The sequence below is a fragment of the Agrobacterium sp. 16-172Ci genome, from assembly GCF_053522725.1.
In genome coordinates, this window is the sequence record NZ_JBNWBW010000030.1 from 1 (window position 1) to 53,655 (window position 53,655).

Below are 53,655 nucleotides of genomic sequence, written 5' to 3' on the forward strand. Positions count from 1 at the left end.
ATGCTATAATAAAACAAGTCAACGCGGGGTGGAGCAGCCCGGTAGCTCGTCAGGCTCATAACCTGAAGGCCGCAGGTTCAAATCCTGCCCCCGCAACCAATATCAAAACAAAACCCCGTTGCACCCGCGACGGGGTTTTTTGTGTTTCTGGACTTATGAAATAACGACAAGCGTTAAGCGAACTTAGTCCCGCTTTGTCCTAATGGATAAGCGAAGTTGGAGGCTGCTCATTTCCGTCTGGTCTCTAACCTCGGAACCATCTGCTTTTTCCTTTGTTAGTGCCAACCTAAATGCAGCGCACGTTGTCGAGCCGACGCTCTTAGACAATATGACAGGTGCGTTTTTTGCGTCGGAATCGGCGTCAGCGGTAAGGTGCAGCACGCTATGAACAAGTTCTTCACCCTTTTTGCCAGCCGTACCGCGTCCTTTTCAGGCTCGCCCACTGCGTTTGTCGTGGCGCTTGGCACGATCATCGTCTGGGGAGTAAGCGGGCCGCTGTTTGGCTTTTCGGAGGTCTGGCAACTTGTCATCAACACGGGCACCACCATTGTCACCTTCCTCATGATTTTCCTCGTGCAGAATTCGCAGAACCGGGATTCTGCAGCGATGGAAGCAAAGCTGGACGAACTTCTGAGAGCCGTGGAGCAGGCACGCGCAGATTTTATCGGGATCGAGCATCTCACGGAAGAAGAAATCGAGGAGATTCGCGCCCGGCTGGAAAAGGAAAACGGACCTGAAGGCGAAAAGCCACCTCCGCATCACGCCATAGCGCGACTGCTTTCCCGGCGTTAGGTCAGAAGGTTTGCCAGCTGGCGGTGGCGGTGGCGGTGGCCGTGGCCGTCTCCTGTCGCCGGGACATAGTCACTTACACCAACATGCGGCAAAGCCCGCTGACAGAAGGAGCTATTATGTCTCTCAAGGTCTTAGCATTGAATGCGACACTCAAGTCCTCCACGTCGGCAGAGCCGTCGTCGACCGAAAAACTGCTGACATTGATCTTTCGGGAGCTCGGCAATCATGATGTGCAAACCGAGACGATCAGGCTTGCCGATCATGACATCAAGCCTGGCGTTATGTCCGATGAAGGCGAGGGGGACGCCTGGCCGGCCATCCGTGAAAAGATCGTTGCAGCGGACATTCTTCTGATTGGAACGCCGATATGGCTCGGACAGCCCTCGAGCGTGTGCAAAAGAGCGCTGGAGCGCATGGATGCCTTTCTGGACGAGACCGACGCGCAGGGGCGTATGGTTTCCTATGGGAAAGTCGCCGCGGTGGCGGTCGTCGGAAATGAAGACGGTGCTCACCATGTTTCGGCGGAACTTTTCCAGGCCCTGAATGATGTCGGCTTCACTATTCCCGCAAATGCGGTTGCCTACTGGGTGGGAGAAGCAATGGGTTCGAAGAATTTCGTCGATCTCGATGAAACGCCGGACGCCGTTAAAACCATGGTCAGCATGCTTGTGCGCAACACGGTGCACCTGGCTCTGCTCCTTAAGAACAGTCAATATCCGGGCGACAAGGACTGACGTTATCAGGCCGGCACTGCCGGCTTTTCCGCCAAGGACGTCGTATAAAACGGCTGCTACTCCTCACCATACCCCGTCCGGCGTGGCGGGTAAGGCGATCATCGTGGGAGGCGGCATTCTCCCCTGCCGATAATTATTTTCGGAACTCTCTGCATGTCGGTTTGTTCGAGAGGCGTTCATGCCGGCCCGAGATGGGTTTCCCGTCTCTCGGAGGAAGCTCCCGAAAGGGAGGCTCGCAATCCATGATCCTAGCGGAGGAAAAATCCACATGAAGAAAACTGTTTTCGTTGTGTTGCTCTTAGGCGGCGGTGCGCTGTCGGCTTTCGCCCAGCAGACGCCAACCGCCAATCCGGGTGGCGATACGCCGGCTGTCGCGACACCGGGCGCCAATAATCCGACTGCTCCGGTGGAGGGCGCCAATAGCTTCACTGAAGCGCAGGCCAAACAGAGGATGGAAGAGGCCGGGTACACGCAGGTCAAGAACCTGACGAAGGACGACAAGGGTGTGTGGATGGCATCGGGCATGAAAGGCGGTAAGACCGTGGCCATAGCGCTCGATTATCAGGGCAACGTCGTCGCCAAGTGAGGCGCGCAGGATTTTGGGAGAAGTGACATGAGAACCGTAACCGGACTTTTCGACGACTATGACGATGCAAGTGCCGCCGTTTCCGAACTGGAAAGAGCGGGCGTGCCGTCAAGCGATATCAGCATCGTCGGCAGCAACGCCGACAGGCGGCATGGAGAGGATTCCGATTCCAACGCAGCGGAGGGCGCAGGCACAGGTGCCGGCATCGGTGCGCTTGTCGGTGGCGCGGGCGGTCTGCTGACGGGGCTTGGATTGATGGCGATCCCGGGCGTGGGGCCGGTGGTTGCAGCGGGCTGGCTTGCCGCAACAGCGGTCGGTGCAGCGGGCGGCGCCGTTGCCGGTGGCGCGGCCGGCGGGCTTATCGGAGCCATGACTCGCTCGGGCGTTTCCGAAGAGGATGCCAATCTTTACGCCGAAGGGGTTCGCAGGGGCGGTACGCTGGTCACCGCCCGCGTGGAAGATAATCTGGTGCCGGAGGCCGAGGCCGTGCTCAAGCGGCAGGGCTGGGTCGACCCTGCGGAACGCCGCGCGGCCTATCGCGAACAGGGCTGGACGGGCTTCGACGAGGCGTCGAGACCTTATGCGCCGGAAGATGTTGAGCAGGAGCGTAACCGGTACCGCCGCTCCGCAATTTGACGAACTCACCCGTCAGCCGGGGGCATGGTTTTGCCATCGCCTCCGGTCAACGCCTTGCAGGAGCTGACATGGCCAGAAAACCAGATTCCACCTCATCATCCGCCACCGCCACCATTCACGACCAGAAGCTTCTTCGGGGGGATGGCGGAGAACTGCACCAGACCGCGACCGGCGACGAGCCCGTGCTAACGACCGCGCAGGGCGGGCCGGTTGCAGACGACCAGAATTCCCTTCGGGTCGGTTCTCGCGGGCCGCTTGTCGTGGATGATTTCCATTTTCGCGAGAAGATCTTCCATTTCGATCATGAGAGAATTCCCGAGCGCGTGGTTCACGCGCGCGGTTACGGCGCACACGGCTATTTCGAGACTTACGACTCCCTTGCCGCCCATACCAAGGCCGATCTGTTTCAGCGGGCGGGTGAAAAGACCCCGGCCTTCGTGCGGTTCTCGACCGTCGCCGGCAACAAGGGGTCGGCCGACCTTGCGCGGGATGTGCGCGGTTTTGCCGTGAAGCTCTACACCAGGGAGGGAAACTGGGACCTTGTCGGCAACAACATTCCCGTCTTCTTCATTCAGGATGCGATCAAGTTTCCGGATCTCATCCATGCCGCCAAGCAGGAGCCTGATCGCGCCTTTCCGCAAGCACAAACCGCGCATGACACCTTCTGGGATTTCATCAGTCTCACGCCTGAAAGCATGAACATGGTCATGTGGATCATGTCGGATCGGACCATTCCGCGTTCCTTCCGGTTCATGGAAGGTTTCGGGGTCCACACCTTCCGATTCATCAACGCGAAGGAGCAATCGACCTTCGTGAAGTTTCACTGGAAGCCGAAGCTCGGATTGCAGTCGGTGGCGTGGAACGAGGCGGTCAAGATCAACGGCGCCGATCCCGATTTTCACCGGCGCGATCTTTGGACGGCGATCCAGTCCGGCAATTTTCCGGAATGGGAGTTGCAGGTTCAGCTTTTTGATCAGGATTTCGCCGACAGCTTCGATTTCGACGTTCTCGACCCCACCAAGATCATTCCCGAGGAGATATTGGCGCCCAAACCGGTCGGCCGGCTTGTCCTAGACCGGATGCCGGACAATTTCTTTGCCGAGACCGAACAGGTGGCGTTCATGACGCAGAACGTGCCGCCGGGCATCGATTTCAGCAATGATCCGCTGCTGCAGGGCAGGAATTTTTCCTATCTCGATACGCAGCTCAAGCGTCTCGGCGGGCCGAACTTCACGCATTTGCCCATCAATGCGCCCAAGTGTCCTTTCGCGCATTTCCAGCAGGATGGCCATATGGCGATGCACAATCCGACCGGACGGGCGAATTATCAGCCCAATTCCTTCGGGGAAGGGCCAAGGGAATCGCCGTCGCGTGGATTCCGGCATTTCCCTGCCGAGGAGCAGGGCGCCAAGGCAAGGTTGCGGCCGGAAAGTTTCGCCGACCACTATAGTCAGGCGCGCCAGTTCTACATCAGCCAGACGCCACCTGAACAACGTCATATCGCATCGGCGCTCACCTTCGAACTCAGCAAGGTGGAAACTCCCGTCATTCGTGAGAGGATGGTCGCGCATCTTCTCAATATCGACGAAACGCTTGCCGCGACGGTGGCGCAGAAGCTCGGCCTGCAAGCCATGCCGAAACCGGCGGATGCCGCCATGCCAACCCGTCAGGATCTGGAGCCGTCGCCGGCGCTCAGTATCGTTCAGCGGGGTCCCAAACGGTTCGAGGGTCGCAAGCTCGGCATTCTCATTACCGACGGCGTAGACGCCAAGCTGCTGAAGGGACTGACCAAAGCGGTCGAGGCGGAAAAAGCTGTCTTCGAGCTTATCGCGCCCAAGGTCGGCGGGGTAACGGCGTCGGACGGCACCTTCGTCGAGGCACATCACATGATTGATGGCGGGCCTTCGGTGCTTTTCGATGCGGTGGCGCTGCTGACATCGGCGGCGGCCATCGATGAGCTGATCAAGGAGGCAACTGCGCGGGATTTCGTCGCCGATGCGTTCCAGCACTGCAAATTCATTGGCTACGACCAGTCGGCGCTGCCGTTACTGGAAAAAGCGGGAATTGCCGATGTCATGGATGAAGGCATGCTGCCATTGCCGGGTGAAGGAGGACTGGCTGCCTTCGTATCAGAGCTCGGCAAACTTCGAGTCTGGGCGCGCGAACCGTCGCTCAAACTCGGCAAGGCCTCCGTGCCGGTCGATAAGCAATGAAACACCCACTCTCACTCACCACCAAGCAACAGGAGACTAAAAATGGCTGAGAAGACATTGGAAGACCTTTTCCTCGATACGGTGAAGGATATTTATTTCGCGGAACGCCAGATTCTCAAGGCGCTTCCGAAAATGGCGCGGGCTGCGCAGTCAGCGGAGTTGAAGGCGGCATTTGAAAAGCACAGGGACGAGACCGAGGTCCACGTGGAGCGATTGCAGAATGTCTTCGAGTTGCTCGGCAAGCCGGCACGCGGCAAGACCTGCGAAGCGATCCAGGGCATTATTTCGGAAGGCGAGGAAATCATGGAGGAGTTCAAAGGCTCCGCCGCGCTCGATGCCGGGCTGATTTCTTCGGCGCAGGCCGTGGAGCACTACGAGATCACCCGTTATGGCACCTTGAAGACATGGGCGGTCGAACTCGGCATGAAGGAAGCGGCCAAACTGTTCGAGCAGACGCTGGGTGAGGAAAGCGCAACGGATACGGCTCTCTCTTCGCTTGCCCAGGCACGCGCCAACGTGAAGGCTAAATCCAAGGCGGCATGAGCCGTCACGCGGACGTGCCGCCGATACCGGCGGCGCGTCCAATTTTACAGTTGTCTCTTTCATGCGAGGCTGAACCATGAGGCTGTTTCGCGACAATGGATTGACGATTGTCCTTGTCCTGACTTCCCTTTTGACGATCGGTGGCATGCTTGCGACCGGCTGGGTCGTTTACAACGAGGAGCTCGCGCAGCATCAGGCGATGCCCCTGACGCTTCTTTCCTACGCAAAGAGCGGCCATTTTCTTTCTGCCCTGTTCGAAAACTGGGAGAGCGAATTTCTCCAGATGTCGGCGTATGTCATGCTGACCGCGTTTCTTTTTCAGAGAGGCTCGTCGGAATCCAAAGACCCCGATAAAGCTGCATCGCAGGACGAAGATCCCGCACAAAAAGCAGATGATCCCGAGGCGCCCTGGCCGGTGAAAGCAGGGGGATTTATCCGCACCCTCTATTCCTATTCTCTGGGATTGGCGCTGTTCTTCCTTTTCATCGTCAGTTTTGTTCTCCATCTGAAATACAGCGCTGACGCAGGGGCAGTCGAAGCCGCCATGCACAGTGAGCCCGAGACAACGCTATTTGCGCATCTGGGAAGTGTGGAATTCTGGTTTGAATCCTTTCAGAACTGGCAATCGGAGTTTCTTTCGACCGCGGTTCTCGTCATTCTCTCCATCTTCCTGCGCTTCCGCGGGTCGCCGGAATCGAAACCCGTTGCCGCTCCTCACAGCGAGACCGGCGGATAGGGAGGAGGAATTGATCGAGTTCTCTGCCGAGGGAGACTGGCGGCACCTGTGCGTCGACATGCAACGCGTTTTCGCCGAGGATACGCCATGGCATGTCGAATGGATGGACCGCATCAGCGAGGAGGTGGAGGCTGTGGTTCAAGGCGATCCCGCCCGATGCATCTTCACCTGTTTTGTGCCGCCGAAATCTGTAGAGCAGGCCGCCGGTGCATGGCGGGCCTATTATGAAAAATGGCCGATGATGACGCAGCAGTCGCTGGCCCCGGAACTGATCGGTGTTATACCAGCGCTGTCGCGCTACATACCGCCCGCCCGTATCTTTCGTAAAAGCGTGTACTCACCCTGGCTGCATGGAGGCCTTGGCGACATCCTGCGGGAGGAACGGGTTTCAACACTGGTGATTACCGGCGGTGAAACAGATGTCTGCGTTCTCGCCACCGTTCTGGGAGCGATAGACCAGGGTTTTTACGTCATTCTGGTCGAAGACGCGCTTTGTAGCGGAAGGGATGCGACACACAATGCGGCGTTGAAGCTGCTGTCTGGCCGTTTTTCGACGCAGTTGCAGGTGTGCGATACAGCGACCCTCCTTGCGGCGCTTCCCAGGCAATCCGCTCCGCGGTTCATGAGACCCTAATATCAGAATTGCTTCGGGCGATTAGCGGAAGCAGCCAGCGGTCTTCACCGAAGACAAGGAACAAGGCTCCCCTAGCGAAGTTAGGCCGCCTATCTTTACAAGAACCGGAGGCTCCGCCGTGGCCCAAACCGTTGATCACGAAACCAGCAACAGCCTCAATATCGAGGCGGCGACCCCCAAGGTGATTAAGATCATCGTGGGGGAGCGGACGGTGCTTGAGGGCGTGCTGAACACCGGCAGCGTCTTGAGAGTGCAGACAAAGGAGGGCGCCGAGCCACAATCCATCGAACTTGCGATCGAGGACCTGGCTCGGTGAAGGTTGTGGTGTGCGACCGGATTAACCCTGGAAATTGCCCTCGCTGGTATCTCGTTCGTCATAGTTCAAATCCCAGTCCTTCTCGGGTTTCTTGACGCCGGGCGGCAGTTTGTTGGCGGTTGCGTCGTCCGAACCGGTGATAACCCTTGGCTTCGCGCTCGCCACGCCGTTGTTTTTCGAGGTTTTCTTACCGCGCGCAAATTGCGGTTCGCTGTCCTTGTGAATTTGCTTCAGCTTGTCGTTCTTGTTCATGACATCCTCCTTGATCCCTCCCTAACAGTTTTACAGCACCGCTGTTCCCTCAATGCCTCAGCAAGATCGGAACCTCTCCATGACGCTGCGGTTAGAAGACCTGCCGGATAGCGGATCCGCCATTCCTGCAACCATAAGCGGAGATGAAGCGATGAGCCTACCCGACAAGGACACCCAGCCGGAGCCCGGTACGGACGATGCCCGGTCCGTCGATACTGAAGAAAGCCGCCGGGACAGGGAAAAGGCGAGAAAGAACGCGGAACGCATGATCGAAGAGAGGTGGCGGAGGCAACCGCCCAAGGGTGTAGATGAGGCCTGAAACCAACTGTCCTATCTAAAGCTTCGCGCGCGCCTGCGCTTTTCCAATCGACGTCGTCGAAATCCTCATTGATGTCGCCATTGTACGTTGGCGTACAGCAACCAAGCGTCCGCCGAGACATTTCCCCATAGTGAAAGGATGGGAAAATGGCCAAGCACGCTGTGAGTGGAGTTTCCGGAAACACATTGAGTGAAGCGCAGCTGGAGGAGTTGCGCATCGGTATTGCGGAGCTGGCGCCGGCCCTGACGGCTTTTGCGCGCCGCTTCGTCAGAAACGAGGAGGATGTTGACGATCTCGTTCAGGAGACGATGTTGCGGGGGCTTCGGGCCCTGCATGGTTTTACCCCCGGCACGGCGCTGAAATCATGGCTCTTCACCATTTTGCGCAACACGTTCTGCACTCGCTACAAGGTGTCGAGGCGTGAATGCGTCGGCTTGCCGGTCGGTATCGAGCAATCCATGTCTACCCCTGCCAGCCAAGAATGGCGTGTGCAGCATCAGGAGGTCATGAGGGCTATCCGCCATCTCGACAAGGACCAGAAAAAAGCTCTGCTGCTCGTGGCGGCAGGGACGAGTTATTCCGATGCCGCCGCCATCTGCGGCTGCCGGGTGGGCACCATCAAAAGCCGCGTCAACAGGGCGAGGGAGTCGCTACGTCGAAATCTGGACTGAGTGCTGGTGACAGCCGGCCGCACGCCGCAGACAGGTGGGCGCTACCTGTCCTGCTGGTGACCTTGATGTGTCGTGTTTATCTTTATGTTTGCCTGCCTCCCGGTCTGGGTTGAAACCTTCTGTTCCTTGACGGCGGAGGTTTCTTCCGTGTTCAGACGGTCGTTGTCGCCGGGCCCTTGCTGGCTTCTGTTCTCTTCGGGAATGGGGAGTGTTTTCCTGGTCATGTTACACCTCGTCCGGCATGAGTTCGTGGAGCGACCCGAACCATGCTTGCGCAGGTTTGTTCCCCCGTCCGTCGACGCCTTTCATATTGCAGGCGAGTGACGCCACGGATGGATGAATGGGAAACCGGAACGCATCATTCCGTTCCTGGGCATGACGAGGTACGCGATTATCCGAAACCGTAGAGGAACGTCTTTTAAGACGTCATCGAACCTGAGACCAAGCCGAACCGACAACGCGTAAGGCTGGAAAATCAGCCGACAAGCAATTTGGTTCGAAAATAGAGAGTTGCGAGCCGCTGAAGTTTCAGGGGATCGACAACGCCGCGATCATACATTTTCAGGACATAGCGGGCGACGTCTGCCCGGCACAAAGCCGGATCGCGTTCTGCGGACAGAACATTCTCGTAGGCTGCCTTAACGATGTTGATGTCTTCGTTCAGAAAAATTCCGGAACTCTGGTACTCGTGATTGGCGTGCATTTCACCTCCTTGAAACGCATCCTGCATTTCACAGCGTGAGGGAAGATGAACCCATACTATAGGGAAATGGCCAAACGTAAATGTTCGGAAGCGTACCGAACGACGATTGAGAAGGTCGTGCGGACTACCGAACCCCGCTGCTTTCGACAATGACGAGGTCGTCAAGCGGGATTTCAGACTGGTATTCGCGCAGAAAGCGGGCGAACACACGATTGCTTTCCTCTTCAGGCATGCCGTAGAGATCGCGCGCATAGTTCTCGAGCATCTCGCGGTTCCTGATCGTAATTCTTCCCCTTTCGGAACGAATGAACCCATGGCTTTCGAGAACGTGGAGGGCGTCCGTTACACTTGCGCGCCTGACGGCCAGCATGGTGGACAAAAAGTCGTGGGTCAGTGGCAGATGATTGCCTTCTATGCGGTCGTGGCACATCAGGAGCCAGCGGGCGAGCCGCTCCGTTACGGACTGGGTGGCATTGGAAGACGCCGTGTATTCCACCTGCGTTCTTGAGATGTGCAGTGCACAGACAAGAATCTCGAAAAAGACCCGATATTTTTCAAGAAGCGCTTCAAACGACCGCATGTCCATGACAAGGGCTTCGCCGGGAGCCTGTATCACGATTTCGGTCAGGGTTGTTTCCGCGCCAGCGACCGCCCCTGTCGGCACAAATCCCTCTCTCCCGACAAGCCCCGCTTCTGTTTTGCGCTCTGATTTGGTGACGACCACGACGGAGGCAATGCCGGATGACAGGAAGAAAACACGCTCGACGGGCGCGCCGGCGGAAATCAATACATCGCCCAATGCGAGCTTGATGGGCTTACAGACGCCCGTTACGTCACGCCTGATGTCATCTGGCAGAAGAGAAAGCAGAAAATTCTTTTCGCCATCGCCCTCAGCTTGTTTCAACATAACACGTGCCTCGCTTTAATGTCTGATGCCCCCTCCTTGAGCCATCAAAGCGGAAACAATGTTTTCGATGTCTTCCGAACGTCCGGAGAGGACAAAAGGTCCCGGCTCGCTGTCAATAACCGTCTCTGGCACGAAAAAAAGATAAGGAATTGCCTCTTCGTCCAGTTGTTCGGTGAGACGCAGCATGACGTCCGCCTCGTAACGAACGTCAATAATCGCCGCGGCAAATTTGAGAGCGTCTTCACTTTCAATGAAGCTGGCGGAGTAGGGTCCTTCCAGGCCGATTTGGGCATGAAACCACGCCATTCGGATTTCCGATGTGACAGTATCTGTCATGCCGATGATTGCGATGGTGAGGCGTTTAACGGTCTGCATGCTTTACTCCTCGCGCACCATCGGCATGCGTGTGCCTGTTCCCCCACCATAACGCCTGAGCAAGACGATTTCAGCCGCCCGGTCACTGAATTTATCAAATAAGCGCGAGGGAACTGCTGCAGTGTCAGAAATTGATCCCGAAAAAAAGCGGCCAATACTCGAATTCGAGAGGTAATGATCTGATGTTCTAGCGTCTTGCGGCGGAACAATTGCGCATGAGCGGGGTTGGGGCGTCTTCCGGATTGAAAGGATCTCCTTCTTCGAGATGCGAGCCGGTGTTAGCGAGGGAAGATAAGACAATGACCACCATTCCGCTGATCGGTGCCGGTGCGCTTGAGATTTCGCTGGTCAGCCGGCAGTTTCTGATCGCCGACATGAAAGAGGCAATCTCTCTGCTGGAAGAACACTGGCCGGTAAAAACCGGTGTCCACTATCGTCTTGCCCTCAGGAGTTGCCGACTCGCTCTGTTGCGAAATGGCTCCTCAACCGTTGCGCGGGAACACCTGATTGCCGCCTGCCTGGAGGCGGGCGTGAGCCATAAAGCCGTTTCCACCGATCAAATCCGTCTTTAGGTCAGGTCCATGCGAACTTGTATTCATCCATAGGGGAGGTATCCGATGGCGGGGAAAAATAATGACATGGCTGATGCGCCGCGGGAAAGCATCAGGCCCGAACAGGATATGAACCGACCGTTAAGTGAAAGGCTCGACTCGAAATTCTCGCCCATCGGCATAGATGATGGCGATTTTCGAGGGCGCAAACGGACGTGGAAAACCATGATGGTCTATACGCTGGTCGTATTCGCCCTCGCTGTTGCGATTGCACTCTATTTTCTCACAGGAACACATCCCGGCCGCGCGGTGTGAGGCGAGGCCGGGATGTGTTCCGGTCTATACTTTGCCAGCTGCCAGATCGAGGCTGCCGATCGATGGAAAGCAGACTTCTTCGCTTCTTCGCCGCAAGGGAATATCCACCTGATAGGGCACAGCCACCATCAGTTGCAGGGGGGTGCGCAACCGGTTCGTTGCCGTGGTGTCGGTCAGGGTCAGATGGGCGGTCGCAGCAAGGCGTTCCGCCTCCTGCGTTGGGACCACATTGCTCTCCAGCAGCTTCGCAGCCGCCAAAGCCAGGTGGCGGCTGGGATAAACTGCCCTCATGACCTCAGAGACGACAACGGCCCACCCGTTCTCATGCGCGATGATTTGATATTCGATGCTCTTTTCCATGGTGTTCAAGCCTCCCTGTTCGGTCGCACCTAACCACGATGGGAGAAGCTTGTTCCTCACGTTGGGGCGATTGCGGCAGGCCGGTTTGGCTAAGTCGTCGCGCCAAGGATTTCGCCTATTTTGTGCAGGTCGGAGACGAAGGCGCGGCGCTGTCGATCCGCCTCCTGCCGGTCGCGAAGGCGCAGCAGATAAGATGGATGGATGGTGACGAGAAGGCGTGTGCCGGCCGGCGTCAAAAGAACATGCCCGCGTTCCTTCGTCACGCCGCTTGCGCGTCCCGTCAGCGCGTAAAAGGCTGTGGCGCCCATCGCCACGACAAGGTCTGGCTCGACAAGCCGCAGTTCTGCACCCAGCCACCACGCGCAGCGCTGCACCTCCCCGCCGTTCGGGCGGGCATGCAGACGTCGTTTCCCACGCTGCTCGAATTTGAAATGTTTTACGGCGTTGGTCACATAACATTGCGAACGATCCACACCCGCTTCTTTGAGGCATTCGTCGAGCAGGCGACCGGCCGGACCAACGAAAGGCCGTCCTTTCAGGTCTTCTTCATTGCCGGGCTGTTCGCCGACGAGGACTACGCGCGCCCGGGTGTCGCCGTCGCCGAAAACAAGCTGGGTGGCGTTCCTGTAGAGATCGCATCTTTCACAGCTTTCCGCTTCCTTGCGCAAAGCGCCAAGTGAGGGCGCGCTGGCGCTTTCGGGCTGGAAGGCGGGTGGCAGACGGTTTTTGCGCGTACTTCTTGCCAAGGTGGTGGCTCCCCGCAGATACGGCCATTTCTCCCCTGCCGTGACGGTGGGGGTCCACATACCCAATGACCGGGTTTCGATATATGATGCTGCCTCAAAAATGGGCCAAAATTTGAACTTGCGTCCATCTGCGCGGTAGGAACGATCCGTTCTACCAATTCGTACGGAAACGTACTCACTGTTTTCATGGGATTTTCCGCTGCTAATATGACCGCCGCAGGTTGATGTTTTTTCGAGCAAAGGGGCGACCGGGCGAACCGCTATGCTTGGATCAGATTTTCTTGTTTATAACCGATTGTTGAAGACCCTCGGCACAGAACGCCTGTCGCAGCTTGCGTCGCGGCTGGAGCCCGTGGATCTGCCGGCGGGACATCGGCTCGTTGCCGCTGGCAAGCCCATTTCTCATCTCTGTTTTATCGAAACCGGTCTTGCATCGACGGTCGTTCATGATGACGGCGGCAAAAGCATTGAAGCCGTGCTTGTTGGGCGAGAGGGCATCACCGGCTGGCCCGTTCTGCTGGGCGCGGAAACCACGCCGGACGAAACCGTCATGGGCGTGGGCGGTCGTGGCTTCCTGATTCCGGCCGCTGAAATACGGCGGGAAATGGAGGAAGACGCGCGACTGCGTGAGCTTTTGCTGGGCTATATCAACATCTGCCTGCTTCAGGCCAGCCAGCTTGTGCTGGCAAATGGGCAATATGGTCTGCGGGAAAGGCTCGCACGCTGGCTGCTGATGTGTCATGACCGCCTCGATATGGATGATTTGCCGATTACCCATGAGTTTCTCTCCACCGTTCTTGGGGTGCGGCGGCCTGGCATTACCAACGAGCTGCATGTTCTCGAAGGCATTCATGCCATTCGCGCCAGCCGCGGAAATGTCCGCATTGTCAATCGCGGTATACTGGAAGACGTCGCCGACATGACCTATGGCGTCCCCGAAAGAGAATATGAAACACTGATGGCCCGTATGCGGACGGATGATGCCCTTTCAGTCCTTTCGGTCCAGCGCATCGCTGAAACGGACGACTTTCAGTAAGTCATGCTGCTTGTTACGGATGATGATGCATCCTTCGGAGATGTCACGCCCTTGCAGGATCGCCTCGCTCATCAAGGCGCGGGCGTCCTTGCGCGCCTCTTCGATCGCTTGGTCGAGGGAAGGGAGCTCGCTTCCTTCCGGGTCATCAAGGACGTTTTTACCGCTGATTACATTGAAGAAAAATCTTGGCATTGCGGGTCTTCCCAAGAAACGATGGTCGCCGCTGACGCATGGAGTGGCCTATCCCTAGCCAAACTGCCGCAAATATTGCGCCTGTTTTTCAAGCCGTGCGGCAAGTTCGGAAATGCTCATATTCGTCGCGCATAGATGGATGGCGCATTCCAGGAAGTGCAGGGATGAGCGTCGGAGAAAGTCCTGCTGCTGCTCATGCGCCATTCTGGAGATGCGATCGGTTTTTCCGGATTTATCCGTCATCTTCTGTTCCCTCGGTTTGAATTCTGGGTCGCCTAACCAGTGGAGCGTGCAATTGTTTCGAAAAAAATTCCGCTGTTGCCTCCCCGTCTTCGCGGAACATTGCCCCAGCAAAGTGGTTGGGGAGCGTTGAACCCAACCGGAGGCAATGATGACCAATAATTCTCCACGAGACGGTGCTCCCGGCACCACCGACCAATCGCCGCGATGGGAAGGGCCGAAGGAAAGCCGACCCAGAGGCTACATGAAACCCACGGACGACCCCGAGCACGATCGGGATGCTGTCGGTGAAAATCTCAAGGACCCACGGAAGAAGCGTGTTTCCGATGCAATGAAAACCCGCGACGACCAATAGGCCAGCGGCTTGTCCGCTGCCACCCGACGACAGGAGGAATAAATGTCCACCTCGACGAAAACACCGGCAAGTATCCGGCAGGGCGGGCCGGGCTCTTCCCATGAAAACGCAAAGGCCCCACTGGAGATCAAGAAACCTGCGGCAGACAATGACAAACGTTCAAAGAGCAGGGTTTCCGGGGGAGGGGGTGAGCGTGACAGTCACCACACCCATGACCCCGAACGAAAATAATTATCCGCCGGGAGAGAACGATGAAAAAGGCAAAAAAGAAAAAGAAGTGGTCACAGAAGGTGACCAGGGAAAGCGATGCGCTCGATCTTGAGAAGGAGGTGTTCACCAAAGACGATCCTTCACAGATCGCACGTTCGCTGAAAGCTTCGGCGGAACAATCCTCCAGGCGCAAGACCAGCCCTTTCCGGTCTGCAATGTCGATGCTGGTGTTTTACATCAACCGTGCTGGCCGGACGTTGCCCGGAAATCGCAAGGAAGTGCTGGAAGACGCGAAGGATGAGCTTCGCAAGGAATTCGGGAAATCGCGATAGACGCACGGCACTCGCTTTTGGCCCCTATCACGCGAAGCGCGAAGGAGGGCTGGGGGCCGTGCAGCAGAAAATTGCTCCTCATGTAATATTAAGTCCCGGAACTCCTGTGAGCCGCCATGCCCCCGGGAAACGCAGGATGACGACGCGGCGACGTCAACGGGCGCGGCCAGAGACGCTGGCGATCATCTCGAAGGACCGCCGATCTCTGTGTGGAGGCGCTCGTCGATTGCGTTCATTTGCTCGATTTCGGCGCGCTGGCCGCGGGAAATCTCCGCACAGAGTGCCATAAGTTCCGGATCGGTGATCCTAGCATTTCTGCACATGAGAATGGCGCCGGAATGATGGGGGACCATCGAAGCAATGAATTGTCGGTCGCCGATCAGGGTCTGGTTGCGCGTACCGGTGAAAGCCGCCACGAAGAGAAGGGCAAGACCGGCATGAAGAAATAGGTTCAGCCGCTTGTTCGGATACATCCCACCCATCGTCGCGAGCATGAGGATGCCCATTGGCGCAACCATGGTTAGGGCCATGTAGACCATGTTGAGATTGTTCCGGAAGTCGCCCCAGCCGTCGATCATGGAGAACATTACGAGGTACATAACCACCAGGCTGAGGACCATGTTAACGGCGAAAGCCGCATAGGGATGGCCGGCGGCGCGGGCTTTCCCCTCATGATTGGCGCCGTGATTGTCGTACATCTGGTCCTCCCGTTGCCGCACAGCGGCTTGCCCCGTGCGGCCCTCCCCGGTGATGATCTAGTCGGTAGAGCCAGTCCAAACAGGCTCGGGGCCACAGAGTTAATGCGGCTGCACGCCCGACTGGCTATGGGTCCCGCCAGGACGGGAGATCGCTGCCAATGCCTCGCCCACGCCGTTGCCGTCGGTTTCCACGGCGACATCGCCGAGGGACAGGATCCCCACCAGCTGCTTGTTGCGGTCGAGGACGGGAATACGGCGGATCTGCTGGTCGCCGAGATTGCCGCAGACATCTTCCACATCCTCGTCATCGAAGCAGTATTTCACTTCCCTGGACATGATGTCGCTCGCTTTGGTGTCCGGACCTTTGCCTTCGGCAACTGCGCGAATTGCGATATCCCGGTCGGTGAGCATTCCCACCAACTTTCCTTCCTTGCCGACCGGCAGGACACCGGCATCGATTTCCGCCATGATGCGGGCTGCTTCCTGAATGGTTTCTTCCGCATTCACGACACGCACATCATGCGTCATGACCTCCTGGACTTTCATCGCGGTAACTCCTTCTGACGGTAAATCCTTGCTGCGCACCCGCTTAGTGCTGGGCGTGCTGCTCATTGCGCTTGCGGGTGGCGGCGGCCTTTTTGGCGGAACTGGATCGCTCTGCCTTCGGTCTTGCAGCAGCTGCCTCGCCACCTTTGCGGCCACCCTTTTCGGAAGAGGCGTGGTTCTCGGCATGACCGCGGCCGGAGCCGGATTTCTTGCCGCCGCCGCTTTCCTTGTTCACGGTGGCCCAGGCACGCCGCTCGGCCTCTTTCTCGCCGACGCCGCGATCCTCATATCCTTCTTCGATATGCTCGGCCTTGCGCTTCTGTTTGTCCGTATAGGAAGACTTGTCGCCACGGGGCATCGTGCTTCTCCTCTTGGTTGAAGCGCCCCTAACTCCAGTGATCAAACGATGTTCCCGAGATAACCCAGTCTCCGGCCCTCTCGCTTCTTACCGTTGACAGGCCGACGGAGATCACGTGTTTCTGAAACAGGCCTCGGGCACCATTGACCGGCAACCGGCCTACTGGACCCAAACGCGTCTAATTGCGTCGAATGCCGCGATGATAGAAGGATCGCCCATACGCGCTTCCAGGCAGAGGAAACTCAAGGTCGTCGAGAGCTTCACATTGTCCGCGATGACCAGTCCATGAGACTGCTGTTCATGCAGGGCAATCGATTCCCGGCAAAGGCTTAGTCCGACCCCCGTGCGCGTCATGGCGATCATGGACGCTTCCTGGTCCACTTGGGCCACGATGTGTTGGCGAACGCCAAGTTTGGTGAACAGCCGGGCCAGCATCCGATTATGGACCGATGCGGGTGGCGTGCCGATCCATGGGAGGGAGGCAAGCTGTAACCAATCGGCCCCTCGCACAAAGCTTGCGAGCGATGGCGGAGCGACGACGCAATAGGTCAATTGGGCAAGTGAGCGAGCGTAGAAAAGCGATGCGGTATTCTCTCCAGTGACGTCGGGCGACGGGTCATAGTCCCGTGGGTCACCGAGATAGAAACCGGCGTCGAGCTCGTTGCGCTTGAGCCTCTCCGGCACATCACCGCTCATTCCGTGACGCAACGTTGTTTCTATACCCGGTCCGCTTTCAAGAAGCGCTTTCAGAAAGGCGCCCAGCCGTGTGAATTCAGGATCGATGATCGTGCCGATCCGCAATTTGCCCCGGACCCTCGTCGATAAATTACCGGCCGTCTGACCGAAGTCCGTCAGCGCCGCCAGCACTTGCTCGGCTTTTGCAGCCAACAGCGCACCTTCCTGTGTCAACTCCAAACCCGTCGAGGTTCGCCGGAACAGGGTCAGCCCGGTGTCAGTGGCCAAGCGTTTCAACTGAAGCGTCACCGCCGGCTGCGTGACGTGCAGTTGCTCGGCGGCTCGGGTGACGTTTCCTTCCCGCCCCACGGTAACAAACGCCCGTAATGTTCTCAGATCGATACCTTCCAGCATATTAATTTCACTTATAATGCTCGGTTGAATTTGTCATTGGATTTTACGAGCCAATGTTGGCTATGCATCTAATTAAAGCAGGGAGGGAGCATGGCATGCCACGGCAAAGTGTCCAATCTTATAATTATGTGGCGTTCCATCGCGATGGGGGTGCAACCCGATGAGGACTGGTGGTTCCGGAACTTTCCGCGACGTTTTTGACTACGTTATTGTTGGCGGTGGCTCCGCAGGCTGCCTCCTCGCCAATCGCCTCAGCCGTGACCCGTCAAAACGTGTTCTTTTGCTGGAAGCCGGCCGAAAGGACGATTATCCATGGATACATATCCCGGTCGGCTACCTCTATTGCATCGGCAATCCGCGCACAGACTGGCTTTATAAAACCGAGCCAGATGCCGGCCTGAACGGCCGTTCGCTGCGCTATCCCCGCGGCAAGACGCTTGGCGGCTGCTCATCGATCAACGGCATGATCTATATGCGTGGTCAGGCGCGCGATTTTGACGGGTGGGCAGCGGCAACCGGCGATGATGCCTGGTCCTGGCAAAATTGCCTGCCCGATTTCAAGGCGCATGAGGATCATTACCGGCTGGACGATGGCGCGGATCCGAAGACCGGCGACAACAGCCGGTTCTCCGACATGCATGGCCATGGCGGCGAATGGCGGATCGAGAAGCAGCGTCTGAAATGGGACATTCTCGAATCCTTCGCGGAGGCCGCCGTGGAAGCTGGCATTCCGCGTTCGGACGATTTCAACAGCGGCGACAATGAAGGTGTGGGCTATTTCGAGGTCAATCAGCGCTCCGGCTGGCGCTGGAACACGTCCAAGGCTTTCCTGCGCCCCGTGAAAAACCGCTCAAACCTGACGATCTGGACGCAATCTCATGTCGAGCGTTTGATCCTTGTAAAAGAGGCGTCCGGTCGCAAACGGTGCATCGGTGTCATGGTTGAGCGCCACGGGCAGCGCACGGAGGTTGGGGCGCGCGGAGAGGTTATTCTCTCTGCGGGTGCAATCGGATCACCGCAAATCCTGCAATTATCGGGCATCGGGCCCGCCGCACTGCTGAAGCGTCACGGCGTTGAGGTCGAACACGACCTGCCAGGTGTCGGTGAAAATCTTCAGGACCATCTGCAAATTCGTGCGGTCTTCAAGGTCGGTAATGCGAAAACGCTTAATACGCTCGCCAACAGCGTTTTTGGCAAAGCAATGATCGGGCTCGAATATGCGATGAAACGCAGTGGTCCGATGAGCATGTCGCCCTCGCAACTCGGCGCCTTCACGCGTTCCGATGAAAGCCAGGCCCATGCCAATCTGGAGTATCACGTCCAGCCCCTCAGTCTCGACGCGTTCGGTGAGCCGCTGCACACTATTCCCGCCTTCACTGCCAGTGTTTGCAATCTGAACCCGACCAGCGTTGGAAGCGTGCGGATTCGCTCCGGCAAAGTGTCGGACGCGCCGGCAATTGCGCCGAACTATCTCAGCACCGAAGAAGACCGCGGGATAGCTGCCCAAAGCCTCCGCCAGGTGCGCAAAATCGTGTCGCAGCCAGCGCTGGCAAAATACCGGCCTGAGGAATGGAAGCCAGGTCCGCAGTTCCAGAGTGATGAGGAACTGGCGCGGCTTGCGGGCGATATCGCCAATACCATCTTCCATCCGGTGGGTACGACGAAAATGGGCCGCGATGACGATCCGACGGCAGTCGTCGACAGTCGCCTCAGGGTACGCGGAGTTGCAGGGCTGCGCGTCGTGGACGCGGGCATCATGCCGAAGATCACAAGCGGCAACACCAACGCACCGACGCTTATGATTGCCGAAAAGGCGGCCGGCTGGATCATTGCCGACGCACACGCATAGAAAATTCTTGGGGAGGTTTAAAGAGATGACATCGACCGCACGGTCCACGCTTCCGCTTTCCGGCGTTCGGGTGGTTGATTTCGGGCAATATATTGCCGGCCCGGCGGTGGCCATGATCCTTGGCGATCTGGGTGCGACTGTCGTGCATATCGATCCCCCTGGCGGCCCGCTGTGGCAGAGCCCAGCCAATGCAACGCTCAATCGCAACAAAGCCATCGTCAACATCGATCTGAAGGTGCCTGAGGGCCGCAATCAGGCGTTGGCGCTCATCGCGGAAGCAGACATTGTCATCGAAAATTTTCGCCCGGGCAAACTGGCGGCGCTCGGAATAGATTTTTCAACGCTCAGGCAGGAACGGCCGGAGTTGATCACGCTTTCCATCCCCGGCTTTGCTTCGAACGACGAGGAAAGGCGTGAGCTGCGCGCCTATGAAAGCGTCATCGCGGCAAGCTCCGGCGTTTTTACGGATATGGGCCTCAATCGGGTGCTCATGGGCGTCAACCCGTCCTTCTCCCCGCTGCCGCTGGCCTCGGCCTATGGCGCCATGCTGGCGTCGTCTGCAACAGTCCTCGCCTTGCAGGCGCGTGAGCGCACTGGGCTTGGCGATCACATCGAGGTGCCGCTTGCCAGCGCCGTCATGGAAGGACTGTGCTACAACTCGATCAAGATCGAAGGGCTCCCGGATCGGTATATCACGCAGCGCGAGCAGGAAATCGCTCGCCGCCGGGCCGAAGGCCTGCCGATGAACCTGAGTTACGAGGATCTGCAGGAACTTCTGGATCCGTTTTACAGAAGCTACCTCTGCAAGGACGGACGGATGTTTTACGTCGTCTGCCCCAGCCACAAGAACCACGCGAAGCGCTGCCTGCAAGCGCTCGGCATCTACGATGAGCTCGTGGCCGACGGGCTGACGGAGGAGGAAGATACATATCTTCCGACCTCTGAATGGAAATCCGATGTATCGCTCGGCGTCTACCCTTTGCCCAAGTTCTGGGCCGACAAGATCGCGGCAAGAATGAAGGAGGTGTTCATCACGCGGACCGCAAAGGAGTGGGAGCGCATATTCGGGCGTGGCGGCTTTCCCGGCGCTCCGCAGCGCTGGCTGCAGGAATGGATCAACGACGACCACGCTGAGACGGCGGGTCTTATGATCGATGTCAAGGACCCGGAATATGGGACCATGATCCAGCCTGGGCCGGTCGTCTGGCTCGAGGAAAGCGGCGCTGAAGCGCTCTCTCCAATGCCCCGGCGGTGGGTCGAGTTTTCGACCGCGTTATCCCTGCTGAAGAATGAGAAGACCGAACTTCCACGCATAACCAATCCCGATGATCGCAGCGGTTGGCTACAGGGCGTTCGTGTGCTCGACCTTTGCAATGTGATCGCCGGTCCGCATTGTGTTTATTATCTGGCACGTTTCGGTGCCGAAGTGATCAAGCTTGATCCTGCCTCGCCTCTCTACGATTGCTGGAATACCGTGATTTTCGGTATGTCGCACATGCGCGGAAAACAATCGGCGCTCATCGACATAAAAGCGCCCGAGGGTAAAAAGGCGCTCGAGGCCCTGATAAAGTCGGTCGATGTCATCGTCTGGAATGCGCCCGACAATCAGATCCTCAACATGGGGCTTGATGCCGAGACGCTGAAAACAATCAACCCGGATGCCATTTTCTGTAAACTCGACTGCTTTAGCGGCGTGAGCCGTGGCCCGAGGACCGATTATGTCGGTTATGACGACCTGGTCCAGGCAGCGACCGGCATCATGCTCCGTTTCGGTGGCTCGATGCACGAACCGGAAGAACATGCGCATGTCGGTACGATCGACGTTATGTGCGGATTCGGCGGTGCACTGGGGGTCGCGGCGGCCCTTTACCAAAAACTGAAAACCGGTCGGGTTGGTCGCGGACGGACGTCTCTGTCTGCAAACAGCGGGCTCCTCCAGATTCCATTCTCCTATGACTATCGCGGTAGAAGTCTCTTCAACGAACCTGCCGGTCGGTACGTGGCGGGATATGATGCCCTGACCCGCTTTTATTATACCGCTTCCGGCGACTATCTGCTGTTCAGCTCAAATGAGCAGGATGTGCCAAAGCTTGACTGCCTGGACGACTTCAAAGGAATAGCCAGTCTGCCGAAAGACGAACGCGACGCATTTCTTTCCAGTATTTTTGCCGGCGATACCTCTCAATCGTGGTTGGAGAAGCTCCAACGGGAAGGTTTCGGAGCGGTGATTTGCGACAATATCGACGCGTTGCGATCCCGCTATTCACGGCAAGCCGACGGGACGAACGGTGTAGACAGAGGAAGTTATTCTTTCTCCATTTATGCAGACCATCCAAGCGGCCACGTTGTGACGCAGCTCGATCCCTGTGCCATTCGCCCCAGCCGCAGCTCGATCGTCTCTCCGCCGCCGGCGGAAAAATACGGTGCCTCAACCGTCAAGGTCCTCGAAGAGGTCGGCTATACGGAAAAAGAGATCGAGAAGCTGCTTGAGGACGGTGTTGCGAGCCAGAGCTGGAGCACGGAGTATCTGCCGAGCTGAAACCTCGAAGCTCGGTCGGAAACCGATAACGTTGTGGAAAATGGCAGGATTGCCCAGCGAGCTGATCAGGCCATGCGCAAGCATCCTGTCCCACGGTCGTCGAAGGTGACCTATGACAGGATTTGAAGAACCGAAGCGAAAAGCATGTTGCATCCCGCTATGCTATGTTCAGGTTCAACATGCTCTGCCTCGTTATGACTGAGACCGTCGCGGCACGGCACAAAAATCATGGCCGATGGTGCGACCCTGTTCATGAAAAGTGCATCGTGGAATGCGCCTGACAACATGCGTTCGGTCGAAAAACCGCGCTCCCGTGCGGCGCGGCCCAATGCCGACACGATGCCATCCTGGAAATTCGCCGGCGGCATGTCGAATATCTGTCCAATCGTCGCTTCGCATTTTTGGTCCATCGCAGCGTCGTGCACGATCGCGCGGATTTTGCTCTCCATTTCGTCGAGTGTTTCTGATGAGGGATGTCTGATATCGACGGTGAAAGTCACGGATTGTGGAATGGCGTTCACGGCACCGGGCTGCAACGCCATTCGGCCAACGGTGAACCGGGCCGCAGGATCCAGCGGCATCATGGCGGGGAAAAGCGATCCCAGCGCATTGACCGCGGCATGAAAAGGATCGCGTCTATATGCTAGGGCTGTTGTGCCGGCATGAGCAGTCTGGCCGGTGATTGACACCTCCAGCCAGCGTGTACCCTGTATGCCCGTCACAATCCCGATGGGCACGCCCTGTTTTTCAAGGGATGGACCCTGCTCTATATGTACCTCGACAAAAGCAAAGACCGGAAAACCAAGATCGCGCATGGTCGCTTCCGGCAGGCTTTTCAGGGTGGCGTCAAGCTCACCTGCAAAACCGGCGCCGTCATCCGTTGCCGCAAGATGAAGCCAGTTTTCGGGGATATTACCGGAAGCAAAAGCCATGGAGCCCATGCAGCCGGGAGCGAAGCGGCAGCCTTCCTCATTGGTGAAGGCGACCACCTCAATGGGGCGCTCCGTATCTATTCCGAAATCTTCGAGCGTTTCGAGAATCTCGAATGCCGAAAGCGTTCCCAGCGCTCCATCAAACCGGCCGCCTGACGGCTGGCTATCCAGATGGCTGCCGATCAGAAGCGGTGCAAGGCTCTCGTCGCGGCCACTCCTCCGAATGAAAAGATTGGCAAGGGGATCCTGAAACACGGAAAACCCCCGATCAATGGCGAGTTTCGCCAGCAGTCGTCTCGCCTCACGATCCAGTGCGGTCAGCGCCTGCCGGTTGACGCCGCCCTTTTCAGTCGCGCCGATCGCCGCAAATCGATCGAGATTTGCGAGCAGTCTTTCGCCGTTGATCGAAAGTTTTGCCATTGCTGTCTCCTTTTCAGCCATCGAGGCCGGGCTGAGCCGCTGCAACGAAAGAACGTACCCGGGACAGTTCGACCGGGTTCCACCAGACGCCGCCTTCCTTCAGCGATGACGCCACGATTACGCCATTGGTGCGTTTGAGGATTTCGATAATATTGCCTTCGTTGACCCCTGAGCCGACCAGAAGCGGCAGATGCGTGGCCGCGCCGATCTCCTCGATCTCTTCAAGAGACGCGCTGTTTCCGGTCCGCTGTCCTGTCGCTATCACGGCATCGGCGTCGAAGAAGGCGAGATCGCGCGTCAGCTCATCAATGCTGCGATCCGCCGTGATGGCGTGGGCGCCGTGCTTCACATGGCTGTCGGCAAAAACCTTGATGTGCTCCGCCCTCAGCAATGAACGGTAGCGCATCGCCTCGGCTGCACGTCCCTCCATGAAGCCCTCATTGGCCACATAGGCGTTTGCCCATTGATTGACGCGGATAAATTTTGCGCCGCCCGCCATGGCGATTGCAAGGGCAGGGATGGGAGCATTGGCCAGCACATTGATACCAACGGGCACGCCGGCGGCGCGAACGATGCGGTCCGTCACCACGCTCATGAAGGCTGAGGTTTCCGGTCCGATATCGTCTGGTTTGGAGAAGGGAACGTCACCGTGGTTTTCGACGATAAGACCGTGCATGCCGCCTTCAACGAGGCGTTCGGCGTCGCGCATGCACGCATCGTAGATCGCATCCATGCTTGCGTTCCGGTAACGCGGCGCTCCGGGAAAGGCCGGGCAATGTATCATGCCGATCAGCGCCTTGTTGCGACCGAAAATTTCCTTGATAGCATTGGCCGCGTTGTCGGATATGGTCTGCATTTCAGTCCCTTTCGAAAGTTTTCCATGCGTGCCTTTGTTATCGGCAATATCGCACTTGATGAAACCTATTCCATTGCGGCACTGCCGGAGGCAGGCGCTTCAATCTTTGGCGAGCGGGCCTCGCGCAGTCTGGGTGGCAAAGGCTGCAACCAGGCCATTGTTCTTTCGAGATGCGGTGTCGAAACCACGCTCGTCGCCGCCGTCGGCAGCGATGAGCGTGCGATTGCGATCGAAAAGGCACTCACCCGCGAGCGCCTGACACCAAAGCTCATTTCCGTCGATAGCCCCACCAGCGATATCTCCATCATCCTGACCACCCCCGACGGTGAAAACTCGATCATCACTACCCGTTCGGCAGCGGCAGCGCTCGATCAGAAAGCTGCCTTGGACGCCCTTGCCGTCGCCTTCTCCGGTGACCTCCTCGTTTTGCAGGGCAATCTTTCGGAAGAAACGACCCTTGCCATTCTCAATGCGGCGAGATCGAAGGGACTAAAGACGGCTTTCAATCCGTCGCCGCTTCAGCCCTGGTTTGCAAGCGTCCTGCCGTTCATCGATATCGCCGTCCTCAACCGCCTCGAGGCCGAGGCGCTGACAGGTGAGAGCGGGTCCGATGCCGGAGCGTCCCTGCTGCGCGCCGGTGTCGGCCTCGTCATCGTCACGCTCGGCGGACAAGGCTGCGCACTCGTGTCCGCCGAAGGCGCTATCGAGGTGCCGGCTGCGCCCGCCACAATCGTCGACACCACGGGCGCCGGCGATTGCTTCACGGGTGTTGCGCTCGCCTCCGCCATGCTTCGCGGCGTCGCCGTGGATGCGCGCGCCCTAGAGGATGCCGCGAGGGCCGCAGCCATCACGGTTGGCCGTCGGGGCACACAGGATGCCTTTCCCAGCCGTCAAGAACTGATGACCATTTTGCAGGCGTAGCCGCTCTGGTCACGGCTTTTCCGTCAGCCAGCCGAGAATGTTCTTCCACAGCCGCCCATAGCCATCCCATTCGCAGAAGGCTGGAGAAAGCCAGTGCGGACCAATGTCGGATGTCCATGCGGCCGTGCGGCCCTTGCCGAACCGACCGGTGACGAGCAGCGGATGGGAACCTTGATCTTCCGGCAGACGGGCAACCACCTCGACATCGGCGCGGTCACGCACCTCCACCTCGTTCACCCCCAGCAGAAGTGGCCATTCGCCGGAAAGGCCCGCCACGGTCGGATGGTCGGGTTTCAGAATATCGGCCGTCGAGCCCTCAGGAATTTCCACGCGGTCGTCCCATGGAAGGCAGGTGACGGGCAACGTATCTTCCACCGGCGTGCGGCGCCAGCGGGCCTTGCCGTCGATACCCTGGAAGGAGAAATAGCCGCCCACCATCAGCAGGCCGCCGCCCTTTTCCACCCATGCCTTGATGAGCTTCAACCGGTTCGGCACGGTTTTGGACTGCAGCCAGACGGCCGGCGGCAGGAGAAGGGAGTTTGCGCCGATATCCGAGAGAATGATGGCGTCATAGGCGTCAAGCCCTGCCATCTCGAAGGGAAACTTCTCCACCGCATCGTGGGCAGTCATGTAAGTCAGCTCATATTCGCTGCCCTCTAGCGCTTTCACCAGCGGTTCGGCACCGAGGTGAAACGTCACGCTGCCAAATTGATCGAAGCCCTTGTAGTGGGTGGCGGAGCTGACCCAGCTTTCACCGACGAGGAGCACTTTTTTTGTCATGATCTTTCCATTTCCATAGGTTCGTCAGGTCTTTGCCTGGAAGACCGAGCGCGGATTATCCCGCATGAGGGTTTGAAGAGTGGCGTCGTCGAGGCCATGCCGCTTCAGCCGCGGCAGGAAATGCCTGAGGATATAGGCGTAGCCATTGCCGCCATACCGCGTCAGCATCATTTTCAGGAAGACGTCGTGAGACAGCAGAATGCGGTCGAGGTAACCGCCCTCCGCCAGCGTGACAATCGAACGGGCGGCATCCTCGTCGCTGGGGCATTGCACCTGCTGGTCGGCGTAGAAAAAATCCATACCGATCATGTCGTATTCAATGAAGGCGCGGCGATCTGCGAGTTCGCTCTGGTAGGTGATATCCGCGTGGGACGGGTTCATGTGACAAAGAACCGTATGGTTTAGATCGGCGCCTTCATCCGCGACGATGTCGAGAACCCTGTGTCCCAGCCGAAGCCATCCCGGCAAATGAACCATCAGGGGAAGGCCGGTGCGGACCTGCGCCTGCGCCGCTCCCCGCAGGGACTTTTCCTCCGCTGCCGTGAAATCCGCGGAGACACCGATTTCGCCGATCAGACCGATGCGGACATCGGTGCCATCGACACCGTGGAGCGCTTCGTGCACGATCTCGTCGGCTATGGCTTCGACCGTGAGCCCGGCCACTTTTTCGGGGTGAGAGGACGCAAGGTAATAACCCGCTCCCATCACGACGTTGAGCCCGGTTGCCTCCGAAATCCTCCGCAGCGCCAGGGGATTTCTGCCGATGCCTTGGCAGGTCGGTTCCACGACCGTCTGTCCACCGGCGGTCGCGAAATCTTTCAGTTCCGCAATCGCCAGGGGTTCGTCGTCGAGCGTGATATTGTGCTTGTTGACGAATGGGTCCTGACGCAACTCGCCGAGGATTTCCATGCAGACAAAGCCTTCGGCAAGATATTGTCTCTCCGGTGTCCTGGGGGCGTGCCACCAGCAACGGCAATCGTTGAGGATGTGCTCGTGCATCAGGGTCACGCCAAGCTGGTCCGCAGCGATTGCGCCACGCACGGTCATGATCTTTCCCGACCGGATATGTCCCTCAGAGAGTTCCGTGGTCATCGCATCACCCCTTTCTCTTCGCGCCGAGGCGGAAGTTGGCGGTGAAGATGCGCGTGTTGAGCCAGATCGCGGCAAGGATGATGGCGCCCGTCACGATCTGGGTAAAGAAGGGAGAGATATGCATGAGGATAAGGCCATTGCCGATGACGGCGATGGTCATGGTGCCCAGAACCGTGCCGAGAATTGTGCCGCGACCGCCCATCAACGATGTGCCGCCCAGAACCACCGCCGCAACCACCTGAAGCTCGAAACCGACCGCCGCATTCGAGGATCCCGACCCCAGCCGTGCAGCAATCATCAGGCCGGCAATGGCCGAGGCCACGCCCGCAGCCAGATAGACCGACGCTAGAATCCATTTTGCGGGCATTCCCACACGGCGCGCCGCTTCCGGATTGGAGCCGACAGCCACCACGCGACGACCATATCGGGTGCTGGAAAGCACGATATAGGCGATGATGGTAACGACGACGCCGATCAGGGCAGGAACGGGCATGCCGAGGAAATCACCCCTGCCGAGGTAAAAGAAACCGGGCGCTTCCGGTATCGGCACGGAATAGCCCTGCGTGATATAGAGGGCAACGCCGCGCAGGATGGAGAGGCCTGCAAGCGTCACGATGAAGGCCGGAATGCCCTGATAGGCAATGAACCAGCCCTGCACGAGGCCAAGCCCGCCGCCGAGCACGAGCATGGCGACGACAACCAGCGGCCAGGGGTAACCGGCCGCAAGCAGGATCGCCCCGACGGCATTGATCAGGGCGACCATGGAGCCGACGGACAGATCGATACCGCCGGTGATGATGACGAATGTCATTGCGACTGAGACGATCAGGATGGGCGCGGCCTGACGGACCACGTTCAGAAGATTGCCGGCCGTCAGAAACGTATCCGTGGTTGCGGAGAAGAACAGCATGCAGAGGGCAAAAAAGGCGGCGATGGAAAGCACCTGCGCATTTTCGGCGAAAAAGTCCGAAAGCGGCGAGCCTTTGGCGCGTTCAGTATAGACGGTCAATGACGTTGCCCTCCCACGATCAGACGCACGAGGTCTTCGAGGCTGGTGTCGTTGATCTGACGCTCTGCCACCTTGGTGCCTTCATACATGACGGCGATGCGGTCGCAGACCCGGAAGAGATCCTGAAGCCGGTGGGTGATGAGAATAACCGACACGCCCTTGGCCTTGACGCGATTGATGAGCGAAAGCACGGCTTCCACTTCCGCAACGGCAAGCGCCGATGTCGGCTCGTCCATGATCAGGACTTTCGGATTGAAGGAGGCCGCCCGCGCAATGGCGATTGCCTGTCGCTGGCCGCCGGACAGTTTCTCCACCTTGGAGGTGAGGCGTGGAATGCGGATTTCCAGTGCATCCAGCATCTTGCGAGCTTCTGAAAGCATGGTCGGCCGGTCGAGAAACGGACCTTTGGTAATTTCGCGCCCGAGGAAGAGATTGCCCACGACATCGATATGGTCACACAGGCTCAGATCCTGAAAGACCATTTCGATGTTACGGTTGCGGGCATCGGCAGGGCCGGAGAAGCGAATGGCTTCCCCTTCCATTGTGATCGTGCCTTCATCAGGGATATAGGTGCCGGAAATCACCTTGGTGAGGGTGGATTTACCGGCCGCATTGTCGCCGACGAGGCCGAGGCATTCGCCGGGAAAGATATCCAGATCGACGCCGCGAAGCGCCTGATGCGAGCCGAATGTCTTGCGGATATTGCGCAGGGAGATACGCGCGTCACGATCGGATTGCCGGGAGAGAATATCTCCCCCGGCGCCGTCGACAGCGCCTGTGTGCTGTCCGGCCGCAATCATTTGAAGACCGCACGGTAGGGTTCGACATTGGCCTTGGTGACGATGGTGACCGGCACGGCGATGGTCTTTTCCACGGTGCCGCCATCGGAGACGGTCTTGAGGGCCTTGACCGCCGCTGCACCCATGGCGGAAGGATCCTGCTGGATGACGCCTGCGACATAACCCGCATCGATGCCTGCAATCGCCTGTTTGGTCAAATCCCAGCCAAACACCTTGATGTCTTTCTGTTTGCTCTGGCTTTCAACCGCAGCGACTGCGCCAAGAAGAGCCGGCTCACCGGTGGCGTAGATGGCGGTCATGTCCGGATTGCCGGTGATGAGGTTTTCCGCGGCCGACAGTGCGGTGTCCTGAACGTTCTGGCCATCGACGACACCTGCCGCCGTGATGCCGGTCTTGTCCTTGATGGTGTCTTCAAAGCCCTTCTGGCGGATGTTCTGGATGAAAGAGTTCAGCGCACCGACGACACCGATCTTGGCTTTGCCGCCCATGTCGGACTTCACGTAGTCAAGGAAGAATTTTCCCATGTCGGCGCCCGCTTTGCCGTTATCCACGCCGATCTGCGCCTTCTGCGGACCTTCCGGCAGGATGGCGTCAATGGCGACAACGGGAATATTGGCGGCGGCCGCCTGCTTTACGGCCGGCATGATGCCATTGACATCGATGGCGACCACGGCAATGCCGTCCACCTTCTGCTGGATATAGGTTTCAATCGCGCTGTTCTGAGCGGCGGGGTCATTGTTGGCGTTGAAGATCACCAGCTTGACGCCGGCTTCCTTGGCGGCTTTTTCCGCGCCTTCATTCATCTGGTTAAAAAACAGCGCCTGCTGGTTGATCTGAACCAGGGCGATCGTCTTTTCGGCGGCGTTGGCAAGACCAGCAGACAAAGTCGCGCCGGCAAGGACGGTCGCAGCCAGAGCTGCGGAAAAATATCGACGTTTGAAATTCAGCATTATCGTTCTTCCTCTGTTGGTTTCGTTGCTTTTTATTAGATCGCGGGCGGCGCAACGGATTCACGCACGACGATTTCGACGGGCAAGAGCTCCTCTGACAGCAAAGGAGGCTCCTGGTCCCAATTGGTTTCGAGCAAAAGCGACAGGGCGCGTTGGCCAATGGCGCTGACAGGCTGGCGAATGGCGGTGAGCGGCGGCGCAAAAAGATGCAGCGGCCCGACGTCGTCGAAACCTATCATCGACACGTCCTGCGGGATGCGCACGCCTTCGGAACGCAGAACCTCGACAAATCCGATGGCGATTTCGTCCGAACTGGCGAAAACCGCCGTTGCCGGTCGCCCCTCATCCAGAAAGCGGCGCGCGGCAGCCCGGCCAAATTCCACGGTATAGGCGCCGCAATATCTGGAAATCGAAAGCTCTGCCTCCGCCACACGCTCGGTGAGAGCAGATTTGAGGCCGCGAAAACGACGCTCCGTACTGATCATGTCCTCTGGTCCCCCGACATAAAGGACACGTTTATGCCCATGCATAGCCAGATGCGCGCCCGCCAGGCGACCACCCTGCTCATTGTCGCAGAAGAGTTTCGGCACGGTGGCGCCGGGCACGTCTTCATCGACCACCACCACCTTGCCGGTGGTATTGATCAGCTCCGCCAGTTCGTCGGTATTGGGGTGGTTCGTGATGAAAACGAGCCCATCGACATGATTGCGGGCAAGCAGACGAAGATAGGACAATTCCCGACCCGTACGGTTCAGCGTGGCGAAAAGCGAGAGGGCAAGTCCTCGCCTGTCGGCTTCTTCTTCGACGGCCGCAACGAGCATGCCGAAAAACGGGTTTCCAATATCAGGAACGACAAGGCCGATCGTGTCCGAGCGCCCTCGGCTCAAGCGTCTGGCATGCGGATTGGGCACGTAATTGAGTTCACGGATAGCGGCCTCGATGCGCGCTTTCGTTTCTGGCGGCAGCTCCAGCGTGCCGTTCAGAAGCCGCGATACGGTCGCAACTGAAACGCCTGCCGCCAAGGCGACATCTTTGAGGCTGGTCGCATGGTTTCGCGCCATCACACTCCCGCTTTCTGTTCCACTCTATCGGGTCTTTTCGACCTCTGTCCGGTTTGTAAAGCGATTTACTAAACCGGTTTACAAAGAAGTCTAAAAGATGGGCCGAGTCAACACGGTTTTATAACCTCTTTAAAATTTGTCTGTTTCACCGGAGCCGGATCGCAGTGGAGATAAGGCAGCGCTTACCTTTGCCTACCAAGCATCTTCGTAGATTCTGGCGGCATCGGACAGCAGCACCTTGCGTGGATTGTTAACCAGCAGGCGGGTCTGTTCCATCGCACTTTCCGCCAGCAAGGCAAGCCCGTCTTTTGGTATCCCAACATCTCTCAGTCGCACCGGCAGGTTCAGGCGCCCGGGGAGCAAGGCCAGCCCTTCCAGGAAGCCGGCAAGTCGGCCGGACCTGTCGGCAGACTCCAGCTGAGGAAAAAGACATGGCGCCAATTCCGCATAGGCATCCCCGCACACCGTTGCGTTGAAACGCAACACATGTGGCAGGACCAGGCTGTTGGAGAGCCCGTGCGGAACATGATAGAGGCCGCCAATCGGGTAGGCGAGAGCATGAACGGCCGCAACCGGCGAATTGGCAAAGGCCTGACCGGCCAGCATCGCACCCAGCAGCATGGCCTGTCTGGCAACCATCTCGGCCCCGTTCTTCACGGCGATCTCGATATTCGCTCCAAGAAGCCGGAGCGCCTCTTTGGCAAGGGTGCGGGAAACAGGATTGTTGTTCGCACTTGCGGAGGTGAAGGCCTCGATGGCGTGGACCATGGCATCAATTCCCGTCGCCGCAGTCACCGCTGGAGGAAGGCCGACGGTCAGGCTTGCGTCGAGGATCGCCGCATCCGGTAGCAGGGTTGGCGACACCACGCCCTTTTTCTGATGTGCATCCGTGGTAACGATGGAAATCGGCGTGACTTCCGATCCGGTACCTGCCGTCGTCGGCACCAGCACGAGGGGCAGGCGTTCCCCGGTCACCTTGCCGACGCCGTAAATATCACCGAGTGCTTCACCGCTCCTGGCCAGCAGGGCCACGAGTTTCGCGACATCGAGCGATGAGCCGCCACCGATGCCCAGTATGCCGGTGGCACCGAAATCGATTGCACGCGCTACAGCGTCGTGGATGACGGTTTCTGGAGGATCAGCGACAACGCCGGTGAAGATCGATGTTTCGGCTCCGCCCTCCGAAAGGCTCGTAAGGGCGGGTTGAACAAGCCCAGCCCTGACGACGCCATCGTCTGAAATTACCAGAACACGCGACCCGAGCCCGGTCTTCAGCTCCGAAATTCTTGCGATACTGCCGGGGCCTGCGATTATCTGCGGGACAGTCGCGAATGTGAACGTGGACATCTTATCGGTCTCTCACTGATGCCATTTGACGAGAGGCTGATAGTGATGTGGTTGACGCATGACGGCAAGATCCTTTCGCCGGACAATGTTCGTCGGATAGGGTGTATCGAGGTTGGTGGTAGAAAGCGGTTCCGCCCGGGTGTGGGGAGCCTCAAGCCCGGTCAGCGACAGTTCCGGGAAAACCAGAATGTCCGGCGCTGTCGTCGCCCTCGCTTCTGTGGCCAGTGCGGTGATGCGGGCGATGTTGTCTGCGATCACGGAGGAGGGGGCGAACTGGGCAACGGCCGCGCGCGATTTGCGCCCGCGCGGGATCGGTCTGCACGAGTTCACCGAAATCAAGGGCATCGTCGGCTTCGGAGATTGACCGTTACGACCCATCTCGTATCGTGACGCGTTCATCGGGGACTCGCCTCGAAATCGGGAAGCGTTAAACCTTCATCCCCATCGCGCCGTGCCGACGGCGATAACAGGGCCGGTTGCCTGACCAGTCGGCGAGCCGCCGAAAGGTTCGACGCTGATCGCGAAGGTGGTGCCTTCGGTGATGCTGTTGCGCATGTCTGCGGGGATTATAAGATCGCCATTCGTGCCGGGCTGGAAGACGCCGAGCGAGCGGGTCTTGCCGCCATCCATCACCAGCCACAGTTCCAGCGATTTTTCGTCGGTCTTGCCGGTTGCGACAGGCACAATGTGCATCCGTCCGGATTCCGCATCGTAGGAGGCGAGGAGATTGACCTGGCTGTCGGTCGTTGCAAGTTCGGCCACCAGCGGGGTGGCGCCCTGCCATTTTTCGGGGAAGGCGGCGTAAACGATGGCGGCCACGGCGGTTGCGCTGGTGGCAACCGAGATCCAGCGCCAGAAGGACGCGGAATTCCAGAGGCTGCCATTGGTATTGACGGTCCTGCCGCCGAACAGGCGTTCTTCGATACGCGCAAGAACAGCGGCGCTCGGTGCCTGCTCCTGGTAATCGGCATTGAAGTCGGAAAATTCCGCCTCCCAGCGCTGCACCAGCTGTGCGAAGGCCGCGTCGTCCTGCATGCGTCGTTCCAGTTCACGGCGCTTTTCGAGCGGCAGCACGCCCAGGACATATTCACCGGCGAGGATGTCGTCGTGCGAATGCTTGCCGCCGCTCTGTTCGCCCGTTGTCATCGCTGCATGCACTCTCTGAGTTTGAGAAGACTGCGTCGCAGCCAGGTTCTGACCGTGTTGAGCGGCACGCGCAATTCTTCTGCGAGTTCGAGATAGCTCAAGCCCTCGACATAGGCCCGACGCACCGCCTGCGCGTGTACGGTCTCAAGCTCGCGCATGCAGGCTTCGATCCTGCGGCCTTCATCGGCGAGAACGATCTGCTGCTCAGGATCGCGGGCGCTCTCGTCGGCAAGATCGTAGGCTTCTTCGATGTCGTCGGTTATGGGCTTGCGGGCGCGGATCGTGTCTATTGCATGATTGCGGGCAATGGCGGCAAGCCATGTGGCGGGTTTGCCGGCGCTGGCGGCAAATGTCCGGGCCCGCTGCCAGACCTTGATATAGATTTCCTGCAGCGCCTCCTCGGCTTCCGTTCTGTCACGCAGGATTTTCAGGCAGATCGCGAAAAGCTTCGGACTGGTTGCCTGATAAAGCGAGACGAATGCTGAACGATCACCCATGCCGACGCGGTTAATAAGGCTTGCGATCTCTGTGCCCTGCATTCGAACCTTCCTTGCTGCGCCTCCTTTATAGGATCGTATTTCGCAGGAAGACAAGAGATGCATGCTCATGCTGCGAACCTGGCAACGACTGGGCCGCAGGGTTATCGCACTTAAGCGGCCGGTAAGAGGGGATGTCGTCATCACAGGCCCGTCGGATTTTCCAGCGGGCCGACCAGCCGCACCGTGAGGAAATAGCCGATTGTAGCCGCTGCCGCGGAGACGAAGGTTCCCCACAGAAGATCGGCGACGGTCAGGGTCGTGGACCAGCTTTTGAGCGTCGCCTGATTGGTCAGGTCGTAAGTGGCATAGGCCATGAAGCCGACCACTGCGCCATAGAGCAGCGCGGTCGTCCATTCTCCTGTCTGAAAGGCCGGGCGAACCGCAAGAAAGGTCAGGCCGGCGGCATAGATGAGGTAAAAGACGACCGCCGGAGCAAGCCGAAAGTTTTCTGCCAGAAGATCGCCGATGGCCGGGCGGTAAAGGCGCGACGCCATCGTGCTCAACCAGATGAAATCAATCACCAGAAAGGCGACGAGGGTAAAAAGGTAGGCTGCGACATAGGTTTTCATTGGTGTTTTCCTTTGCAGGGCATCGATAAGGGAGCGACGATGGCGGGCGAAGCAACGTGTAGATGTGGCTAGTTGATCCTTGTCCAATTTATGCCTTTGCACAGCAGACCGGCGACGATACAGCCTTTCGTGGTCATGCCGTTGCCGTTTATTGTCACTGTTATCCTGTAGGATTTATCCCGCTGGGGGTCGAAAGCGGTGCCGGAATAGCTGCCTGCCTCTGTCTGCTTTATGTCCATGATCAGCCGGTCCCCGGCCTTTTCCTTCGGGGTGCCCGGCTTGATCCAGGTGTTTGTGGCACAGATATTTTCACCGCAGGGCGCAATCAGTACTTTCGCCTTGCCGTCTCCGCGTGCCCAGTTGCCGTCGATATCGGCCGCCGTCGCGCTGGACGCGACCAGCAGTGGCCATAGGACGGAAGCAACCGTCAATCCGTTGATCATCATTGTCTCTCTCCGCAGTTTGGTCCCGCCTTATCTGTGTTCGATCGTGTAGAAGCCCACATTTATGCTCCCCTCGGCAAAGCCTGCCTCGCAATAGCAAAGGTAATAATCCCAAAGCCGTCGAAAGCGGTCATCGAAGCCGAGCAGGGAAATCGCCTGCCACCGCGCATGAAAACGCTGGCGCCACTCGGCGAGCGTGAGCGCGTAGGACTGGCCGAAAAGTTCCTTATCGGTGAGCTTAAGGCCGGTTTTGTCGACCGCTTTTTCGAGCGCGGCATCTGAGGGCAGAAAGCCGCCGGGAAAGACGTATTTCTGAATGAAATCCGCCTTGCGCCGATATGTATCGAAGCGGCTTTCTTCAATCGAAATGATTTGCAGCACCGCACTGCCGCCCGGTTTCAGGCATCTTTTCAGCGTTTCGAAATAGCTCGGCCAATAGGCCTCGCCGACTGCTTCGAACATTTCGACGGAGACAATCCTGTCGAATTGGCCGTTCAGGTCGCGGTAATCCTGCAGCCTCAGATCGATGCGGTCTGTGCTGCCGGCTTTTTCCGCCGCATTTTTTGCCCATTTTAGCTGGGAGGGGGAGAGTGTGATGCCGGTGACGTTGGCTTTGGCCTGCGTGGCAAGGTGAATGGCGAGTGCGCCCCAGCCGCAGCCGATCTCCAATATGTTCTCGCCGCCGCTCAATTGCAGTTTATCGACGATACGTTCCAGTTTTTTAAGTTGTGCGGCTTCGAGCGTAGACGCCGTGTCATCGAAAATCGCCGAAGAATACAGCATGGAGGGATCAAGCCACTGCCGGTAAAACTCGTTGCCGAGATCATAATGCGCTTCGATATTGCGGCGGCTGCCGCGTCTGGTATTGGCATTCAACCCGTGCGCAGTGCGGTTGAGAAGGCGCATCGGCAGGCTGCCGCGCATTGACCTTGCGAACGCCTCGCGATTTTGGGCCGCAAAGCGGATTAGCGCCGTCAGATCTGGTGTGGTCCAATCGCCTTCGATGAAACCCTCGGCAAAGCCGATGTCGCCGTTCAGCAGCATTCGCCGGACCGCGCGCCAGCTATGCAGGACAAGGATCGCCTCGCTGCCATTCGTTGCGCCGGATTTTTCAATGATGCCGCCGCCGGGAAGAATGACATGTAATCTTCCCCTGTCGATATTGCTCAACAGCCGGTTGATGAGCCACATGCCTGGGCTGATACGGTCGTTCAGGCGCGTATTCTTCGCCGATAATTCCGTGAGATTGTCAAACGGGGTCATGAATTTTGGCCTCGATTTGCGACGATGAAGGATGATGGAAGGAGACTGGACCGGCAGGCGGCAGCGGCCGTTTTCTGAACTGCACGCCTTTCAGCCAAATTTTCAGGGCCTCCCAATGAATGCCCAGAGTGACCTTGAGCGTCAGGAGGGGAATGGCGAAGAAAGCTTTCAGAAGCGCACCGTCCGTCAATTCGACACGCCGGGCCAAATGCCGGGCGGTCAGGATCAGGCCGTCCTTGTCGAAAGTATCGATGACGATTTTCAGCCTGTCGCCGGGCGGGGCGACGCGGAAAACATAGTGGAGATCCATGTCCATGAATGGAGAGACATAAAAGGCCTTGTCGCATTGCTGGACGATCTCGGTCGATTTGCCGGCTTCCACCGGGATCAGGTATGAGTGTCTCTCGCCAAACGTGTTGTCCACCTCCCAGAGGATAGCTTTGAGCGACAAGTCGCGCCCGTAGCAGAAGAAGACACTGAGTGGGTTGAAGGCCCAGCCGAGCACGCGCGGCATGGTGAGCAGACGTATCGGCCCTCCGTCCACTGCCATGCCTGCCGCCGTCATGGCTGACTCGATCTGCTGGCGCAGCCCGATGGCGCTGCGGTTGCCGCGGTCCCTGCTGTGAAACGAGAACAGATTGAACCGGTCTACGGAGAAAAATCGCAATTTCCGGTCGAGCACGTTCAACTCATCGAGGTCGAGGAGCAGCGAATAAATCCGGTAGGCGAGCTTATGGGTTTTCGGCTTCAAGCGCGCATGCGTTACATGGCCGGGAAAAAGCGCCGAGGTGAGGGGAGGCGTCATGCCATCGCCTCCATGATTTCCGTGTCCGTTGCAATCGTCGCCAAATCCAGGCGAATTATCCGACCGTTGTCGTCGGCAACTTTCCATGGACGGGATACGCCGCCAAGATCTTCGGCGACGGCAAGGCCGGCCTGAAGACCATCTTCATGAAAACCGGATCCGAAATAAGCGCCGCAGAACCAGGTGTTTCGCAGACCCTGCAGGGCCCATAGCTCCTGACGCGCCTGTTCGGTGCCAGCATCAAAAACCGGATGGTGATAGGTTTCCTCGGCGATGATTTTTCCTTGATCCGGTTCCCGCTCCGGGTTCAGCGTTACGAAAATGTCCGGGGTTTCACCCAGCGGCTGAAGTCTGTTCATCCAGTAGGTAATGCTCGGCAGGCTCGTTTTAATGCGCGTGTCAGCCACATAGTTCCAGCTTGACCAGGCAGCGCGGCGGCGTGGCATGAAACGGCTGTCGGTGTGAAGCACGGCGCGGTTTTGGGTGTAGGCAAAAGCGCCAAGAATGCGCCGTTCGGCGCGTGTTGCATCGGCGAGCATGTCGAGCGCCTGATCCGCATGGGTTGCTATCACCACATCATCGAAGCGCACGGCTTTGCCGTCCGCAGTGGTGATTTCGACGCCGTCCGGCAGGCGGTGGATGCGCTTCACCGGCGTCGAGAGGAGAATTCGATCTGCAAACGGCGCCGTAATGCGTTTCACATATTCGCGCGCGCCACCGATGACTGTGCGCCAGACTGGCCGATTGCGCAGCAACAGCAGGCCGTGATTGCGGCAGAATTTGATGAAATGCGCCGCCGGATAACGGCCGACCTCCATGGCCGGCGTGGACCAGATGGCCGCAGCCATGGGGTAAAGATGATCGTCGCGGAATGCTGAACCATACCGGTTGCGGGAGAGATATTCGTCAAGAGACAGATTGCCCATCAAATGCAGGTCGCGTGGGGCATTGCGGTAAAAGCGCAAAAGGTCAGCAAGCATCGCCCAGAAACGTGGCCTCAGGATGTTTGACTTCTGGGCCAGCAGGCCGGGTCCGGTTCCGCCTGAATATTCGAAACCGCCATCATTCAGAGAAACGGCGAAAGACATGTTCGAAGCTGCGGTCGCCACGCCCAGTTGCTTAAAAAGCGCCGTTAGATTGGGATAGGTCTGCTCATTATAGACAATGAATCCGGTATCGACATGGACTTGTCCACGGTCCGTGCTGAAGGTCACGGTATTGGTGTGGCCTCCGATGCGGTCAGCCGCTTCGAAAACAGTTACGTCGTGTCGTTGCGACAAAAGCCAGGCCGCCGACAAACCGGAAATTCCCGTTCCGACGACGGCGATGCGGCGGCTTTGTTCTTTTTTCGCTTCGGTGTCGACCATTTTTCCTCGCTATCGCACTGCCAATCCAGTCCTGGGGACCGCGACATGTACGAGGAGGCCGCCCGATCAGTTTCACCGGCGCACCGATTTTTTGAAATTTTGTCCGGCGCCTGAAACTATTTTGCGGGTCCGCTCGTATTTGCCATCACGAAACCCGACCTCAAACCATTCAAAATGGCGAGCTAATTAGTGATGTTTTCTGTAGTCCTGACGCTTGCCATTCTCATGTCGCTTCTGATGGCGGGTGCTTGGGCGTTGCAGAGAGCAACCGGTTCAAGCGGCTGGATCGACACGGTCTGGGCGGCAACTGTCGGGTTTGGCGGAATTTTCGCCGTTGTTTTCGCTGGTGGAGATGGCTGGCGGCGTGGTGCTACACTTTTCCTGGTCGTTGTCTGGTCCCTGCGGCTTGCCGGCCATATTGGCATGCGCACGCGAGGAGCCGGGGAAGATCCCCGCTATGCAAAGCTTATGGAGCAATGGGGGAGCGCTGCCGCCCTGCGGCTATTCATCTTCCTGCAGATACAGGCAATCGCCGCTTTCGTGCTCGTTCTTGCGGTCTATCTTGCGGCAAGCAACACGCATGTGTTTCCGCGTATGGTTGACGTTATCGCCATGGTGGTTGCCCTTGGCGCGCTGGCAGGCGAAGCGCTCTCCGACGCCCAGCTCTCGAAATTCAGAAAGACCGCAGCGGCAAAAAACAGTGTCTGCGAAACCGGCCTGTGGCGTTATTCCCGTCACCCCAACTATTTTTTCGAATGGCTTTTCTGGTGCGGTTTTCCGCTGCTGGCCATTCAGGGGCAGCCCTTGTCATGGGTATCGCTCGCCGCACCGGCGATGATGTACTGGCTGCTTGTCCATGTCTCCGGCATTCCGCCGCTTGAAGACCATATGCTCCAATCGCGCGGGGAAAAATTCCGCGCCCTTCAACAACGCGTCAACGCCTTTTTTCCGGGGCCGCGCAAGAACGAGGACAGGCCATGAACATGCTCGCACTCGCCATCAACGCCGCCGAGCGCGCGCCGCTCAGCGACGGCGTGACGCTGGCCGGAATAGATATGCTCTGCGCACGGACGAAGCGGCGGCTTGCCGCCATTCCAACGGATGCGGAAGAGGTTTTCGCGGCGGATATGGTGAAGTTTCCCGTCGCCAGCCATACCGACGATGCAAACAAACAGCATTATGAAGTGCCAGCGGCATTTTTTGCGCTCGTTCTGGGAGAGCAGCGCAAATATTCCTGCTGTTATTATGACGATGCGACGACGACGCTGGATGAAGCTGAAAATGTTGCTTTGGCCCAGACCTCGGCCCATGCCGGCCTAGAAGACGGCATGGATATTCTGGAACTCGGGTGCGGATGGGGTTCGTTATCCCTCTATATGGCCGGCCGCTTCCCCAATGCGCGCATCGTGTCAGTCTCGAATTCCGTGTCGCAGCGCGAATATATAATCGGTCGTGCCCGAGAACGGGGGCTTTCAAACCTTTCTGTCGTGACGGCCGATATGAATGATTTTACGACGGGAGATCGATTCGACCGTGTCGTATCGGTGGAAATGTTCGAGCATATGTCGAATTGGCGCGTGTTGTTCGAGCGTGTTCACTCGTGGCTGAAGCCGGACGGCAGGTTTTTCCTGCATGTGTTTAACCACCGCGACCGATCCTATCGTTTTGACCACAACAATCCTGCCGACTGGATCGCCCGGCACTTCTTCACCGGCGGCATCATGCCGGCCTTCGACCTTCCCCATCGCTTCAGTCAGCTTTTCACCGTCGAGCAGGAGTGGCGCTGGTCAGGGTCGCACTATCGTCGGACAGCGCTCGATTGGCTCGAAAATTTCGACAAAAAAATTGACCGTATCCGACCCATTCTGCGGCAAACCTATGGCGCCGACGCCCGGCTGTGGGAAAGGCGATGGCGATTGTTCTTCCTGGCGACCGCGGGGCTCTTCGGGCATGAGGGCGGTGACGTGTGGGGTGTAGGGCACTACTTTTTTAAGAGGGTTTAGTGTTAGCGCCACACAATCTCGACAGAAGGCAGCGATCGGGAAATTTCGTGTGATAATGATAGGGCATCGAGGGGGTCCTTATGAGATGACAGGGAGGGGCGTTGTTCCGGGGGAAATTTGCGAACTATGACCGGGCCTGTTTAATGGCGGCCTTGAGGCCTTTCTCGTCCAGAACACCGGGATAGATCGTCTTGCCGATGACGAAGGATGGCGTGCCGACAAAGTTGAAGGCGAGCGCCTGGCGATAATTTCGATCGAGCAGCGCGGAGATTTTCCTGTTGTTGCTGTTCACCGCCGCGGCGATGTCTTTCATCGCCAATCCTGCGCCTGTCAGGGCTTTTTCGACATCGTTTTCGGAAATACGCCCTTTTGTTTTCATCAGCGCTTCCATGGCGATTTCATATTTGCCGATCTGGGCGGCCCCCAGCACCGCTTGCGCCGCGAAGACAGATGCGCCACCGAAGATCGGCCAGTCCTTCAAAACAAGCCTGACGTCGCCGTCATTTGCGACAACCTTTTTCACCATGGCATGTGAAGTCTTGCAGTAGGGGCATTGATAATCGAAATATTCGACAATCGTGACCTTACCTTTGGGATTTCCAAGCACGGGTGCGTCCCTGTCGAAGAACACCTCGTCCGTGCTGACCTGCTGTGCGAAGCCGTCTCCGGCAGACACCAGCGCTCCGCTAAAAGCCGCCAGCCCGCCGGCCATCAAATCGCGTCGTGAAAACATCAGAATTCTCCTTGTTGGATTATTGGGATACCGGCAATGCGGCAGGATTGATCGCGACCTCGTTCACGGACGCGATCCCTGCGCCCTGCGAGCGGATGCTGCCAGATCTGCGGCCGAGAATTCGCCGATCAGCCGCGTTGCTTCCGGCTCCCTTCGGTTGCTGTCGAGAAAAACCATCGTGGGCGGGCCGACTACCTTCAATGTCGAAAGCAACGCCTGTTTATTCGCGTCCAGTTTTGTCAGGTCCAGGCTGACGAGGTTTACTCCCTTCAACGCTTCAACCACATCGGGTGCGGTTAAAAGTGAGCGCTCGATCGTGCGGCAGGTCACGCACCAGTCGGCTGTCACATAAAGGAGTGTCGGTTCCTGTGGCGGCGAGCTGTCGAGCCGGGCTTCCAGGCTTGCGATGGAGGAAACCTTCTGGAAGTCGCTTTTCTCTATCGTTGCGAGAGATCCGGAACCACTGGCGGAACTCAGCGGCTTCAGGGGAGAGAGCGGATCCGTTGCACCGATGCCGAGACCGACAAAGATCAAGATTGCCCAGATGATGGATGCGAGACCCGTCGTGCGGGAAAGCACGCTCACACCGGACTTCGGATCGCCGGTCCCTGCACCGAAAGCAAAAACGCCGAAGGAAAGGGCAAGTATTGCCCATCCGAGCAATGTCAGCCGTTCCGGGATGAGCGGCGTTGCCAGCCAAAGCGCGGTGGCGAGAAACATGAAGCCGAAAATCTGGCGTACTTTTTCCATCCACAGCCCTGCTTTTGGCAGTGCCTTGCCGCTTGCGGTCGCCATGATGACGAGGGGAATTCCCTTGCCCAGTCCAAGGGCGAATAGTGCGGCGGCGCCGATGACGACATCGCCGGTGCGGGCAATGTAGAGAAGTGCACCCGCCAGGGGAGCCGTGACGCAAGGTCCGATGAGCAATGCCGAGGAGAAGCCGAGCAGCATCGCGCCGGGAATCGTGCTAGCACCCTGCGGCGATTTCGCAAACCGGGCAGAGATCACGGCTGGAAGCTGAATTTGGAAAAGGCCGAAATTTGCGAGCGCGAGCACGGCGAACAGGATGGATATCGCAGCTACGGCATAGGTCGATTGCAATGCGATCTGCAGGTTTTGCCCTGACCATGCGGCGGCCATTCCCATCAGCCCGAAGGCGAATGCAAGCGCAAGCGCATAAGATACGGACAACAGGAAGCCGCGCCGCGCGGTCAATTTTTCGCCTTCCCGGGCGAGCATGGCCGCAACGATCGGATACATCGGGAAAACGCATGGCGTGAAGGCGAGCAGCAATCCGAAACCGAGAAATCCGGCAAGAAGCAGGATCAATCCGCCATCCGCCAGCAGCAGATCGACCGCCATCTGCGCGCTATCCTCCGCCAGCGAAAATTCTTCCTTTGTGGCGTCCATGGAGACGCCGGCCGAAGCCTGTGCGGCTTTGGCGAAGCTGTTTTGGGAAAACACACCTTCAGCGCCCACGGTCAGGCTTGTCAGGTCGACCGTTTTGGTAGTCGGCGGATAGCAGAGCCCCCTGTCCTGGCAACCCTGATAGGTAAGGCGGAATTTCGCCGGCGCTTCGGCGATCGATGCCGTTGCGGTCTTGTAGTAAATCTCGGTAAAGCCGAAACTGGGGTCCTCTTTCATCTCTCCGGGGAGGGACTGGATTTCCAGTTTGCGGCCGTCCTCGCCTTCTGCGCTCAGATAGTCACGGTAGAGATAATAGCCGTCATTGATCGCCCAGCGAATGATGGCGCGGCCGTCGTTTCCTCGCTCGACCGTTGCCTTGAACGCCTGGTCCATGGCAAGTGGTGTTTCCATCGCGGCCGCCGGGGAGACGACCCTGAAAAGCGCCAGGATCACAAATGTGAACGCCAATATGCGCATCCGGCATATCCTTTCATGTATTCTTCCATGCCGGGACTGATCTCGCCGGGAGCTTAAGGCAGGCTTAAGCTGGTGCGCGCATGGCAAGATTGGATGGACCGCTTGCGGAGGCGTGATTGCGAATTCTCATTGTCGAAGATGATCCGATCCTGCTCGACGGGTTACGGGAAGGTTTGAAGCTGAGCGGCTTCGTCGCGGACGGCGTGACAACGGCCGCCGATGCGTCGGAGGCGCTGGCGACGGATAATTTCGATGCGGTCGTTCTTGATCGAATGCTGCCGGACGGTTCCGGGCTGGATGTCCTGAACGGCTTGCGTCGCAGTGGAAACCGGATTCCCGTCCTGCTCCTGACGGCCAAGGACGAGGTTGGAGACCGCATCGATGGTTTGGATGCGGGCGCCGACGATTATCTTGGCAAACCTTTCGATCTGGATGAGGTTGCCGCCCGTCTGCGGGCGATCATGCGCCGTGCGGCCGGGCGGGCGAGTGCGCAGATCAGCCTGCGAGGGCTGACGCTGGATCCCGCTTCGATGCAGGTTCTTCGGGATGGGTCGACCGTAATCCTGTCGCGCCGCGAGTTCTCGATCCTTCATGCGCTGATGGAAAGTCCCCAGGCAATTCACTCCAAACAGGCACTGGAAGAGCGTCTCTACGGCTGGCAGGAGGATGTGGAGAGCAATACGATCGAGGTGCATGTGCATAAGCTGCGCGCCAAACTTGGAAGTGCCGCCATCGAAACGGTGCGCGGGGTTGGCTACAGATTGGGGATGCCCTGATGCGTTCGATCCGGTTGCGGCTTTTTGCGATCCTGCTGGCGACGACGGGAGCCCTCTGGCTGCTTGCCGTCATGTGGACCTATTTCAGCGTGCAGCATCAGGTCGAGCGGGTGCTGGACGCGCGACTGATGGAAGCCGCCCGCATGGTCAGCTCGCTCCTTACCGATCACCATATCGATGTGGCTGCCGCCGTGGACGACACGAAAGCCACCGACGCCGCTTCGCCGTTCGATCTCCAGGAGGACTACCGACGGCAGCTCTCCTGCCAGATATGGTCGCTTCAGGGGCACCTCGTCAGCCGGTCGGAAAGCGCGCCGCGAGAATCGCTCACAGACAATCGCGACGGGTTTAGCGAAACCATCGTCGATGGTGTCCGATGGCGTGTCTTTGCGGTTGTGAATCCGAACCTCAATGCCCGTGTTCTTGTGGGCGACAGTCTGGAGATACGCGACAGGCTGGTTGCCGATGTGGTCAAGGGGCAGCTCGTTCCGGCCGTTGCCATTTTGCCGATCCTTGCGGTGCTGATCTGGCTGAGTGTTGGACAGGGGCTGGGACCGCTCAACAGGATCGCCATGTCACTGGGGTTGAGGTCTGCGGATGAACTGCACGCCATCGAAAACAGGGACACGCCCAGTGAAATCAAGCCATTGCTCAGATCGCTGAACTCCCTCTTCCTGCGGGTGGAGGCAGCCCGTGAGCGTGAGAAGACGTTTATCGCCTATGCCGCCCACGAGTTGAAGACCCCGCTTGCCGGATTGAAGACCCAGGCTCAGGTGGCGCTGCGGAGTAAGGAGGATGATGTTCGAGACAAGGCGCTGGCGCATATTTCGACGAGCGTTGACCGGACCGGGCGTCTTGTCCGCCAGCTTATCGACCTGGCGCTTGTCGATTCGGCGGATCGCGGCGACGGGATCGAGACGGTGCGGCTCGCAGAGATAATGGAGGACATTCGGTCCGATCTTGAAGCCCAGAGCAGCAGGCGTGGCATCTCCGTGAAGCTTCGCATGCAACCGGATGAAATGGTGACCTTGAGAAACGTCAATCTCCTGCGTCTGGCCCTGCGCAACGTGATCGAGAATGCGATTCAGTATTCGCCGGAAGGCTCAAGCGTTGAGATTTGTGCGCTGAAGAACGGTCCCAAGGTCGAAATCGACGTGACGGATCAAGGGCAGGGCATAAACCCGGAAGATCAGGCGACTGTCAGGGAGCGGTTCAAGCGAGGACATTCGGCCCATGGCGAAGGCAGCGGCCTTGGCCTGGCGATTGTCGACATGGCGATGCGAAAGCTCGGCGGGGAACTTGATTTTCGTCAGGCTGATTCCGGTTTCGTCGTGACGCTTATTCTGCCGCAGGAGTGACCGGACTACGGTTTAAGGCAGCCTTAAGGTTGGAGCTTCAGCCACGTTTTATAGGCTCCAACCAATTCCAGCAGGCTCCCATGATTCGTCTAATTGTTTCTCCTCGCAGGCCGATGGCCGTCGCGTTGACAATCTTCCTCACCGCTTGCGCAAGCAATGCCGACCGTATTCCCGGCGCTGCGCCGCGCCCTTCCAATGAGCGTGTCGAAGATCGGGAGGCAGCCCCGATCGGAACCGACCCGGTGCTTATGTATGGCGAAAAGACGGATGCCGGTTTTCATATTGCCGGCGTTAATACCGGAAAAATGAATCCCGAGTTCGTGCGACAGGTCGTAAGCTATGCCACGGACGAAAAGCCCGGTACGATCATCGTCGATCAACGAGCGCGTTTCCTTTATCTGATTCAACCCGGCGGTAAGGCGATCCGATATGCCGTGGGTGTCGGCCCTGTTGCGCGCGCCTTCGATGGTGGCGACGCGATTATTGCGCGAAAAGCTGCCTGGCCTCGCTGGATCCCAACACCTGAAATGGTCGCAAGGAACCCCGCGCATTACGGCCCGAACAAGGATGGAGTCGATGGCGGCCCGTCGAACCCGATGGGTGCCCGAGCGCTGTATATGCATAAGGATGGCAGGGATACATATTATCGTGTTCACGGCACGAATGATCCAGGCTCAATCGGCAAGGCTGTATCGGCCGGCTGCATTCGTCTTCTGAATCAGGATATCATCGACCTCTACAACCGGGTAAAGCCCGGTGCCCGGATCGTTGTACAAGGATAGCATGCAGCCGCTTGATAGCCTGGCGAAGTTCCAGGCGATTCCGAAGCCCGGATTAACCTGACGCTACAGGCTAAGACCGGGAAGAACGGTGCGGATGTGATCGCCCAGCGCCCTGGCTGCCGACGATGTCTGCGTATCGGCAAACTCGATGGCAATGCCGATCGTCGGCAGGGGTGGTAGCCCGCTTTTGACGATATGAAGGTCGGCTGGAACGGCTGTCCTTGTCAGCACGCTGATGGCGTGGCCGGAGCGCGCGATTGCGATGAGGCCGGAAAGGCTGTTGCTGGCGAAGGCGACGCGGTAGCGGCGATTGGCGGCTTCCATGGCGTCGCACGCCGCGCGGTGATCCAGCGTCACGGGCGCGGAGAGCGCCAGCGGCAGCACATCCTTGGCGAGGAGATCCGGCTCCGGCCTGTCCGCCACCCAGACGAAGCTTTCCCTGCGGAGCACGTCGCGGTGATCCGGATCGGATTGCGAAACCAGCGCCATGTCGATCTGGCGGCGTTGTAGGAGGGGGCGCAGTTCCGTCGTGGGTGCGCAGACCATGCGCAGATCGACTTTCGGGTAGGTGCCGAAGAAGCCTCTCAGCAGTTCCGGCAGGAAGGCGATGGAATAATCTTCAGGGCAGCCAAGGCTCACGGTTCCTTGCAGCGTCGCCTCGCCCATATCGGCAAGGATTTCATCATGCCGGGCAAGCAGGGCGCTGGCATGGGCAAGCAGTCTCTCGCCCGCCGCAGTTACGCGCACTCCAGAACCCGTTCGCTGCAGCAGGGTATGGCCGACCAGCTCTTCCAGCCGCTGCATCTGGGTGCTGAGCGCGGATTGGGTGCGTCCGATCTGCGCTGCGGCGACGCTGATGGAGCCGGCGCGAGCGACAATGATAAAATTCTTCAGCAGCGTAAGGTCGAGCATGGCGATATCAAAATTATCGATATCGGAGTAAAATACTATCAATTGGACTGAGGTGGCAATGGGTTGTTATGTTTCCGCAAGATAAACTCTTGGGTAATGTGCCATGGACAAGCTTGCGAAGAACTTCGCCTCGCTCAATGACGAACCGGCTTTCTGGGAGGCCGCCAATAAACATCTGACCCGCTACGGACCGGCCTTCGAGGAGATCATCGTCGAACGGGCTGAGGGAAGTTTCGTCTATGATGCGGATGGGCGCGCCATTCTCGATTTCACCTCCGGCCAGATGAGCGCTTTGCTCGGGCATACCCATCCGGATATCGTTGCCACCGTCAACCGGCAGATGGCATCGGTCGCCCATCTCTTTTCCGGCATGTTGTCCCGCCCGGTCGTCGACCTGGCGGCGCGGCTGGCGGCGCTCGCGCCGGGTCTTGATCGCGTGCAATTGCTAACCACCGGGGCTGAATCCAACGAGGCGGCGATCCGCATGGCGAAGCTTGTGACCGGCGGGCATGAGATCGTCGCTTTCGCGCAGAGCTGGCACGGCATGACCGGCGCTGCGGCCTCCGCCACCTATAGCGCCGGCCGCAGGGGTTATGGCCCGGCCACGGCCGGTTCACTCGTTATTCCCGCGCCGAATGCCTATCGTCCGCGTTTCAAGAATCCCGATGGATCGAATGACTGGCAGGCGGAACTCGACGATGCTTTCGAACTGATAGATCGCCAGTCGACCGGCAATCTTGCCGCCTTCATTGCCGAGCCGATCCTGTCGAGCGGCGGTATCCTCGAACTGCCGGTCGGTTATCTCGCTTCGCTAAAGAAAAAGTGCGAGGAGCGCGGCATGCTGCTCATCCTCGATGAAGCCCAGACCGGTGTTGGCCGGACCGGGCATATGTTCGCCTTCCAGCGCGATGGGGTGACGCCCGATATCATGACGCTGTCGAAGACGCTCGGCGCCGGCCTGCCGCTTGCGGCGGTGATGACGAGCGCAGACGTCGAACAGAAGGCCTTCGAGAGGGGTTTCCTGTTCTATACGACCCATGTTTCCGATCCGCTGCCGGCGGCTGTCGGCGTGACGGTTCTCGATGTGGTGGCGCGTGATGGGCTGGTGGAACAGGCAATTGCCCGCGGAAACCGTTTGAAGGAGGGGCTGCTCTCGCTGCAGCAGCGGTTCGAATGCGTTGGAGATGTGCGCGGGCGCGGGCTTTTGCTCGGACTTGAAGTCGTCGCCGACCGGCATACGAAAGCCCCCGGTTTCGAACTCGGTGCGCGCATCATGCAGGAGGCGATGTTGTGTGGCCTCAGCATGAATATCGTCAAGCTGCCCGGCATGGGCGGCGTCTTCCGCATTGCGCCGGCGCTGACGGTATCGGATTCGGAAATCGACCTTGGGCTGGAGATACTGGCGGATTCGATCGAATCCGCACAGCTTGCCCGCTAGGTGTGACCGGCATTTGCCGGAAAAGTCAGTTCCACCCTTGCGCCTTCGCCGGGTCTGGAACTGATATGCGCTTCGCCGCCGCTCTGGCGCACGAAGCCGTAGACCATCGCGAGGCCGAGACCTGCACCGCCATGGTCGCCCCGCGTGGTGAAATAGGGCTCGAAGGCCTTGTCCACGGCCTCCGGCGTCATGCCGATGCCCTCGTCGGTGACGGCGATCACCAGCGTATCTTTGCCCGAAGCGGCCTCGATCGAAATCAGGCCGCCATCGGGCATGGCGGCTGCGGCGTTCAGGCAGAGATTGAGAATGGATTGTTCAAAAAGGGCCGGGTCCAGCGGTATCGAAGGAAGATCGCCCTCGATATCGAGCGCGATCCGGCATTTGGGGCCGACGGCGATTTCGAGAATATCGGCCATGCCGCGCAGCAGGCTTGCGACATTGATGACGCTTGGATGAATCGGCTGCTGGCTACCGATGGTAAGCATGCTGCTGGCCAGAGACCGGCCGCGGTCCGCCGCCTTGCGGATGCGGGCGATGTGCCGCTTCTGGCGATCGTTGAAACCGGCTTCCCGCTCCAGAAGTCCTAGACTGCCGGTGATAATGCCGATCATGTTGCCCACCTCATGGCTGACCTGATGGGTCATGCGCATGATGCCATCGAGCCTCTGGGCTTTGACGGCTTCCGCTTCCTGGCGATCGAGAGCGGTCACATCGCGGGCGAGCAGCACGATGCCGCCATCCGGCTGGCGTGACATCGATACTTCAATCACCCGCTGATCGTCGGTGCGATGGCGCAGGACTGCGCGGTCGAGCAATTCTCCCGGCTCTGCATCGAAGGGCAGCAGAGCCGGGTCGATTTCCGGGATCGGTTCGACAAACCTCCGAAGCGGCAGTTTTCGCGACGAGCCGGAGCGTCCGACGAGTTCGATGATGCGACGGTTCATGGTGATGGGCCGGCCGGCCGGATCGAAGAGTGCAATTCCCTCGTTCATGGTGCGGAAGGTCGAGCGGATGGTGCGGGCCGCCGCTTCGGCCGTACGCCTGAGGCGCGAGACGCGGTCGACGCTGTCATGGAAGGCGCGAAACGCATCGAGCAGCCGGATCAACTCCGTCTCGGGGCCGGTATAGGAGGGCGGGCCGACATCCTTATCTCCCTTGGCGAGGGCATTCATGCCATTGGAGAGCGTCACGATCCCGCGCGAGACACGCATTACCGAGCGGATCGAGAAGATCGCCACGATGAGAACCAGAAGCGAGGCGACGGCAACAATGATCAGCAGCCGGTTGAGGGCATCGGAAGTCGAAATCAGGTCTTCGTTCAGGCTGCGCGCAACCGCATCGCCCTGGGTTTCGGTCACATGGGAAAGATCCCGCGAGACGGTGTGAAGGCGGGAGACCGAGGCGCGGATCGCGAACATTTCCAGAAGGTAACGGCTCTGGGCTTCGAAGACCCGCTCATAGGGCTGCAACTCGGCCATGGGCAGGCGCTCGCCGGGATAGCCCTGCTGGCGCGCCGTCGTTTCCGCCACGTAGCGGCGGCGCAGTTCGCCAAGCTGGAACAGGCTGTCGGATGCGGATGCGGCCTGTACGATGCCGTTCATTCGCCGGCGCAGTTCCGGATCGAGGATGCCCTGACCGGTGGCGATTTCGCCGAGCGCCGCTGCCGCTTCCGCCTTGTGGCCCTGTGCCGCATCGGCATCCTTCGCAAGATCGAGCGTCTGTTCCCGGATGATCTGGAGGAGTTCAACGATGCGTTCGCTGGCAAAGCCACGGGTGATCCGCTCACCGTTGTCCGGTCCTGTCATTTCGAGCAAAATATCGACCTGCTGGACCACCGAGCGGCTTTCGCTGGAAACGCGATAGGGCGAGGCGGCGTTCATCAGGAACGGTGCGCTGGAGACGAGATCGGAGACCTGCCGCGAGACCAGCGACGCCTTGGCGAGGCTTGAAAAGGCCTGCAACCCATAGGCCGCCATTTCATCGCGGGCGCGCTGCAGGCCATAAATGGCGATGGCGGAAAGGCTGAAGACGAGGAGGCAGGTAAAGACAATCGCAAAGGGCAGGCGAAAGGCGATGGAGGAAAGGAAGGAGCGGCTGATCACGGGGAAAGCTCGCCCTCATCGGTGTGGAGCACATAACCCTTGCCGCGGCGCGTCTTGATATGGCGCGGCAGGTCGGGATTGATCTCTATCTTGCGCCTCAGCCGCAGCACCAGCACGTCGACATTTCTGTCGATGTAACGGTCGCTCTCCGAACCCAGCCTGTCGAGAATCTGGGAGCGGCTGACGGGCTGGTTGGGTGTTTCCGCCAGTATTTCCAGAAGCGCGAATTCGGCGGTGGTCAGTGTCCGGCTACGGTCCGCGAGGCAGACGGCGCGGCGTGCATCGAGATCGATTGCCCAGTCGCCGAGGCGAAGCGCCCCGCGCCCATGATCGCTGTCCTTCTCCTGTTTCAGCGAAGGGATCGTTCGGCGTAGAACAGCTTTGATCCGGGCCGTGAGTTCGATGGGTTCGAAGGGTTTGACCACATAATCGTCGGCTGCGGTCTCAAGCCCGAGAACCCGGTCGGCGGCGCTGCCGGCGGCAGTGACCATGACGATGCCGATGTCGATCTGGCTGCGCAGCCGCTGGGCGAAGGTGCGTCCGGATGTGCCCGGCAGATTGTGATCGACCAGCACAAGCTGCATCCTGTCCCTTGCCAATATCTCGTCCGCCTCCTCGGCGGAGCGCGCGCAGGTGGGCAGCCAGCCCTCCGCCTCGATGAGGTCCGAGATGAGCTCGGCCATATCCGGATCGTCCTCGACGATCAGAATGCGAACCTTCTGATTAAGCACTGCACTTTCCTCCCGCCATCATCATAGGCATTGCGGCGGCGATCTTCAAAGGCTCGCTGGTTATCGCCCCTGTCATAATTGTAATATCTGTAATCTTGTTCGGCGGTGCGGTGAAAGATTGGTAACCATTCTTCGATTGCGGTGCGGACAGGATGTGACATGCTGTAGGTGGAGACTGGAACGGGGAGGTTCCGGGCAGGGAGGCTTAATTGAAAGCATTGACCGCACTTGCGGCGAGCATGGCTTTATGGCTGTGCGGCGCAGGGCATGGCATGGCCGAGCCGAAGTTGAACGTCCTTTGCGGCGTCGACGAGGCCTGGTGCGTGACCATGCAGCGGGCTTTCGAAGCCAGGGCCGGTCTCGAGATTTCGATGGTGCGCAAGAGCACCGGCGAAATTCTCGACCAGATTCGGGCCGAACGATCCCATCCCACTGTCGATGTCTGGTGGGGCGGTACTGGCGATACCCATTTGCAGGCGGGGTCTGAAGGGCTGCTGGATGAATACCGGCCTGTCCATCAGCAGGATTTGCTGCCGTGGGCGCAGAATTTCTCGGTGATGTCTGGATCGCGGTCTGCGGGAATTTATGCCGGCGCGCTGGGCTTTGCCTATAATTCGGAACTGCTTGCGAAGAACAATCTGCCGGCGCCGACCTGCTGGAAGGATCTGGCGAAGGATGTCTATCGCGGCCATATCCTGACCGGCAATCCGAACTATTCAGGCACGGCCTTCACCATGCTGGCCACTCTCGTCCAGCTCTTCGGCGAGGAGGAAGCTTTCGGGTTCGTGGCGAAGCTCAACCAGAACGTCGTGGGCTATACCAAGGTGGGTGCTGCACCGGTGAAGGCGGCGGCGCGGGGCGAAGTCCTGATCGGAATTTCCTTCATGCATGATGCAGTGACGCAGAAGACCGAAGGGTTTCCGCTTGTTATCGTCGCCCCCTGCGAGGGCACCGGTTACGAGATCGGGGCGGTCAGCATCGTCAAGGGCAACCGCAATACGGCCCTTGCGCAGGATTTCGTGGAATTTGCGTTGAGCCCGGAAGGGCAGGCGACCGGGGCCGCGGCCGGCCAGAACCAGGTGCCTTCCAACGCCCGGGCGACATTGCCGCTGACCGCACCTGACATATCGATGATCAAGATGGTGGATTACGACTTCGCCACCTTCGGACAGCCGGAAGAGCGAAGTCGGTTATTGAGCCGCTTCGACAGCGAAATCCACCCGAGCCAGACCCAGTAGGGCCAAAACCCACATCCCGCAAAAGACAGCGCGCGCGCCGCAGGGCGCCGCGACCGGCAGCGCCATGTCTGCGCGCGGCCCAAGAATTCAGACGCAAGCTACAGGAGGATAACCATGCGACTGACGATACTTTCCACCCTGCTTTTTGCCGGCACGGCACTCAGCGCCGTTTCCGCGCAGGCGGCGGGCGAACTGAACCTGATCTGCTCGGCCGATGTCGTCATCTGCGAACAGATGAAGGGCGATTTTGAAAAGTCACACGACATCAAGGTCAATATGGTGCGCCTGTCTTCGGGCGAGACCTATGCCAAGGTGCGCGCGGAAGCCCGCAACCCGAAGACCGACATCTGGTGGGCCGGCACCGGCGATCCGCACATGCAGGCGGCGTCCGAGAACCTGACGCTCGAATACAAATCACCGATGCTGGACCAATTGCAGGACTGGGCCGTGAAGCAGGCGGAAAGCACCGGCTACAGGACGGTCGGCGTTTATGCCGGTGCGCTGGGCTGGGGCTACAATACCGAAATCTTCAAGTCCAAGGGTTACAAGGAGCCGAAGTGCTGGGCCGATCTGCTGGCGCCGGAACTGAAGGGCGAAATCCAGATCGCCAATCCGAATTCGTCCGGCACCGCCTATACGGCGCTTGCCTCGCTGGTGCAGATCATGGGCGAAGATCAGGCGATTGATTATCTGAAGAAGCTCAACGCCAATATTTCGCAATATACCAAATCCGGCTCGGCACCGGTCAAGGCGGCGGCACGCGGCGAAACGGCGCTCGGCATCGTCTTCATGCATGATGCGGTGGCGCAGACTGCGGAAGGTTTCCCCGTCAAGTCCATCGCGCCCTGCGAAGGGACGGGTTACGAGATCGGCTCCATGTCGATAATCAAGGGCGCCCGCAACCTCGACAACGCGAAGACCTGGTACGACTGGGCGCTGACGCCGGAGGTGCAGTCGCGCATGAAGGATGCCAAGTCCTTCCAGCTGCCCTCCAACAAGACGGCGGAAGTGCCGAAGGAAGCGCCGAAGTTCGAAGACATCAAGCTCATCGACTACGACTTCAAGACCTATGGCGACCCGGCCAAGCGCAAGGCGCTTCTGGAGCGCTGGGACCGCGAAGTTGGTGCGGTCGCCAACTGATCTTAACTCCGGCGACAGGCATCCCGGCTTTTTTAGCCGGGGTGTCCGCCACTCTTTCATCGGCATGAAATAAGCGAGGTCGGCCATGACACGTGGCAATCGCAGGCTGGACATCGTCCTGGCGCTCGGGGCTTTTGCCCTCATTCTTCTTCCCTGGTATCGCATCGAAGGCGGCTTTTTCAGCTTCCGCTGGCTTTCCGGATTTTTCTCTTCCGCCAGCAATGCGCCCGGTGTGCTGCAAATATTGTCCTATGGAAAACCATGGCTGGTCGGCGTCGTTGTCTTTTTCCTCGCCGCATGCCTTGTCCGGCCTGTAGGCGATCCGATGCGGCGCGGCAGGCTGCTTGCCATTATCGGCGCTGCCGGGCTCGTTTTCCTCGCCTTGCAGGGGCTGGCCATCGGCTTTAGCGGCTGGAGCTGGACGG

63 protein-coding genes, 1 tRNA gene and 1 pseudogene (1 of these 65 only partly in view) are annotated in these 53,655 nt (G+C 58.7%); 31 read left to right on the forward strand and 34 right to left on the reverse strand.

Annotation, left to right across the window (positions count from 1 at the left end; translation table 11 throughout):
• Positions 1-22: 22 nt before the first annotated feature.
• From ACQZ40_RS21800 to ACQZ40_RS21845, 10 genes are all read left to right on the forward strand, one after another.
• Positions 23-99: transfer RNA gene (locus tag ACQZ40_RS21800), tRNA-Met, on the forward strand.
• A 285-nt stretch (positions 100-384) separates the two neighbouring features.
• Positions 385-792 (forward strand): low affinity iron permease family protein, encoded by a 408-nt coding sequence (locus tag ACQZ40_RS21805; protein ID WP_448748631.1) that lies wholly within the window; start codon positions 385-387, stop codon positions 790-792.
• Positions 793-908: 116 nt separating this feature from the next.
• Positions 909-1,526, forward strand: a complete 618-nt coding sequence (locus ACQZ40_RS21810; protein ID WP_448748632.1) for a flavodoxin family protein — start codon at positions 909-911, stop codon at positions 1,524-1,526.
• A 268-nt stretch (positions 1,527-1,794) separates the two neighbouring features.
• Positions 1,795-2,112, forward strand: coding sequence for a PepSY domain-containing protein (locus ACQZ40_RS21815; protein ID WP_003520643.1), 318 nt, complete (start codon positions 1,795-1,797; stop codon positions 2,110-2,112).
• 27 nt (positions 2,113-2,139) lie between these two features.
• Entirely contained in the window at positions 2,140-2,748 is a 609-nt protein-coding gene (locus tag ACQZ40_RS21820; RefSeq protein WP_080820180.1) for a general stress protein, read from the forward strand.
• Positions 2,749-2,816: 68 nt separating this feature from the next.
• Positions 2,817-4,961: a catalase gene (gene katE, locus ACQZ40_RS21825; protein ID WP_448748633.1), complete on the forward strand. Its 2,145-nt coding sequence runs from the start codon at positions 2,817-2,819 to the stop codon at positions 4,959-4,961.
• Between the two features lie 42 nt (positions 4,962-5,003).
• Positions 5,004-5,504 carry a YciE/YciF ferroxidase family protein gene (locus ACQZ40_RS21830; RefSeq protein WP_125145398.1) on the forward strand — a complete coding sequence of 167 codons (501 nt, stop codon included), beginning with the start codon at positions 5,004-5,006 and terminating at the stop codon, positions 5,502-5,504.
• A gap of 76 nt (positions 5,505-5,580) precedes the next feature.
• Complete coding sequence (locus tag ACQZ40_RS21835; protein WP_174036483.1) at positions 5,581-6,240, forward strand: DUF6766 family protein; 660 nt, start codon at positions 5,581-5,583, stop codon at positions 6,238-6,240.
• 10 nt (positions 6,241-6,250) lie between these two features.
• Positions 6,251-6,874, forward strand: a complete 624-nt coding sequence (locus ACQZ40_RS21840; protein ID WP_448748634.1) for a cysteine hydrolase family protein — start codon at positions 6,251-6,253, stop codon at positions 6,872-6,874.
• 118 nt (positions 6,875-6,992) lie between these two features.
• Positions 6,993-7,190, forward strand: a complete 198-nt coding sequence (locus tag ACQZ40_RS21845) for a hypothetical protein (protein WP_078051584.1) — start codon at positions 6,993-6,995, stop codon at positions 7,188-7,190.
• Between the two features lie 21 nt (positions 7,191-7,211).
• Here the strand turns inward: ACQZ40_RS21845 and ACQZ40_RS21850 are convergent, their stop codons facing one another.
• Positions 7,212-7,442, reverse strand: coding sequence for a hypothetical protein (locus ACQZ40_RS21850; protein WP_078051585.1), 231 nt, complete (start codon positions 7,440-7,442; stop codon positions 7,212-7,214).
• A 79-nt stretch (positions 7,443-7,521) separates the two neighbouring features.
• Between ACQZ40_RS21850 and ACQZ40_RS21855 the strand changes: the two genes are divergently transcribed.
• Positions 7,522-7,761 (forward strand): hypothetical protein, encoded by a 240-nt coding sequence (locus ACQZ40_RS21855; RefSeq protein ID WP_448748635.1) that lies wholly within the window; start codon positions 7,522-7,524, stop codon positions 7,759-7,761.
• Between the two features lie 146 nt (positions 7,762-7,907).
• Entirely contained in the window at positions 7,908-8,432 is a 525-nt protein-coding gene (locus tag ACQZ40_RS21860) for a sigma-70 family RNA polymerase sigma factor (protein ID WP_078051586.1), read from the forward strand.
• A gap of 475 nt (positions 8,433-8,907) precedes the next feature.
• On the opposite strand, the gene ACQZ40_RS21865 is transcribed toward ACQZ40_RS21860, so the two are convergent.
• From ACQZ40_RS21865 to ACQZ40_RS21875, 3 genes are all read right to left on the reverse strand, one after another.
• On the reverse strand, positions 8,908-9,135 hold the full coding sequence (locus tag ACQZ40_RS21865) for a hypothetical protein (protein ID WP_065656246.1): 228 nt from the start codon (positions 9,133-9,135) through the stop codon (positions 8,908-8,910).
• A gap of 124 nt (positions 9,136-9,259) precedes the next feature.
• Positions 9,260-10,042 carry a Crp/Fnr family transcriptional regulator gene (locus ACQZ40_RS21870; protein WP_448748636.1) on the reverse strand — a complete coding sequence of 261 codons (783 nt, stop codon included), beginning with the start codon at positions 10,040-10,042 and terminating at the stop codon, positions 9,260-9,262.
• 15 nt (positions 10,043-10,057) lie between these two features.
• A complete protein-coding gene (locus ACQZ40_RS21875) occupies positions 10,058-10,417 on the reverse strand; it encodes a hypothetical protein (protein WP_003520657.1) in 360 nt (119 codons plus the stop codon).
• A gap of 299 nt (positions 10,418-10,716) precedes the next feature.
• Between ACQZ40_RS21875 and ACQZ40_RS21880 the strand changes: the two genes are divergently transcribed.
• Together ACQZ40_RS21880 and ACQZ40_RS21885 are read left to right on the forward strand one after the other, a co-directional pair.
• Complete coding sequence (locus tag ACQZ40_RS21880; protein WP_065656249.1) at positions 10,717-10,989, forward strand: DUF982 domain-containing protein; 273 nt, start codon at positions 10,717-10,719, stop codon at positions 10,987-10,989.
• Between the two features lie 45 nt (positions 10,990-11,034).
• Positions 11,035-11,283 carry a hypothetical protein gene (locus ACQZ40_RS21885; protein ID WP_125145403.1) on the forward strand — a complete coding sequence of 83 codons (249 nt, stop codon included), beginning with the start codon at positions 11,035-11,037 and terminating at the stop codon, positions 11,281-11,283.
• A 24-nt stretch (positions 11,284-11,307) separates the two neighbouring features.
• On the opposite strand, the gene ACQZ40_RS21890 is transcribed toward ACQZ40_RS21885, so the two are convergent.
• Positions 11,308-11,643 (reverse strand): hypothetical protein, encoded by a 336-nt coding sequence (locus tag ACQZ40_RS21890; RefSeq protein WP_174039649.1) that lies wholly within the window; start codon positions 11,641-11,643, stop codon positions 11,308-11,310.
• A gap of 89 nt (positions 11,644-11,732) precedes the next feature.
• Entirely contained in the window at positions 11,733-12,389 is a 657-nt protein-coding gene (locus tag ACQZ40_RS21895) for a UdgX family uracil-DNA binding protein (RefSeq protein WP_078051591.1), read from the reverse strand.
• Positions 12,390-12,651: 262 nt separating this feature from the next.
• Here ACQZ40_RS21895 and ACQZ40_RS21900 point away from each other — a divergent pair, with 262 nt between their 5' ends.
• Entirely contained in the window at positions 12,652-13,425 is a 774-nt protein-coding gene (locus ACQZ40_RS21900) for a Crp/Fnr family transcriptional regulator (protein WP_065656253.1), read from the forward strand.
• Here the strand turns inward: ACQZ40_RS21900 and ACQZ40_RS21905 are convergent.
• On the reverse strand, positions 13,378-13,617 hold the full coding sequence (locus ACQZ40_RS21905) for a DUF6894 family protein (RefSeq protein WP_078051592.1): 240 nt from the start codon (positions 13,615-13,617) through the stop codon (positions 13,378-13,380). The genes ACQZ40_RS21900 and ACQZ40_RS21905 overlap by 48 nt on opposite strands.
• A 54-nt stretch (positions 13,618-13,671) precedes the next feature.
• Entirely contained in the window at positions 13,672-14,016 is a 345-nt protein-coding gene (locus ACQZ40_RS21910) for a hypothetical protein (protein ID WP_223215547.1), read from the reverse strand.
• On the opposite strand from ACQZ40_RS21910, the gene ACQZ40_RS21915 reads away from it, so the two are divergent.
• Genes ACQZ40_RS21915 through ACQZ40_RS21925 form a run of 3 tightly spaced genes read left to right on the forward strand, consistent with a single transcriptional unit; the run spans position 14,009 to position 14,754 of the window.
• Positions 14,009-14,212 (forward strand): hypothetical protein, encoded by a 204-nt coding sequence (locus tag ACQZ40_RS21915; protein WP_035237037.1) that lies wholly within the window; start codon positions 14,009-14,011, stop codon positions 14,210-14,212. The two genes, ACQZ40_RS21910 and ACQZ40_RS21915, sit on opposite strands and share 8 nt — an antisense overlap.
• 42 nt (positions 14,213-14,254) lie before the next feature.
• Complete coding sequence (locus ACQZ40_RS21920) at positions 14,255-14,443, forward strand: hypothetical protein (RefSeq protein ID WP_078051594.1); 189 nt, start codon at positions 14,255-14,257, stop codon at positions 14,441-14,443.
• A gap of 20 nt (positions 14,444-14,463) precedes the next feature.
• Positions 14,464-14,754, forward strand: coding sequence for a DUF3175 domain-containing protein (locus tag ACQZ40_RS21925; RefSeq protein WP_174000082.1), 291 nt, complete (start codon positions 14,464-14,466; stop codon positions 14,752-14,754).
• A gap of 182 nt (positions 14,755-14,936) precedes the next feature.
• Here the strand turns inward: ACQZ40_RS21925 and ACQZ40_RS21930 are convergent, their stop codons facing one another.
• The 4 genes from ACQZ40_RS21930 to ACQZ40_RS21945 all read right to left on the reverse strand — a co-directional run bounded on the left by ACQZ40_RS21930 (position 14,937) and on the right by ACQZ40_RS21945 (position 17,445).
• A complete protein-coding gene (locus tag ACQZ40_RS21930) occupies positions 14,937-15,452 on the reverse strand; it encodes a DUF305 domain-containing protein (RefSeq protein WP_448748637.1) in 516 nt (171 codons plus the stop codon).
• Between the two features lie 99 nt (positions 15,453-15,551).
• Positions 15,552-15,998: a CBS domain-containing protein gene (locus tag ACQZ40_RS21935; protein ID WP_078051597.1), complete on the reverse strand. Its 447-nt coding sequence runs from the start codon at positions 15,996-15,998 to the stop codon at positions 15,552-15,554.
• A 43-nt stretch (positions 15,999-16,041) separates the two neighbouring features.
• On the reverse strand, positions 16,042-16,356 hold the full coding sequence (locus ACQZ40_RS21940) for a plasmid stabilization protein (RefSeq protein ID WP_104679587.1): 315 nt from the start codon (positions 16,354-16,356) through the stop codon (positions 16,042-16,044).
• Between the two features lie 159 nt (positions 16,357-16,515).
• Entirely contained in the window at positions 16,516-17,445 is a 930-nt protein-coding gene (locus ACQZ40_RS21945) for a LysR family transcriptional regulator (protein WP_080856778.1), read from the reverse strand.
• Positions 17,446-17,605: 160 nt separating this feature from the next.
• Between ACQZ40_RS21945 and ACQZ40_RS21950 the strand changes: the two genes are divergently transcribed.
• Positions 17,606-19,294, forward strand: a complete 1,689-nt coding sequence (locus ACQZ40_RS21950; RefSeq protein WP_271046660.1) for a GMC family oxidoreductase — start codon at positions 17,606-17,608, stop codon at positions 19,292-19,294.
• Between the two features lie 25 nt (positions 19,295-19,319).
• A complete protein-coding gene (locus ACQZ40_RS21955; protein WP_448748638.1) occupies positions 19,320-21,833 on the forward strand; it encodes a CoA transferase in 2,514 nt (837 codons plus the stop codon).
• 110 nt (positions 21,834-21,943) lie between these two features.
• Here ACQZ40_RS21955 and ACQZ40_RS21960 read toward each other — a convergent pair whose 3' ends face one another.
• Positions 21,944-23,185: a Zn-dependent hydrolase gene (locus ACQZ40_RS21960; RefSeq protein WP_080856775.1), complete on the reverse strand. Its 1,242-nt coding sequence runs from the start codon at positions 23,183-23,185 to the stop codon at positions 21,944-21,946.
• A gap of 13 nt (positions 23,186-23,198) precedes the next feature.
• Entirely contained in the window at positions 23,199-24,041 is an 843-nt protein-coding gene (locus tag ACQZ40_RS21965) for a BtpA/SgcQ family protein (protein WP_065656263.1), read from the reverse strand.
• 24 nt (positions 24,042-24,065) lie between these two features.
• On the opposite strand from ACQZ40_RS21965, the gene ACQZ40_RS21970 reads away from it, so the two are divergent.
• Complete coding sequence (locus ACQZ40_RS21970) at positions 24,066-24,962, forward strand: ribokinase (RefSeq protein ID WP_338810829.1); 897 nt, start codon at positions 24,066-24,068, stop codon at positions 24,960-24,962.
• A 9-nt stretch (positions 24,963-24,971) separates the two neighbouring features.
• Here the strand turns inward: ACQZ40_RS21970 and ACQZ40_RS21975 are convergent, their stop codons facing one another.
• The 15 genes and pseudogenes from ACQZ40_RS21975 to ACQZ40_RS22045 all read right to left on the reverse strand — a co-directional run bounded on the left by ACQZ40_RS21975 (position 24,972) and on the right by ACQZ40_RS22045 (position 38,064).
• Complete coding sequence (locus ACQZ40_RS21975; RefSeq protein ID WP_174036466.1) at positions 24,972-25,742, reverse strand: glutamine amidotransferase; 771 nt, start codon at positions 25,740-25,742, stop codon at positions 24,972-24,974.
• Positions 25,743-25,766: 24 nt separating this feature from the next.
• Positions 25,767-26,834, reverse strand: a complete 1,068-nt coding sequence (locus ACQZ40_RS21980; RefSeq protein WP_065656266.1) for a phosphotriesterase family protein — start codon at positions 26,832-26,834, stop codon at positions 25,767-25,769.
• A 4-nt stretch (positions 26,835-26,838) separates the two neighbouring features.
• Positions 26,839-27,843, reverse strand: coding sequence for an ABC transporter permease (locus ACQZ40_RS21985; RefSeq protein ID WP_174039644.1), 1,005 nt, complete (start codon positions 27,841-27,843; stop codon positions 26,839-26,841).
• A complete protein-coding gene (locus tag ACQZ40_RS21990; protein ID WP_220317384.1) occupies positions 27,840-28,643 on the reverse strand; it encodes an ATP-binding cassette domain-containing protein in 804 nt (267 codons plus the stop codon). Before ACQZ40_RS21990 ends, ACQZ40_RS21985 begins: the two co-directional genes overlap by 4 nt.
• Entirely contained in the window at positions 28,640-29,593 is a 954-nt protein-coding gene (locus ACQZ40_RS21995; RefSeq protein ID WP_080856771.1) for an ABC transporter substrate-binding protein, read from the reverse strand. The genes ACQZ40_RS21990 and ACQZ40_RS21995 overlap by 4 nt, the downstream gene beginning before the upstream one ends.
• Positions 29,594-29,628: 35 nt before the next feature.
• Positions 29,629-30,654 carry a LacI family DNA-binding transcriptional regulator gene (locus ACQZ40_RS22000; RefSeq protein WP_078051606.1) on the reverse strand — a complete coding sequence of 342 codons (1,026 nt, stop codon included), beginning with the start codon at positions 30,652-30,654 and terminating at the stop codon, positions 29,629-29,631.
• Positions 30,655-30,846: 192 nt separating this feature from the next.
• Positions 30,847-32,001, reverse strand: coding sequence for an iron-containing alcohol dehydrogenase (locus tag ACQZ40_RS22005; RefSeq protein ID WP_448748639.1), 1,155 nt, complete (start codon positions 31,999-32,001; stop codon positions 30,847-30,849).
• Between the two features lie 12 nt (positions 32,002-32,013).
• Positions 32,014-32,319 (reverse strand): annotated as a pseudogene (locus ACQZ40_RS22010) (hypothetical protein); the annotation flags it as partial.
• Between the two features lie 117 nt (positions 32,320-32,436).
• A complete protein-coding gene (locus ACQZ40_RS22015) occupies positions 32,437-33,147 on the reverse strand; it encodes an anti-sigma factor (RefSeq protein WP_065656273.1) in 711 nt (236 codons plus the stop codon).
• Positions 33,144-33,686 (reverse strand): sigma-70 family RNA polymerase sigma factor, encoded by a 543-nt coding sequence (locus ACQZ40_RS22020; RefSeq protein ID WP_065656274.1) that lies wholly within the window; start codon positions 33,684-33,686, stop codon positions 33,144-33,146. The genes ACQZ40_RS22015 and ACQZ40_RS22020 overlap by 4 nt, the downstream gene beginning before the upstream one ends.
• A gap of 140 nt (positions 33,687-33,826) precedes the next feature.
• On the reverse strand, positions 33,827-34,255 hold the full coding sequence (locus ACQZ40_RS22025; RefSeq protein WP_078051608.1) for a DUF2177 family protein: 429 nt from the start codon (positions 34,253-34,255) through the stop codon (positions 33,827-33,829).
• A gap of 68 nt (positions 34,256-34,323) precedes the next feature.
• On the reverse strand, positions 34,324-34,701 hold the full coding sequence (locus ACQZ40_RS22030) for a DUF2147 domain-containing protein (RefSeq protein WP_448748640.1): 378 nt from the start codon (positions 34,699-34,701) through the stop codon (positions 34,324-34,326).
• 27 nt (positions 34,702-34,728) lie between these two features.
• Positions 34,729-35,961, reverse strand: a complete 1,233-nt coding sequence (locus ACQZ40_RS22035; protein ID WP_220317383.1) for an SAM-dependent methyltransferase — start codon at positions 35,959-35,961, stop codon at positions 34,729-34,731.
• Complete coding sequence (locus ACQZ40_RS22040) at positions 35,948-36,766, reverse strand: DUF1365 domain-containing protein (RefSeq protein WP_448748641.1); 819 nt, start codon at positions 36,764-36,766, stop codon at positions 35,948-35,950. Before ACQZ40_RS22040 ends, ACQZ40_RS22035 begins: the two co-directional genes overlap by 14 nt.
• Entirely contained in the window at positions 36,763-38,064 is a 1,302-nt protein-coding gene (locus ACQZ40_RS22045; protein ID WP_448748659.1) for an NAD(P)/FAD-dependent oxidoreductase, read from the reverse strand. Before ACQZ40_RS22045 ends, ACQZ40_RS22040 begins: the two co-directional genes overlap by 4 nt.
• Between ACQZ40_RS22045 and ACQZ40_RS22050 the strand changes: the two genes are divergently transcribed.
• The 3 genes from ACQZ40_RS22050 (at position 37,948) to ACQZ40_RS22060 (ending at position 40,136) form a co-directional block, all read left to right on the forward strand.
• Positions 37,948-38,247, forward strand: a complete 300-nt coding sequence (locus ACQZ40_RS22050) for a hypothetical protein (RefSeq protein ID WP_448748660.1) — start codon at positions 37,948-37,950, stop codon at positions 38,245-38,247. The genes ACQZ40_RS22045 and ACQZ40_RS22050 overlap by 117 nt on opposite strands.
• 78 nt (positions 38,248-38,325) lie before the next feature.
• Positions 38,326-39,114, forward strand: a complete 789-nt coding sequence (locus tag ACQZ40_RS22055) for a DUF1295 domain-containing protein (protein ID WP_448748642.1) — start codon at positions 38,326-38,328, stop codon at positions 39,112-39,114.
• Positions 39,111-40,136, forward strand: coding sequence for an SAM-dependent methyltransferase (locus ACQZ40_RS22060; RefSeq protein WP_448748643.1), 1,026 nt, complete (start codon positions 39,111-39,113; stop codon positions 40,134-40,136). Before ACQZ40_RS22055 ends, ACQZ40_RS22060 begins: the two co-directional genes overlap by 4 nt.
• A gap of 124 nt (positions 40,137-40,260) precedes the next feature.
• On the opposite strand, the gene ACQZ40_RS22065 is transcribed toward ACQZ40_RS22060, so the two are convergent.
• Together ACQZ40_RS22065 and dsbD are read right to left on the reverse strand one after the other, a co-directional pair.
• The gene (locus ACQZ40_RS22065) at positions 40,261-40,869 is read right to left on the reverse strand and encodes a DsbA family protein (RefSeq protein WP_448748644.1); all 609 of its coding nucleotides are present in this window, start codon (positions 40,867-40,869) and stop codon (positions 40,261-40,263) included.
• A gap of 63 nt (positions 40,870-40,932) precedes the next feature.
• On the reverse strand, positions 40,933-42,744 hold the full coding sequence (gene dsbD, locus ACQZ40_RS22070; RefSeq protein WP_448748645.1) for a protein-disulfide reductase DsbD: 1,812 nt from the start codon (positions 42,742-42,744) through the stop codon (positions 40,933-40,935).
• Positions 42,745-42,869: 125 nt separating this feature from the next.
• Here dsbD and ACQZ40_RS22075 point away from each other — a divergent pair, with 125 nt between their 5' ends.
• The 3 genes from ACQZ40_RS22075 to ACQZ40_RS22085 all read left to right on the forward strand — a co-directional run bounded on the left by ACQZ40_RS22075 (position 42,870) and on the right by ACQZ40_RS22085 (position 45,669).
• Positions 42,870-43,529, forward strand: a complete 660-nt coding sequence (locus ACQZ40_RS22075) for a response regulator (RefSeq protein WP_065656201.1) — start codon at positions 42,870-42,872, stop codon at positions 43,527-43,529.
• Positions 43,529-44,887, forward strand: coding sequence for an ATP-binding protein (locus tag ACQZ40_RS22080; RefSeq protein WP_448748646.1), 1,359 nt, complete (start codon positions 43,529-43,531; stop codon positions 44,885-44,887). The genes ACQZ40_RS22075 and ACQZ40_RS22080 overlap by 1 nt, the downstream gene beginning before the upstream one ends.
• Before the next feature lie 80 nt (positions 44,888-44,967).
• Positions 44,968-45,669, forward strand: coding sequence for a L,D-transpeptidase (locus ACQZ40_RS22085; protein ID WP_236781156.1), 702 nt, complete (start codon positions 44,968-44,970; stop codon positions 45,667-45,669).
• A gap of 63 nt (positions 45,670-45,732) precedes the next feature.
• On the opposite strand, the gene ACQZ40_RS22090 is transcribed toward ACQZ40_RS22085, so the two are convergent.
• Positions 45,733-46,581, reverse strand: a complete 849-nt coding sequence (locus ACQZ40_RS22090) for a LysR family transcriptional regulator (RefSeq protein ID WP_162856837.1) — start codon at positions 46,579-46,581, stop codon at positions 45,733-45,735.
• Between the two features lie 103 nt (positions 46,582-46,684).
• Here ACQZ40_RS22090 and ACQZ40_RS22095 point away from each other — a divergent pair, with 103 nt between their 5' ends.
• Positions 46,685-48,019 (forward strand): aspartate aminotransferase family protein, encoded by a 1,335-nt coding sequence (locus tag ACQZ40_RS22095; RefSeq protein ID WP_448748647.1) that lies wholly within the window; start codon positions 46,685-46,687, stop codon positions 48,017-48,019.
• Here the strand turns inward: ACQZ40_RS22095 and ACQZ40_RS22100 are convergent.
• Together ACQZ40_RS22100 and ACQZ40_RS22105 are read right to left on the reverse strand one after the other, a co-directional pair.
• Complete coding sequence (locus tag ACQZ40_RS22100; RefSeq protein ID WP_448748648.1) at positions 48,016-50,121, reverse strand: sensor histidine kinase; 2,106 nt, start codon at positions 50,119-50,121, stop codon at positions 48,016-48,018. The two genes, ACQZ40_RS22095 and ACQZ40_RS22100, sit on opposite strands and share 4 nt — an antisense overlap.
• A complete protein-coding gene (locus ACQZ40_RS22105) occupies positions 50,118-50,852 on the reverse strand; it encodes a response regulator transcription factor (protein WP_080856758.1) in 735 nt (244 codons plus the stop codon). The genes ACQZ40_RS22100 and ACQZ40_RS22105 overlap by 4 nt, the downstream gene beginning before the upstream one ends.
• A 239-nt stretch (positions 50,853-51,091) precedes the next feature.
• On the opposite strand from ACQZ40_RS22105, the gene ACQZ40_RS22110 reads away from it, so the two are divergent.
• From ACQZ40_RS22110 to ACQZ40_RS22120, 3 genes are all read left to right on the forward strand, one after another.
• On the forward strand, positions 51,092-52,090 hold the full coding sequence (locus ACQZ40_RS22110) for an ABC transporter substrate-binding protein (RefSeq protein WP_142845011.1): 999 nt from the start codon (positions 51,092-51,094) through the stop codon (positions 52,088-52,090).
• Between the two features lie 114 nt (positions 52,091-52,204).
• Positions 52,205-53,230: an ABC transporter substrate-binding protein gene (locus ACQZ40_RS22115; RefSeq protein WP_003492136.1), complete on the forward strand. Its 1,026-nt coding sequence runs from the start codon at positions 52,205-52,207 to the stop codon at positions 53,228-53,230.
• Between the two features lie 85 nt (positions 53,231-53,315).
• On the forward strand, positions 53,316-53,655 hold the beginning of the coding sequence (locus ACQZ40_RS22120) for an ABC transporter permease (protein WP_065656205.1). The gene runs 1,892 nt beyond the window's last position; 340 of the gene's 2,232 nt are visible here — the first part of the coding sequence; the start codon lies at positions 53,316-53,318; its stop codon lies off the right edge, out of view.

What these genes read in the sequence shown, in the direction of transcription:
- ACQZ40_RS21805 (WP_448748631.1), top strand. Translation starts at nt 385, where the DNA reads ATGAACAAGTTCTTCACCCTTTTTGCCAGCCGTACCGCGTCCTTTTCA.
- ACQZ40_RS21810 (WP_448748632.1), top strand. Translation starts at nt 909, where the DNA reads ATGTCTCTCAAGGTCTTAGCATTGAATGCGACACTCAAGTCCTCCACG.
- ACQZ40_RS21815 (WP_003520643.1), top strand. Translation starts at nt 1,795, where the DNA reads ATGAAGAAAACTGTTTTCGTTGTGTTGCTCTTAGGCGGCGGTGCGCTG.
- ACQZ40_RS21820 (WP_080820180.1), top strand. Translation starts at nt 2,140, where the DNA reads ATGAGAACCGTAACCGGACTTTTCGACGACTATGACGATGCAAGTGCC.
- katE (WP_448748633.1), top strand. Translation starts at nt 2,817, where the DNA reads ATGGCCAGAAAACCAGATTCCACCTCATCATCCGCCACCGCCACCATT.
- ACQZ40_RS21830 (WP_125145398.1), top strand. Translation starts at nt 5,004, where the DNA reads ATGGCTGAGAAGACATTGGAAGACCTTTTCCTCGATACGGTGAAGGAT.
- ACQZ40_RS21835 (WP_174036483.1), top strand. Translation starts at nt 5,581, where the DNA reads ATGAGGCTGTTTCGCGACAATGGATTGACGATTGTCCTTGTCCTGACT.
- ACQZ40_RS21850 (WP_078051585.1), bottom strand. Translation starts at nt 7,442, where the DNA reads ATGAACAAGAACGACAAGCTGAAGCAAATTCACAAGGACAGCGAACCG.
- ACQZ40_RS21855 (WP_448748635.1), top strand. Translation starts at nt 7,522, where the DNA reads ATGACGCTGCGGTTAGAAGACCTGCCGGATAGCGGATCCGCCATTCCT.
- ACQZ40_RS21860 (WP_078051586.1), top strand. Translation starts at nt 7,908, where the DNA reads ATGGCCAAGCACGCTGTGAGTGGAGTTTCCGGAAACACATTGAGTGAA.
- ACQZ40_RS21865 (WP_065656246.1), bottom strand. Translation starts at nt 9,135, where the DNA reads ATGCACGCCAATCACGAGTACCAGAGTTCCGGAATTTTTCTGAACGAA.
- ACQZ40_RS21870 (WP_448748636.1), bottom strand. Translation starts at nt 10,042, where the DNA reads ATGTTGAAACAAGCTGAGGGCGATGGCGAAAAGAATTTTCTGCTTTCT.
- ACQZ40_RS21875 (WP_003520657.1), bottom strand. Translation starts at nt 10,417, where the DNA reads ATGCAGACCGTTAAACGCCTCACCATCGCAATCATCGGCATGACAGAT.
- ACQZ40_RS21880 (WP_065656249.1), top strand. Translation starts at nt 10,717, where the DNA reads ATGACCACCATTCCGCTGATCGGTGCCGGTGCGCTTGAGATTTCGCTG.
- ACQZ40_RS21885 (WP_125145403.1), top strand. Translation starts at nt 11,035, where the DNA reads ATGGCGGGGAAAAATAATGACATGGCTGATGCGCCGCGGGAAAGCATC.
- ACQZ40_RS21890 (WP_174039649.1), bottom strand. Translation starts at nt 11,643, where the DNA reads ATGGAAAAGAGCATCGAATATCAAATCATCGCGCATGAGAACGGGTGG.
- ACQZ40_RS21900 (WP_065656253.1), top strand. Translation starts at nt 12,652, where the DNA reads ATGCTTGGATCAGATTTTCTTGTTTATAACCGATTGTTGAAGACCCTC.
- ACQZ40_RS21905 (WP_078051592.1), bottom strand. Translation starts at nt 13,617, where the DNA reads ATGCCAAGATTTTTCTTCAATGTAATCAGCGGTAAAAACGTCCTTGAT.
- ACQZ40_RS21915 (WP_035237037.1), top strand. Translation starts at nt 14,009, where the DNA reads ATGACCAATAATTCTCCACGAGACGGTGCTCCCGGCACCACCGACCAA.
- ACQZ40_RS21920 (WP_078051594.1), top strand. Translation starts at nt 14,255, where the DNA reads ATGTCCACCTCGACGAAAACACCGGCAAGTATCCGGCAGGGCGGGCCG.
- ACQZ40_RS21925 (WP_174000082.1), top strand. Translation starts at nt 14,464, where the DNA reads ATGAAAAAGGCAAAAAAGAAAAAGAAGTGGTCACAGAAGGTGACCAGG.
- ACQZ40_RS21930 (WP_448748637.1), bottom strand. Translation starts at nt 15,452, where the DNA reads ATGTACGACAATCACGGCGCCAATCATGAGGGGAAAGCCCGCGCCGCC.
- ACQZ40_RS21935 (WP_078051597.1), bottom strand. Translation starts at nt 15,998, where the DNA reads ATGAAAGTCCAGGAGGTCATGACGCATGATGTGCGTGTCGTGAATGCG.
- ACQZ40_RS21940 (WP_104679587.1), bottom strand. Translation starts at nt 16,356, where the DNA reads ATGCCCCGTGGCGACAAGTCTTCCTATACGGACAAACAGAAGCGCAAG.
- ACQZ40_RS21945 (WP_080856778.1), bottom strand. Translation starts at nt 17,445, where the DNA reads ATGCTGGAAGGTATCGATCTGAGAACATTACGGGCGTTTGTTACCGTG.
- ACQZ40_RS21950 (WP_271046660.1), top strand. Translation starts at nt 17,606, where the DNA reads ATGAGGACTGGTGGTTCCGGAACTTTCCGCGACGTTTTTGACTACGTT.
- ACQZ40_RS21955 (WP_448748638.1), top strand. Translation starts at nt 19,320, where the DNA reads ATGACATCGACCGCACGGTCCACGCTTCCGCTTTCCGGCGTTCGGGTG.
- ACQZ40_RS21960 (WP_080856775.1), bottom strand. Translation starts at nt 23,185, where the DNA reads ATGGCAAAACTTTCGATCAACGGCGAAAGACTGCTCGCAAATCTCGAT.
- ACQZ40_RS21965 (WP_065656263.1), bottom strand. Translation starts at nt 24,041, where the DNA reads ATGCAGACCATATCCGACAACGCGGCCAATGCTATCAAGGAAATTTTC.
- ACQZ40_RS21970 (WP_338810829.1), top strand. Translation starts at nt 24,066, where the DNA reads ATGCGTGCCTTTGTTATCGGCAATATCGCACTTGATGAAACCTATTCC.
- ACQZ40_RS21975 (WP_174036466.1), bottom strand. Translation starts at nt 25,742, where the DNA reads ATGACAAAAAAAGTGCTCCTCGTCGGTGAAAGCTGGGTCAGCTCCGCC.
- ACQZ40_RS21980 (WP_065656266.1), bottom strand. Translation starts at nt 26,834, where the DNA reads ATGACCACGGAACTCTCTGAGGGACATATCCGGTCGGGAAAGATCATG.
- ACQZ40_RS21990 (WP_220317384.1), bottom strand. Translation starts at nt 28,643, where the DNA reads ATGATTGCGGCCGGACAGCACACAGGCGCTGTCGACGGCGCCGGGGGA.
- ACQZ40_RS21995 (WP_080856771.1), bottom strand. Translation starts at nt 29,593, where the DNA reads ATGCTGAATTTCAAACGTCGATATTTTTCCGCAGCTCTGGCTGCGACC.
- ACQZ40_RS22000 (WP_078051606.1), bottom strand. Translation starts at nt 30,654, where the DNA reads ATGGCGCGAAACCATGCGACCAGCCTCAAAGATGTCGCCTTGGCGGCA.
- ACQZ40_RS22005 (WP_448748639.1), bottom strand. Translation starts at nt 32,001, where the DNA reads ATGTCCACGTTCACATTCGCGACTGTCCCGCAGATAATCGCAGGCCCC.
- ACQZ40_RS22015 (WP_065656273.1), bottom strand. Translation starts at nt 33,147, where the DNA reads ATGACAACGGGCGAACAGAGCGGCGGCAAGCATTCGCACGACGACATC.
- ACQZ40_RS22020 (WP_065656274.1), bottom strand. Translation starts at nt 33,686, where the DNA reads ATGCAGGGCACAGAGATCGCAAGCCTTATTAACCGCGTCGGCATGGGT.
- ACQZ40_RS22025 (WP_078051608.1), bottom strand. Translation starts at nt 34,255, where the DNA reads ATGAAAACCTATGTCGCAGCCTACCTTTTTACCCTCGTCGCCTTTCTG.
- ACQZ40_RS22030 (WP_448748640.1), bottom strand. Translation starts at nt 34,701, where the DNA reads ATGATGATCAACGGATTGACGGTTGCTTCCGTCCTATGGCCACTGCTG.
- ACQZ40_RS22035 (WP_220317383.1), bottom strand. Translation starts at nt 35,961, where the DNA reads ATGACCCCGTTTGACAATCTCACGGAATTATCGGCGAAGAATACGCGC.
- ACQZ40_RS22040 (WP_448748641.1), bottom strand. Translation starts at nt 36,766, where the DNA reads ATGACGCCTCCCCTCACCTCGGCGCTTTTTCCCGGCCATGTAACGCAT.
- ACQZ40_RS22050 (WP_448748660.1), top strand. Translation starts at nt 37,948, where the DNA reads ATGGACTTGTCCACGGTCCGTGCTGAAGGTCACGGTATTGGTGTGGCC.
- ACQZ40_RS22055 (WP_448748642.1), top strand. Translation starts at nt 38,326, where the DNA reads ATGTTTTCTGTAGTCCTGACGCTTGCCATTCTCATGTCGCTTCTGATG.
- ACQZ40_RS22060 (WP_448748643.1), top strand. Translation starts at nt 39,111, where the DNA reads ATGAACATGCTCGCACTCGCCATCAACGCCGCCGAGCGCGCGCCGCTC.
- ACQZ40_RS22065 (WP_448748644.1), bottom strand. Translation starts at nt 40,869, where the DNA reads ATGTTTTCACGACGCGATTTGATGGCCGGCGGGCTGGCGGCTTTTAGC.
- ACQZ40_RS22080 (WP_448748646.1), top strand. Translation starts at nt 43,529, where the DNA reads ATGCGTTCGATCCGGTTGCGGCTTTTTGCGATCCTGCTGGCGACGACG.
- ACQZ40_RS22085 (WP_236781156.1), top strand. Translation starts at nt 44,968, where the DNA reads ATGATTCGTCTAATTGTTTCTCCTCGCAGGCCGATGGCCGTCGCGTTG.
- ACQZ40_RS22090 (WP_162856837.1), bottom strand. Translation starts at nt 46,581, where the DNA reads ATGCTCGACCTTACGCTGCTGAAGAATTTTATCATTGTCGCTCGCGCC.
- ACQZ40_RS22095 (WP_448748647.1), top strand. Translation starts at nt 46,685, where the DNA reads ATGGACAAGCTTGCGAAGAACTTCGCCTCGCTCAATGACGAACCGGCT.
- ACQZ40_RS22110 (WP_142845011.1), top strand. Translation starts at nt 51,092, where the DNA reads ATGGCTTTATGGCTGTGCGGCGCAGGGCATGGCATGGCCGAGCCGAAG.
- ACQZ40_RS22115 (WP_003492136.1), top strand. Translation starts at nt 52,205, where the DNA reads ATGCGACTGACGATACTTTCCACCCTGCTTTTTGCCGGCACGGCACTC.